Source organism: Candidatus Pelagibacter sp. HIMB1587 (assembly GCF_052047775.1).
In the GTDB taxonomy this organism is placed as follows: domain Bacteria; phylum Pseudomonadota; class Alphaproteobacteria; order Pelagibacterales; family Pelagibacteraceae; genus Pelagibacter.
Genome location: NZ_JBNAJJ010000002.1, coordinates 12,501 through 70,171, shown reverse-complemented (window position 1 = coordinate 70,171; position 57,671 = coordinate 12,501). Strand labels below are relative to the sequence as shown.

53 protein-coding genes, 1 tRNA gene, 1 rRNA gene and 1 riboswitch (2 of these 56 cut by a window edge) are annotated in these 57,671 nt (G+C 28.6%); of the genes, 35 read left to right on the top strand and 20 right to left on the bottom strand.

The window, feature by feature from the left end; translation table 11 throughout:
• From ACTTBE_RS04810 to ACTTBE_RS04725, 18 genes are all read left to right on the top strand, one after another.
• Nucleotides 1-1,272, top strand: partial view of a DGQHR domain-containing protein gene (locus ACTTBE_RS04810; RefSeq protein WP_440677404.1) — the 3' portion only. 366 nt of this gene lie to the left of the window's left edge; 1,272 of the gene's 1,638 nt are visible here — the last part of the coding sequence; its start codon lies off the left edge, out of view; its stop codon occupies nucleotides 1,270-1,272.
• A 180-nt stretch (nucleotides 1,273-1,452) separates the two neighbouring features.
• Nucleotides 1,453-1,875, top strand: coding sequence for a hypothetical protein (locus ACTTBE_RS04805; RefSeq protein WP_440677403.1), 423 nt, complete (start codon nucleotides 1,453-1,455; stop codon nucleotides 1,873-1,875).
• On the top strand, nucleotides 1,868-2,164 hold the full coding sequence (locus ACTTBE_RS04800) for a hypothetical protein (protein WP_440677402.1): 297 nt from the start codon (nucleotides 1,868-1,870) through the stop codon (nucleotides 2,162-2,164). Before ACTTBE_RS04805 ends, ACTTBE_RS04800 begins: the two co-directional genes overlap by 8 nt.
• 107 nt (nucleotides 2,165-2,271) lie before the next feature.
• Nucleotides 2,272-2,356 (top strand) — tRNA-Val (locus tag ACTTBE_RS04795).
• A gap of 230 nt (nucleotides 2,357-2,586) precedes the next feature.
• A complete protein-coding gene (locus tag ACTTBE_RS04790; RefSeq protein ID WP_440655302.1) occupies nucleotides 2,587-3,135 on the top strand; it encodes a hypothetical protein in 549 nt (182 codons plus the stop codon).
• Nucleotides 3,119-3,634, top strand: a complete 516-nt coding sequence (locus ACTTBE_RS04785; protein WP_440677401.1) for a hypothetical protein — start codon at nucleotides 3,119-3,121, stop codon at nucleotides 3,632-3,634. Before ACTTBE_RS04790 ends, ACTTBE_RS04785 begins: the two co-directional genes overlap by 17 nt.
• Before the next feature lie 33 nt (nucleotides 3,635-3,667).
• Nucleotides 3,668-4,342 (top strand): hypothetical protein, encoded by a 675-nt coding sequence (locus tag ACTTBE_RS04780; RefSeq protein ID WP_440677400.1) that lies wholly within the window; start codon nucleotides 3,668-3,670, stop codon nucleotides 4,340-4,342.
• Nucleotides 4,343-4,563: 221 nt separating this feature from the next.
• Nucleotides 4,564-6,015 carry an exonuclease domain-containing protein gene (locus ACTTBE_RS04775; RefSeq protein ID WP_440677399.1) on the top strand — a complete coding sequence of 484 codons (1,452 nt, stop codon included), beginning with the start codon at nucleotides 4,564-4,566 and terminating at the stop codon, nucleotides 6,013-6,015.
• Nucleotides 6,016-6,020: 5 nt separating this feature from the next.
• A complete protein-coding gene (locus tag ACTTBE_RS04770; RefSeq protein ID WP_440677398.1) occupies nucleotides 6,021-6,413 on the top strand; it encodes a hypothetical protein in 393 nt (130 codons plus the stop codon).
• Nucleotides 6,414-6,431: 18 nt separating this feature from the next.
• Entirely contained in the window at nucleotides 6,432-7,487 is a 1,056-nt protein-coding gene (locus ACTTBE_RS04765; RefSeq protein ID WP_440655310.1) for a DNA recombination protein RmuC, read from the top strand.
• Nucleotides 7,487-10,855: a TM0106 family RecB-like putative nuclease gene (locus tag ACTTBE_RS04760; RefSeq protein ID WP_440677397.1), complete on the top strand. Its 3,369-nt coding sequence runs from the start codon at nucleotides 7,487-7,489 to the stop codon at nucleotides 10,853-10,855. The genes ACTTBE_RS04765 and ACTTBE_RS04760 overlap by 1 nt, the downstream gene beginning before the upstream one ends.
• A gap of 13 nt (nucleotides 10,856-10,868) precedes the next feature.
• Entirely contained in the window at nucleotides 10,869-11,486 is a 618-nt protein-coding gene (gene grpE / locus ACTTBE_RS04755; RefSeq protein WP_440677396.1) for a nucleotide exchange factor GrpE, read from the top strand.
• Nucleotides 11,483-13,033: an Hsp70 family protein gene (locus ACTTBE_RS04750; protein ID WP_440677395.1), complete on the top strand. Its 1,551-nt coding sequence runs from the start codon at nucleotides 11,483-11,485 to the stop codon at nucleotides 13,031-13,033. The genes grpE and ACTTBE_RS04750 overlap by 4 nt, the downstream gene beginning before the upstream one ends.
• Before the next feature lie 6 nt (nucleotides 13,034-13,039).
• Nucleotides 13,040-15,658 (top strand): PDZ domain-containing protein, encoded by a 2,619-nt coding sequence (locus ACTTBE_RS04745; protein WP_440677394.1) that lies wholly within the window; start codon nucleotides 13,040-13,042, stop codon nucleotides 15,656-15,658.
• On the top strand, nucleotides 15,658-16,788 hold the full coding sequence (locus ACTTBE_RS04740; RefSeq protein WP_440677393.1) for a M48 family metallopeptidase: 1,131 nt from the start codon (nucleotides 15,658-15,660) through the stop codon (nucleotides 16,786-16,788). The genes ACTTBE_RS04745 and ACTTBE_RS04740 overlap by 1 nt, the downstream gene beginning before the upstream one ends.
• 4 nt (nucleotides 16,789-16,792) lie before the next feature.
• On the top strand, nucleotides 16,793-20,017 hold the full coding sequence (locus ACTTBE_RS04735) for a hypothetical protein (protein ID WP_440677392.1): 3,225 nt from the start codon (nucleotides 16,793-16,795) through the stop codon (nucleotides 20,015-20,017).
• 6 nt (nucleotides 20,018-20,023) lie between these two features.
• A complete protein-coding gene (locus ACTTBE_RS04730; RefSeq protein WP_440677391.1) occupies nucleotides 20,024-20,491 on the top strand; it encodes a hypothetical protein in 468 nt (155 codons plus the stop codon).
• A 100-nt stretch (nucleotides 20,492-20,591) separates the two neighbouring features.
• Entirely contained in the window at nucleotides 20,592-20,909 is a 318-nt protein-coding gene (locus ACTTBE_RS04725) for a thioredoxin family protein (protein WP_440677390.1), read from the top strand.
• Here ACTTBE_RS04725 and ACTTBE_RS04720 read toward each other — a convergent pair.
• Genes ACTTBE_RS04720 through ACTTBE_RS04655 form a run of 14 tightly spaced genes read right to left on the bottom strand, consistent with a single transcriptional unit; the run spans nucleotide 20,906 to nucleotide 33,287 of the window.
• Complete coding sequence (locus ACTTBE_RS04720) at nucleotides 20,906-22,168, bottom strand: bifunctional folylpolyglutamate synthase/dihydrofolate synthase (protein WP_440677389.1); 1,263 nt, start codon at nucleotides 22,166-22,168, stop codon at nucleotides 20,906-20,908. The two genes, ACTTBE_RS04725 and ACTTBE_RS04720, sit on opposite strands and share 4 nt — an antisense overlap.
• Entirely contained in the window at nucleotides 22,122-23,057 is a 936-nt protein-coding gene (locus ACTTBE_RS04715) for an acetyl-CoA carboxylase carboxyltransferase subunit beta (RefSeq protein WP_440677388.1), read from the bottom strand. Before ACTTBE_RS04715 ends, ACTTBE_RS04720 begins: the two co-directional genes overlap by 47 nt.
• Nucleotides 23,058-23,060: 3 nt before the next feature.
• The gene (trpA, locus tag ACTTBE_RS04710; RefSeq protein WP_440677387.1) at nucleotides 23,061-23,864 is read right to left on the bottom strand and encodes a tryptophan synthase subunit alpha; all 804 of its coding nucleotides are present in this window, start codon (nucleotides 23,862-23,864) and stop codon (nucleotides 23,061-23,063) included.
• Nucleotides 23,857-25,050 (bottom strand): tryptophan synthase subunit beta, encoded by a 1,194-nt coding sequence (trpB, locus tag ACTTBE_RS04705; RefSeq protein ID WP_440677386.1) that lies wholly within the window; start codon nucleotides 25,048-25,050, stop codon nucleotides 23,857-23,859. The genes trpA and trpB overlap by 8 nt, the downstream gene beginning before the upstream one ends.
• A gap of 7 nt (nucleotides 25,051-25,057) precedes the next feature.
• Nucleotides 25,058-25,681, bottom strand: coding sequence for a phosphoribosylanthranilate isomerase (locus ACTTBE_RS04700; protein ID WP_440677385.1), 624 nt, complete (start codon nucleotides 25,679-25,681; stop codon nucleotides 25,058-25,060).
• A complete protein-coding gene (gene pyrF / locus ACTTBE_RS04695) occupies nucleotides 25,681-26,349 on the bottom strand; it encodes an orotidine-5'-phosphate decarboxylase (protein ID WP_440677384.1) in 669 nt (222 codons plus the stop codon). The genes ACTTBE_RS04700 and pyrF overlap by 1 nt, the downstream gene beginning before the upstream one ends.
• Nucleotides 26,339-26,629: an HU family DNA-binding protein gene (locus ACTTBE_RS04690; RefSeq protein ID WP_440677383.1), complete on the bottom strand. Its 291-nt coding sequence runs from the start codon at nucleotides 26,627-26,629 to the stop codon at nucleotides 26,339-26,341. Before ACTTBE_RS04690 ends, pyrF begins: the two co-directional genes overlap by 11 nt.
• 16 nt (nucleotides 26,630-26,645) lie before the next feature.
• On the bottom strand, nucleotides 26,646-28,373 hold the full coding sequence (locus ACTTBE_RS04685; protein WP_440677382.1) for a S1 RNA-binding domain-containing protein: 1,728 nt from the start codon (nucleotides 28,371-28,373) through the stop codon (nucleotides 26,646-26,648).
• Nucleotides 28,373-29,029: a (d)CMP kinase gene (gene cmk, locus ACTTBE_RS04680; RefSeq protein WP_440677381.1), complete on the bottom strand. Its 657-nt coding sequence runs from the start codon at nucleotides 29,027-29,029 to the stop codon at nucleotides 28,373-28,375. The genes ACTTBE_RS04685 and cmk overlap by 1 nt, the downstream gene beginning before the upstream one ends.
• Nucleotides 29,026-30,351: a 3-phosphoshikimate 1-carboxyvinyltransferase gene (gene aroA, locus ACTTBE_RS04675; RefSeq protein WP_440677380.1), complete on the bottom strand. Its 1,326-nt coding sequence runs from the start codon at nucleotides 30,349-30,351 to the stop codon at nucleotides 29,026-29,028. Before aroA ends, cmk begins: the two co-directional genes overlap by 4 nt.
• 6 nt (nucleotides 30,352-30,357) lie before the next feature.
• Complete coding sequence (locus ACTTBE_RS04670) at nucleotides 30,358-31,134, bottom strand: ATP-binding cassette domain-containing protein (RefSeq protein ID WP_440677379.1); 777 nt, start codon at nucleotides 31,132-31,134, stop codon at nucleotides 30,358-30,360.
• Nucleotides 31,135-31,707, bottom strand: a complete 573-nt coding sequence (gene lptC, locus ACTTBE_RS04665; RefSeq protein WP_440677378.1) for an LPS export ABC transporter periplasmic protein LptC — start codon at nucleotides 31,705-31,707, stop codon at nucleotides 31,135-31,137.
• Entirely contained in the window at nucleotides 31,708-32,676 is a 969-nt protein-coding gene (locus ACTTBE_RS04660) for a KpsF/GutQ family sugar-phosphate isomerase (protein WP_440677377.1), read from the bottom strand.
• On the bottom strand, nucleotides 32,676-33,287 hold the full coding sequence (locus ACTTBE_RS04655) for a ribonuclease D (protein WP_440677376.1): 612 nt from the start codon (nucleotides 33,285-33,287) through the stop codon (nucleotides 32,676-32,678). The genes ACTTBE_RS04660 and ACTTBE_RS04655 overlap by 1 nt, the downstream gene beginning before the upstream one ends.
• A 16-nt stretch (nucleotides 33,288-33,303) precedes the next feature.
• Between ACTTBE_RS04655 and ACTTBE_RS04650 the strand changes: the two genes are divergently transcribed.
• Entirely contained in the window at nucleotides 33,304-34,287 is a 984-nt protein-coding gene (locus tag ACTTBE_RS04650; RefSeq protein ID WP_440677375.1) for a complex I NDUFA9 subunit family protein, read from the top strand.
• A 4-nt stretch (nucleotides 34,288-34,291) separates the two neighbouring features.
• On the opposite strand, the gene ACTTBE_RS04645 is transcribed toward ACTTBE_RS04650, so the two are convergent.
• Nucleotides 34,292-34,786: a GcrA family cell cycle regulator gene (locus tag ACTTBE_RS04645; RefSeq protein ID WP_440677374.1), complete on the bottom strand. Its 495-nt coding sequence runs from the start codon at nucleotides 34,784-34,786 to the stop codon at nucleotides 34,292-34,294.
• Nucleotides 34,787-34,956: 170 nt separating this feature from the next.
• Between ACTTBE_RS04645 and ACTTBE_RS04640 the strand changes: the two genes are divergently transcribed.
• Nucleotides 34,957-36,123, top strand: coding sequence for an aspartate aminotransferase family protein (locus tag ACTTBE_RS04640; protein WP_440677373.1), 1,167 nt, complete (start codon nucleotides 34,957-34,959; stop codon nucleotides 36,121-36,123).
• A 2-nt stretch (nucleotides 36,124-36,125) separates the two neighbouring features.
• On the top strand, nucleotides 36,126-37,055 hold the full coding sequence (argF, locus tag ACTTBE_RS04635) for an ornithine carbamoyltransferase (RefSeq protein WP_440677372.1): 930 nt from the start codon (nucleotides 36,126-36,128) through the stop codon (nucleotides 37,053-37,055).
• Here the strand turns inward: argF and ACTTBE_RS04630 are convergent.
• On the bottom strand, nucleotides 37,047-37,586 hold the full coding sequence (locus tag ACTTBE_RS04630; protein WP_440677371.1) for a c-type cytochrome: 540 nt from the start codon (nucleotides 37,584-37,586) through the stop codon (nucleotides 37,047-37,049). The two genes, argF and ACTTBE_RS04630, sit on opposite strands and share 9 nt — an antisense overlap.
• Before the next feature lie 93 nt (nucleotides 37,587-37,679).
• Between ACTTBE_RS04630 and kdsB the strand changes: the two genes are divergently transcribed.
• The 5 genes from kdsB (at nucleotide 37,680) to recR (ending at nucleotide 41,960) form a co-directional block, all read left to right on the top strand.
• Nucleotides 37,680-38,411, top strand: a complete 732-nt coding sequence (gene kdsB / locus ACTTBE_RS04625) for a 3-deoxy-manno-octulosonate cytidylyltransferase (protein ID WP_440677370.1) — start codon at nucleotides 37,680-37,682, stop codon at nucleotides 38,409-38,411.
• Complete coding sequence (locus tag ACTTBE_RS04620) at nucleotides 38,411-39,247, top strand: prephenate dehydratase domain-containing protein (RefSeq protein ID WP_440613462.1); 837 nt, start codon at nucleotides 38,411-38,413, stop codon at nucleotides 39,245-39,247. Before kdsB ends, ACTTBE_RS04620 begins: the two co-directional genes overlap by 1 nt.
• A gap of 138 nt (nucleotides 39,248-39,385) precedes the next feature.
• Nucleotides 39,386-41,035, top strand: coding sequence for a DNA polymerase III subunit gamma/tau (dnaX, locus tag ACTTBE_RS04615; protein ID WP_440677369.1), 1,650 nt, complete (start codon nucleotides 39,386-39,388; stop codon nucleotides 41,033-41,035).
• Entirely contained in the window at nucleotides 41,028-41,345 is a 318-nt protein-coding gene (locus ACTTBE_RS04610; protein WP_440677368.1) for a YbaB/EbfC family nucleoid-associated protein, read from the top strand. The genes dnaX and ACTTBE_RS04610 overlap by 8 nt, the downstream gene beginning before the upstream one ends.
• Nucleotides 41,346-41,348: 3 nt before the next feature.
• Entirely contained in the window at nucleotides 41,349-41,960 is a 612-nt protein-coding gene (gene recR, locus ACTTBE_RS04605) for a recombination mediator RecR (RefSeq protein ID WP_262590179.1), read from the top strand.
• On the opposite strand, the gene ACTTBE_RS04600 is transcribed toward recR, so the two are convergent.
• Nucleotides 41,947-44,109, bottom strand: coding sequence for a malate synthase G (locus tag ACTTBE_RS04600; protein ID WP_440677367.1), 2,163 nt, complete (start codon nucleotides 44,107-44,109; stop codon nucleotides 41,947-41,949). The two genes, recR and ACTTBE_RS04600, sit on opposite strands and share 14 nt — an antisense overlap.
• Nucleotides 44,110-44,188: 79 nt before the next feature.
• Nucleotides 44,189-44,276: riboswitch (glycine riboswitch) on the bottom strand.
• A gap of 104 nt (nucleotides 44,277-44,380) precedes the next feature.
• Between ACTTBE_RS04600 and ACTTBE_RS04595 the strand changes: the two genes are divergently transcribed.
• Nucleotides 44,381-45,475 (top strand): acetyl-CoA carboxylase carboxyltransferase subunit alpha, encoded by a 1,095-nt coding sequence (locus ACTTBE_RS04595; protein ID WP_440677366.1) that lies wholly within the window; start codon nucleotides 44,381-44,383, stop codon nucleotides 45,473-45,475.
• 3 nt (nucleotides 45,476-45,478) lie between these two features.
• On the opposite strand, the gene secA is transcribed toward ACTTBE_RS04595, so the two are convergent.
• Nucleotides 45,479-48,013, bottom strand: a complete 2,535-nt coding sequence (gene secA / locus ACTTBE_RS04590) for a preprotein translocase subunit SecA (RefSeq protein ID WP_440677365.1) — start codon at nucleotides 48,011-48,013, stop codon at nucleotides 45,479-45,481.
• 65 nt (nucleotides 48,014-48,078) lie between these two features.
• Between secA and argJ the strand changes: the two genes are divergently transcribed.
• The gene (gene argJ, locus ACTTBE_RS04585; protein WP_440677364.1) at nucleotides 48,079-49,380 is read left to right on the top strand and encodes a bifunctional glutamate N-acetyltransferase/amino-acid acetyltransferase ArgJ; all 1,302 of its coding nucleotides are present in this window, start codon (nucleotides 48,079-48,081) and stop codon (nucleotides 49,378-49,380) included.
• A 39-nt stretch (nucleotides 49,381-49,419) separates the two neighbouring features.
• Complete coding sequence (locus ACTTBE_RS04580) at nucleotides 49,420-49,848, top strand: DUF1178 family protein (RefSeq protein WP_440677363.1); 429 nt, start codon at nucleotides 49,420-49,422, stop codon at nucleotides 49,846-49,848.
• Here the strand turns inward: ACTTBE_RS04580 and ubiG are convergent.
• On the bottom strand, nucleotides 49,845-50,567 hold the full coding sequence (gene ubiG / locus ACTTBE_RS04575) for a bifunctional 2-polyprenyl-6-hydroxyphenol methylase/3-demethylubiquinol 3-O-methyltransferase UbiG (RefSeq protein WP_440677362.1): 723 nt from the start codon (nucleotides 50,565-50,567) through the stop codon (nucleotides 49,845-49,847). The genes ACTTBE_RS04580 and ubiG overlap by 4 nt on opposite strands.
• 76 nt (nucleotides 50,568-50,643) lie before the next feature.
• Between ubiG and ACTTBE_RS04570 the strand changes: the two genes are divergently transcribed.
• From ACTTBE_RS04570 to ACTTBE_RS04550, 5 genes are read left to right on the top strand one after another with little or no spacing between them, the layout of a single operon-like run.
• Nucleotides 50,644-51,855 (top strand): aspartate kinase, encoded by a 1,212-nt coding sequence (locus ACTTBE_RS04570; protein ID WP_440677361.1) that lies wholly within the window; start codon nucleotides 50,644-50,646, stop codon nucleotides 51,853-51,855.
• 4 nt (nucleotides 51,856-51,859) lie between these two features.
• Nucleotides 51,860-52,954 carry a flavodoxin-dependent (E)-4-hydroxy-3-methylbut-2-enyl-diphosphate synthase gene (ispG, locus tag ACTTBE_RS04565; RefSeq protein WP_440677360.1) on the top strand — a complete coding sequence of 365 codons (1,095 nt, stop codon included), beginning with the start codon at nucleotides 51,860-51,862 and terminating at the stop codon, nucleotides 52,952-52,954.
• A gap of 2 nt (nucleotides 52,955-52,956) precedes the next feature.
• Nucleotides 52,957-54,030 carry a peptide chain release factor 1 gene (gene prfA / locus ACTTBE_RS04560; protein ID WP_440677359.1) on the top strand — a complete coding sequence of 358 codons (1,074 nt, stop codon included), beginning with the start codon at nucleotides 52,957-52,959 and terminating at the stop codon, nucleotides 54,028-54,030.
• Nucleotides 54,031-54,873 (top strand): peptide chain release factor N(5)-glutamine methyltransferase, encoded by an 843-nt coding sequence (gene prmC / locus ACTTBE_RS04555; protein ID WP_440677358.1) that lies wholly within the window; start codon nucleotides 54,031-54,033, stop codon nucleotides 54,871-54,873.
• Between the two features lie 11 nt (nucleotides 54,874-54,884).
• On the top strand, nucleotides 54,885-55,325 hold the full coding sequence (locus ACTTBE_RS04550) for a DUF4167 domain-containing protein (RefSeq protein ID WP_440677357.1): 441 nt from the start codon (nucleotides 54,885-54,887) through the stop codon (nucleotides 55,323-55,325).
• Here the strand turns inward: ACTTBE_RS04550 and ACTTBE_RS04545 are convergent.
• Nucleotides 55,322-56,614: a peptidoglycan DD-metalloendopeptidase family protein gene (locus tag ACTTBE_RS04545; protein WP_440677356.1), complete on the bottom strand. Its 1,293-nt coding sequence runs from the start codon at nucleotides 56,612-56,614 to the stop codon at nucleotides 55,322-55,324. The two genes, ACTTBE_RS04550 and ACTTBE_RS04545, sit on opposite strands and share 4 nt — an antisense overlap.
• A gap of 337 nt (nucleotides 56,615-56,951) precedes the next feature.
• On the opposite strand from ACTTBE_RS04545, the gene ACTTBE_RS04540 reads away from it, so the two are divergent.
• Nucleotides 56,952-57,671 (top strand): 16S ribosomal RNA (locus tag ACTTBE_RS04540); it runs 755 nt beyond the window's last position.

Sequence of the window (57,671 nt, the reverse complement as noted above, 5' to 3'; positions counted from 1 at the left end):
ATTTTAGCTGTAGTTACTGCTGATTGGGTAGATCCAGACTCAGGTAAATATAATAAAGATTATTGGGGAGATGGTCAAATGCCTACAGCAAAACAAGACAGTTGCAACTTCATAAGTCTCACAGATGATTTAGGTTTACTTGATATTTCAAGTAACTATTTTATTTATGCTTTAGATGGACAACACCGTCTTCTGGGAGTAAAAGGTTTACAGCAGCTTGCTGATAAAGGTACTCTTACAATAGGAAAAAAAGATCGTGGAATTGAATGGTTTAAACATGACGATTATCCTGTCAGTAATATACACAAAATATTAAATGAAAAAATTTCAATTGAGTTTGTTGTTGGAGTAAAAAAAGATGAAACAAGGTCTGAAGCTAAAGAAAGAGTTCGTACTTTGTTTGTTGATATTAATGACAAAGCACAGAGACTCTCAAAAGCGGCTGGTGCTGCTTTAAAAGATAATGGTTATAATAAAATTGCAAAAAATGTTCTTGAGAAAGGTACCAATTTTTTATCTAAAACAGTTGAAAAAGATGGTAAAACCGAGAACGTTACAAATCTAAAGAGTACAAATCCTACTGATGGTTCTCCAGAATTCACCACTTTAGACATACTTGTAAATATGGCTGAATATTTAATTCAGGATGATAAACTCAACACTAAATCTAATCAAAAATATGATAAAGAAGAAGAGGTAAAACAAATAGAGGAATATACCTCAATCTTTTCAGAATTTATCAGTAAGATGCAGAAACTAGAATGCATCGATCAATTTTTGAATACAACAGATGTGAAAGCGTCTAATTTCAGAATCTACAATCATAAAAAAGTTTCTGGTCAACATGGACAGGGCAACGTTCTTTTTAGAAGAGTTGGTCAAATTGCTTTTGCTAAAACTGTGGGCCTTTGCTTAAAAGATAACAAAGACTTAGATCAGATATTTACAGCAATTTATAAATTTGAAAAAAAAGGTGGATTTAGTAAACTTGATAATTGGAACTCCATCTTTTATTCTGTTTTATATAATCCTCAAAAAACAAGAATGATTGTATCAACAAGCGCAATTACTCTTGCTGCAAAGTTATTAAAATATGTTCTTTTTCAAAACGTTACAGATGAAGAAAGAGAAAGTTTAAGGCAATCTCTTATTGAAAGCAGATTGATAAGAACGTCTGGCAAAGTAATTAATTATGATGGTAATCATCTTGATTGTAAAATTCTTGAGGATGATACTTTTGAATGTGATCTTAAACTTCCGGAGACTGTGTAATGTTTTTTTGCCTTTCGTTACACAAGTACATATCTATGATTATCTCAAAGCATCTCCTTTCATTCCTTTCTGTAAATGCTTTGAATAATCATGGATTAAAAAAAAAGAATGGTTTTGGTAAATTCTTTCTTGCTTTCTTTCTAAGCCAAAACCATTCTTATAAAATAATCAGAGGTTTCGATGTTTGATTTGAATGAAAAATATCCAAGAAAAATAGTTGCAGAAAAATTTGAAAATAAAATATTTGAGGATAACAGATTAGGCAAATGGGACACTACACTTGTAGTTCATAATGATAATTTAGTAATTTTTATGAATATAGGTGTACCGGGTAAATCAGGTCATTTTTTTAATAACAATCATAATCCTTCAAGTAAAGAAATAACTTGGTATGGCAGACCAGGAACTCATTCAGATCAGCCGTTAATGAAAAAAATAATTCAAAATCAAGTATCTCCTTTTATATTTGCTAGATGGGATAATTCTGATGATTTTACTTTTATAGGAAAGGGTAATTATGTTTCACACACTGATGGTGTAACTGGTTTTGACTCTGGAAAAAATGAAATCAAAACTCTAGAGGTGAAATTTAATTATGTATAAAGATAATTTTTATTATATTTTAAAAGATAGACTTGAATATGCTCAAGATTATTTAATTGATACTACTGCATATATTAAAAGTGTTAAATTTCAAGACAAGGTAGAAAAAGAATTTTATAAAGATAAAATTTTTTTATATTTACTTGTAAGTCTTGTAAATTTGCCATCTGATTTAATCAAAAATTATCAATACTTGAAAAGTATTTTAAATTGCAAAAGAGCACAAAAAGAAATTCAATTGCTTGAAGATGAGCTAAACAAATATGAAAAAAAAGGTTTATCTAGTTAATGTTTAGTTTTATCTGGCAAGCGTTGAGTGGATTAATTTTATTTATCATCTTAATTTTTGGATTAATTTTCATATCTAAATTATTTTTTGGTTTATAAATGCTATATGCCCAAATGGCGGAACGGTTAGACGCGACAAGATACACTTGTTTCATTTCGATGAGTATCAGTTCGAATCTGATTTTGGGTACCATTAAGTCGCCTATGACTTGCGGGGAGAAATAGGCTTCTCCTCGTAAAAATTAGGTGTAGTGGTGTTGATCCTGCTGTTGGAATTGTGTTAGAATTAATTAATCTTTTAAAGATTCGTTCGTAATACGTTTATTGCGCGGCCTTAAATAATGCCCTTCGAGGTGAGCCTTTTAAATCAGCAAACATTAACCCCCATAGATTTTATCTATGGATTTTTAAAAGGAGAAAATTATGGCAAGTTATAAACAAATATTAGCGAACAGAAAAAATTCACTCAAATCAACGGGGCCTATCACAGTTAGAGGTAAGTATTGGTCTTCACATAATAACATTAAACATGGATTAACCTCCAAAGATTTAATTGTCGGTGAAGATCAAAAGTCATTTGAGAGTTACCGTGATGAGATGCTTAAAAAATTAAATCCAAAAGGAATTTTAGAAGAACAAGTAGTTTTTAAAATTATTGATGTTGGGTTTCGATTGAGAAGGGTCTTTGGAATAGAGTCTGGGATGTTCAACCAGGAAATTTTAACTTATCAAGTTAATGAATACAAAGAAGATATAGCAGATAAATTTGATAATAAGGAAAATATATCAAATGTAGTTATTTCACCCGACCGATCAAAAAGGTTATTAGGTTTAGCATTTGGAAGAGATTCTAAAAATGGCTCATCTCTTTTAAAGCTTAATACTATTGAGGACAAACTTTTAAACAAGTATTTCAAATTATTAGAAATTTTGCAGAAAATGAGAGGAGGCAAAGATGGATTGGAGAAGTGATAGAAAACATTACATAAAGTACTGCAGCAAATGGCGAAGATCTAATCGTGGAATTTTAAAGCCAAATCATCATTATTATATGCGGTTAATTAAAAAGCAGACTGATGAATTCCTAAGAGAAAATAAAGATTATTTGTTAGCAAATAAGCCTGAGATTTATTACTCAATGATCAATAGAAAACTGCCTAAAAAATATATTAAAGAGGAAAAAGTAATAACACCTGTGAATTCTTATACACCTCCTCAATCAAAGATGAGTAGGGAAGAACTTGATCAATCTTTAGAAAAACAAATTAGTGAACGAAAAGAAAAGGAACATGCATTAAAAATTAAAAGAGAAAAAGAAAGAAAAGAACAAGAACGACTTAAATACAACCGTGAAACATCTGAAAAAGAACGAAGATATATTTATTGGGTAGACCCTAATCAGTCAATTAATCAAAATAAATTAGGTTCATCACAACAATGGAGGATTGAAAAAAAGTATAAGTATTATTAGTAAAAATGCTTATATTAACCGTTGCTACGTACTATGAAGTTTAATTATCCAAAGTCAATTAGAGCATATTATAATGGGCAAAGGCTTTATGATGTCAATAATGAAAAACTGCCAAGTGTAACTACAATCCTAAATGCTACAAAATCAAAAGAGGCAATAGAAAGCCTTAATAGATGGCGTACAAAATTAGGTGCTGCTGCTGCAGATAAAATTACTAAAGAAGCCACTAGCAGAGGTCAAGCAATGCATGATTTTCTTGAGAAATTTTTGTTAGGAAAATTAAATTTAGATTTGTTAGGTAATAATACTTTAGAAAGACAGATGGCAGATCAAATTATTGAGAATGGTTTAAGAAATAAGATAAATGAAATTTGGGGTGTTGAAGCAACATTATATTATCCAGAACGCTATGCTGGTGCTGCTGATTTAATTGGTAATTATGAAGGAAAAAATTCAATTATAGATTTTAAAAATAGTTCACAACTAAGAAAAGATGAATGGAATACAGATTACTACTTACAACTTTCAGCGTATCAGATGGCTCATAATAAAGTTTATGGAACTGATATAAATCAAGGAGTGATACTTGTTTGTACTAAAGATTTAATGTTTCAACGATTTGTAATTGATTCTGAAAGACTAAAACATTATCAAGAAATTTTTATGAGAAAAGTTGATGAGTATTATAAAATGCAATTAAATAATTAATTTTTTTGTTGACTTTAAATTTTTCTTAATTTAAAAGGTAAACACTAAATTTTTTAGCTACTTGTTTAGATGCCAACAGTTTAGTTTCTTAAAAAAAACTTACTTCATTTAAACTTAGATAAAAACTTTACGAAGCTACTTGTTTAGATGCTTGGTTAATGTTTTTTATTAAAATTTCATTAATTTAAATTCTTTCAAGTACTTCAGTTAAGGAGAATAATATGAAGTATATTGTATGGGATCTAGAAACTGATCATAGTGCTACAGATTGGTGTAGTATATTAGAAATTGGATGTATTCTTTTAGACAGTAATTTTAAAGAAGAACAAAGATTTCAGGCTAGATGCAGACTACCAGATGACCGCGTGCCAACCGCAACTGCCCTGTGTATTAACCGTACAAATGTTGATTTATTGACTAAATCTAATCTTTCCCATTATCAGCTCATTAACCAAATAGAAAAGCTCTTTAAATTTTGGTCCAAAGATCAGCCAACAACATTTTTAGCATATTCAGGAATAAACTTTGACAGCGAAGTCATAAGAAAAGAATTTTTTAAATCATTAAAAGATCCCTACATTGAAAATACACAAAATAATGTAAGGCATGATGCTCTTAACGTAGTTAGAGCTGCTTTTGCTGTTGATGACAAAATATTGAACAGCGAATTAAATGAAAAAGGCAATGTTTCAATGAAGCTCGAATCTCTTGCAAGACTCAATGGATTTGATGCACAAGATAGCCATTCAGCATTGGTGGATACAGAAAACACCTGCAATGTTTTGGGATTAATTAGGCAAAAACAGCCAAATTTATGGAATGAATATTTAAAAACAGCAAGCAAACAAACTGTAGAAAATATTATGAAATCTGAAAATTTATTTACAGTTACAGAATATTTCTATGGTCGATCAAGATTATTTTTAACAGCACCACTTCATCCAAAAAATTTTATTCATCCAATATACAAGTGGGCACAGGTGGTTGATTTACGTTTTGATTGTGAGAAACTTTTCAGTCTTTCATATAATGAATTAAAAGCAAAAATGAAAGAGTCACCAAAATTTTTAAGAACGGTGCGTTCTAATAAAGCGCCTATTATTTTAGACGCTAGTTATGCAATGAAAGTTGATCCATATAATAAATTAGATCCTGAGCTATTAAGAAAAAGAGCTGAATTAATAAAAAATAATGAAAAATTTGCAAATGATGTTTGTAATATTCTTCGAGAAAATGCAGAAGAAAAAATGCAAACTCAATCTCAAGAAGACCCAGAACCTGAAGAAACTATTTATACTGGATTCGCTTCACCTAAAGATAAATTTTTATTTACTAAATGGCATGAGGCAGATTGGAAAAATAAATTAGCATTATTGGATAAATTTGAAGATCAAAGATATTCTTATTTTGGTAGCAGAATTTTGTTCAATGAAGCTCCTGATATTTTACCAAAAGATATGTACAAGAAAATTAAACGTAAAATTGCCAAAAGAATATTGAGCACTAACAAAGAGAAGTGGACAACTGTTAATGATTTCTATGTCGATTGTGACAACCTTAGAGAAGATGATAACAAAATGTTTTCATTTAAAACTGTAGACGAAAAACTTAAATTTTTAGATGGCATTAACGATTATGTAATGAATCTAGAATCAAAATACCAGGATGCTTAGAATTTATGTCTGATAAAAAAAATAAAGATAAAAAAAATAATATTTTGAATTTTGTTAATAAATCTAAAGAGAATAAAAAAATTCAAACTGAGGATGATGAGTTTAAGAGAATGGATGCTTTGGCAAAAGAACTTGTAGATGTTTATTACAAAGCCTCTAAAAAAAGCTTTTTGAGTGTTGGTTATTGTTTTTATCTTTTTATATATAGAGTTTTACAAATGATGATTGCTCAAATAAGTTTTCCACTTTATCGTTATTACTACAGGTATGCATCTAAGCAAATATTAGAAAATTATGACGAATGGATAAAAGAGTATAAAGACTGGGATGGGGCTTCAGTCAATGATAAAGTTGAGGGAGCAAACAAACCACAAGATGAAAATGAAACAATACATTAATATGAAAGGACAATAAGAATGCTTGAGTTTTTTAATTTTCAATTTTTTTTAGGTTTGCTTTTTGGAGGCTTAATTGTTTTTGGAATTTACCCATATATATTTAAAAAAAAGGAACAAGACCTAAGTACTTTTGAGAGCAATCTTCAAGATATTGATAAAGCAATCAAAGATATCAAAAAAGATAATGATGAATATCAAGGAACGCTTACAGAAAAATTAGAGAACTTTACCACTTCAGGTGAAAACTTTGAAAAAATTGCTAACGAAATGAAAAATACATTAGTAGCAGGCTCATCTCAAAAACAAGGGGCTTGGGGAGAGATGGTTTTAGAACATATATTAACCAAGCTACAGTTCACAGAAGGCCAAGAGTTTGAAAAACATCAATTCTATAAAACAGAAGAGGGTGAGAGATTGATACCAGATTTTATTGTTCATTTTCCTGGTAAAAGAGACGTTATCATAGACTCTAAAGTTAATTTAACTGCTTGGGATGAATATGTGAATACAGATGATCTTCAAAAAAAAGAGGATGCTCTTAATCGTCATAAACAATCTATAAAAAATCATATCGACTCATTAGCAAAGAAAAATTATCAAAATTTAGATGGAATAAATTCTTTGGATGCAGTCATAATGTTCTGCCCAAATGAAGCTGCTATATCTTCTCTAGGGAATTCAAGTAGAAAAATGATGGACTATGCAATCCAAAAGAAAATAACTCTAGTTGGACCATCTATGTTGTACTTTACTTTAAAAACTGTTGAATATTATTGGAAGGCAGAAAAACAATCTAGAAATACCCAAAAAATAATAGAACTTGCAAATAAAATTAGCTCACAAAGTGTTGAAATTTATGAAAGTGCTAAAGTAGCAAGGGACAGTATTCAAAAAACATCTAGCGGCGTAGAAGATGTTATGAGAAAAATTAAGGATGGCAGGGGTAGTTTTTTAAGCAAAGTAGATAACCTAAATAAAGTTGGTGGATTAATCCCCAAAAAAAATATTCCGGAAAATATTAAAGAAGATCTTGAAATAGAAAATAATAACGAAGAGATTAAAAAAATAAAATAGTGAATAAAAATTTTTATTCAGCAACAATGCTTACAAGATTTATTAATTGTAAGCATATAATCACAAATGAATTTAATGAAAAAAAATTAAATCTAAAAAGAGCTGGAAGAACGGTTGCAGATAACTTACGTTTAGAAAAAGGTTTAATTCATGAGGTACAATATTTTAAAGAATTAAGTAAAAAATATAAAAAAGTAAAAAATATTAAAATTTTAAAAAATTTATCAAAAGAAGAAAAAATAGAGGAGACCATCAAGGCTTTAGAAGATGGATATGAATTAATTTATGGTGGTTGGCTCCAATCTGGAAACTGGAGTGGTGAGTTAGATTTTTTGGAAATAAATAAAAATGTTCAATCTAACTTAGGAAATTATAGCTATGAGATTATTGATACTAAAAATAGTTCAAAGGTAAAAGGAGATCACATTTATCAAGTTTGCTTATATTCTTTTTTACTTAAAGAGGCCCAAGGAACACTTGCAGATAATTTTTACATTTTATTGAAAGATAAAAGTAAAGAATTAATTAAACTTAAAGAAGTATATGATACTTTTTTATTGCATAAAAAATCTTATGAAACTTTCATAAAAAATGGTTTAGGCAAAACTAAACCAGAAAAATGTAGTAACTGTACTTTTTGTGATTGGAAAGAAGTTTGTGATAATGAATGGATTAATAAAAGGCACTTAAATCAAGTGTTATTAAACAATAGAAAGGATATAAAAAAATTAAATAACGCTGGTATTTATAATTTTGATGAATTAGCAAAACTAAATCCTAAAACAAAAATAGAGGGTTTAAGAGATGAAATTAAAATAAAAAGAATAAATCAGGCCAAATTACAAATTGAAGCTGAAGAAAAAGGTTATCCAATATTTAAAGTTATTGAAGAAAATTTAATATTAAATAAGGGATTTAACTTATTACCCAAACCTTCAGAATGTGATTTGTTTTTTGACATAGAATCTGTCCAAGACTATGTGTTCCCAGGTAGATTAGAGTATTTATTTGGGATTTATTATGAAGAAAATGGAGAAAAGATTTTTAAAACTTTTTGGAGTCATAACAAACAAGAAGAAAAACAAAGTGTAATTGACTTTTTTAATTTCACCAAAGCTCATTTTAAGAAGTATCCAAAAGCTAAAATTTATCATTACGCTTCTTATGAAATCAAAGCTCTTGAGAGATTAACTTCTCTACATAAAGTTCAAGGTGTAGATTATGATCATTATCTTAATCTTGGAAGATTTGTTGATTTGTTTAGAATTGTTAAACAAGCAATTTATGTTTCTGAAAAAAGTTATTCAATTAAAGAAGTTGAAAAATATTATGATTTTAAAAGATCTGGAGATATTAAAAAAGGTGATATTTCTGAAGAGTATTATATTCAATGGATAGAGACAAAAAAACAAAATTTGTTAGATGAGATTGAAGAATATAATAAACAAGATTGTGTCAGTACATTTAAATTAAGAAATTGGTTATTAAAAATTAAACCAGCAGATACAAAGTGGTTTATTCCTGAGAAGGAACAAATGGAATTAAGACCCTTTGAAGAAAATTTATTAGATTATCAGAAAAGATTTAATGCATCTAAATTATCAGACAATCCAATTGTAAAACTACTCTCAGATGTAATTGGCTTTTATAATCGTGAGCAAAAACCTCAATGGAGACAATTCTTTGACAGAAAAGATTTGTCAGATGAGGAATTAATTGATGATCGAGAATGTATAGGTAACATGAAATTGGTTTCCCAAGTACAAGATAAAAGGTCTTTTTGTTACAAATATCTATTTCCTGAACAAGAGTACAAATTAAAAAAAGGAAGAGGTGTAATTATAGCAAACAATAATGACCCAGATCGCGCAGACTATGCAGGAACAATTCAAGAATTAGATCAAATCAATAGAACTCTTGTATTAAGAAAAGGTATTTCCAAGGAACAAAAACAGTTGCCAAGAACATTGTCTATAGGTGAGAAGGTAATGGAACAATCTCGTTTTGAAAATTTAAACCAAAATATCTATAATTTTTGTGAAAATATTTTAGAAAATAAAAAAGGTTATGAAGCTTTAAAAAATTTTCTTAATCGAGACATTCCAAATATCAAAGGCATCAAACCTGGAGAAAAAATAATTACTTCTGAAGAGTTTGATAAAGAAATACCAGATGTAATTGCTAGGTTAAATTCGAGCTACCTTTTTTTGCAGGGTCCACCAGGTACAGGGAAGACCCTGCAATCTTCAAATGCTATTATTGAACTTTTAAAAAAGAATAAAAGAATAGCTGTAACAGCAAACTCCCATAAAGTGATCCATAACTTATTAGAACGAGTAGAAAAACTTGCAGAAAATCAAGGCTTTTTATTCAAGGGATTAAAAATGGGTAACCCTGATAATGATGATACGTATTACAAAGGCAATCTTATTAAAACAGATAAAAACGAAAAACATTACATAGATGCCTTAAAGGAGAGAAATACTTTGCTCTTTGCTGGAACCAAATATCATTTGAGCCAATGGTATTATAGAAGCAAAATTGATTATCTTTTTATTGATGAAGCAGGTCAAATATCAATTGCAGATTTAATCGCATTAGGTGGAGTTGCTAAAAATATTATTCTTGTAGGAGATCAATTACAATTAGGACAACCAACTCAAGGGTCTCATCCTGGTTTATCTAATAATTCAGTTTTAGATTATTTGCTTCAGGGAAAAGATACTATTGAAGACAATAGAGGAATTTTTTTGAACAGGACTTATAGGATGCATCCAAATATTAATTCATTTGTTTCAGAAAATTTTTATGAAAACAAACTTCTAACTAATCCTGAAAATCAAAAAAGAAAAATTGATTTACCAAATAATTTTTTTATTAAAAATGAAGGGATTCACACAATTTTGATGAATCACGAAGATTGTACTCAAACTAGTGAACAAGAATTTAAAAAAATAGATGAAATAATTAAAAAATTAATTGGTAAAAAATTTACTGATATAAATAACAAAGTTCGACCCTTATCAATAGAAGATTTTTTGATTGTAAGTCCTTATAATGCTCAGGTTAATTTTTTATTAGCTAGATTACCAGCGGGTACACGTTGTGGGACTATAGATCGGTTCCAGGGCCAACAAGCTCCTGTTACAATTATATCTATGACAAGTTCTGACCTTGAAAGTTTACCAAGGGATAAATCATTTTTTTTCAATAGAAATAGATTAAATGTAGCTATTTCAAGAGCACAGTGTTTGAGTATAATTCTTTTTAATCCTAAATTACTTGAGTCTCCTCCAAAAACTTATGAAGAATTTAAAATGATAAATAATTTTCAAAAATTATTGAAATATCAAGTTAATACTGATTGAATATATAAATAATATGAACACTACAATATTGATATCTGTATTAGTTTTCATAGTTATAATTCTAATAGTGCAACTATGGTTTGCTAATAAAAATCGAAATGAAAATTTCGATTTATCTGAGGATATAAATCAAGAAATAGAAAGTTTAGATAAGGAGTTAAAAGAAATAAAAGAACAAATTTCCTCAAATAATAATTTGTTAGAAACATATAACAAAGTTATTTCAAATAAATCTGAAGAATTAGAATCATATAAAGAAGCAAATACAAATACTAAACAGAAAGGTTTATTTACTAGTCTGATTGGAATTATAGATTTTATAGAAAAATTTAATTTAGATAATAATCATTTAGATGAAAAAACTAAAAATTATCTTATTGCCATCCAAGATAAGCTTGAAATAGCAATATCTTCAACAGGCATAGAAAAGTTTGAACCAAATTTAAATGATAATATTATGGAAGTTACAGGATGCACACCGTCTAGAAAAACACAAAAAACTAATGATGCAAGTAAAGTAAATCTAATTTCAAGAGTGTTAAAGCCTGGCTATCGTATTTTAATAAAAGATGATAAGTTTAATTATATAAAAAACGCTGAGGTAGAAATATTTGAGTTGGATCATAAATGACTAAAATAATAGGTATAGATTTAGGCACAACTTATTCAGCAATTGCTCAGCTAGACGACCTTGGAAATCCTGAAGTTTTATCATCAACTGATGAAAATAGAAAAATTACTGCGAGCACGGTTTATGTTAGTGGAGAAAAAGTGATAGTGGGCGATAAAGCTTTGGATGCTTTGGCAGCAACTCCTAAAAATGTAATTTCTGAAACAAAAAGACAAATGGAAAATGATGTTGTGTACTCTGTTGAAAAAGGGGAGTGGATAGAAAAAGAAGATGCTGATGATAATAATAGTTACACTCCTGCTCAAGTAAGTTCATTCATATTAAATAAATTAAAAGGTTATACTTCAGATGTTCAAAAGGCTGTAATAACAGTTCCAGCGTTGTTTGCAGAAAAAGCGAGAGTTGCAACCTTAGATGCAGCAAAAATGGCAGGTATAGAAGTGATTGAATTGATTAATGAACCTACTGCTGCCGCTTGTTATTATGCAAGTTTACCAAATGTAGAAAAGATAACTGGAAAGATTTTAGTATTTGATCTTGGTGGAGGTACATTTGATGTAACTCTTTGTGAGGTTGTTGATCAAAAAGTTGATGTAATTACTTCAAGGGGAGATAAGTGGCTAGGTGGTAAAGATTTTGATCAAGAAATTTTAAACTTAATTGATGAAAAATATAAAAATGAAACTGGAAAAAACTTAGATTTAACTGAAGGTAAGTTGCAGTATTTAGAAATTGCCGAAAGAATAAAAAGAAGTTTATCTGTTAAAAATAAGCATGCCGAAGTTGTTGAAGGATCTGAAGGACCAAAGAAAATAGAAATTACAAGATTAGAGTTTGAACAATCAATCCAAATGCACATTGAAAAATTAAAGATGCTGCTGGAAGAATGTATTGATGGGTCTGGGCATGAAGTTAGTGAAATTAACCACACATTGCTTGTAGGTGGTTCTACTAGAATACCAATCATTTCAAAAACCATTGAAAAAGTTATGGGCAAACCTCCTTTAAAAGGAGTTAATGTTGATGAAGCTGTTGCAGCAGGTGCTGCTGTTTATGCAGGATTGAAATCAAAGGATACTCTTAATACAGCTCAAAAAAAGGCAATAGGAAAAGTTCAGCTAAAAGATGTTTGTAATTTTTATATGGGAACTTTGGTTCAAAGAGATGATCCAGTGCTTAATAGAAAAATAACAGAGAACCTTGTTGTAATTGAAAGAGACACTAAGTTGCCTGCTGAAGAAACCACAACAGTTTACACAATATATGATGATCAACATGCAATTGATTGTTCTATTACTCAAAGTGAAGGAAGAGAATCTAATCGTGAGTTTGTAAATTTAATTCATCAAGGTGATTTAGAGTTTCCTGATAAAAAACCTAAAGGTAGGGAGATAGAAATCACATACAAATATGATACCAGCGGAGTAATGCATTGTACTTTTAAAGATGTTAGTTCAGATAAAAAATATGAAATTTCTTTAAGACCCGAGTCAGCTGAAGATTTAAGAAAACAATATGAGGCTATTGAACATATAGTTATTGAGTAAATATTTGTGCCTTTAAAAAAAAAGAAAAAATTTATACAAAGACTTCAACATTCTGTCTGTTTTGATATTGGATTCGATGTTAGGAATGAGAACAGGGATGCATCAAAACCTCTAATAAATTTTGTTCAAGCGGGCAGTGTTTCAGATAAAAAATTTATAATTGGAGATTTAATAATATCCATCAATAAAATAAAGATAAAAACTGTTGGAGATTTAGATTTTGAAGTAAATAAAATAGATTGGGGAGACGAAGTTCTATTCGAAGTAAAAAGATTAAATAAAATTGAACAAGTAAAAATTAAAACAATTTCTATTGAAAACTATCAGAAGAACCATGTGACATGGCCTTGCCATATAAAAGTAAAAAATAATTTGGCGTTAATAGAAAAAAGTGCTTTTGAGTATCCTGAGTTTGATCGACTAGTGGAGGATGATGATATTTTACTATCAATTGACTCAAAAAAAATTTCATCTTTATTTGATTTTGAAAAAATAACTTCAAAATATAAACCAGGAAAGAACGTAGAATTTAAGATAAAAAAAAAAGATAAGTCAAAAGAAATTACAATAAAAATAAAACTAATTAATGGCATTAAAGCTATAGAGATAAGTAAAAAATCATGTGAAAACCATTATTTAAAAAAAGCTGGTTCATTATTATTTAAAGAATGGGTTTTATCAGATTACGGTGCTAATCATTTAGATTGGAATGAGAGGAGAAAAGAAATAATGCAATTAGAGACAATTGCAGAAAGATTTTCCAACTCAAGAATTTCTTCTAATTCTGATTACTTAAAAGATTGGAAAAACAAAGATGTCAAACTTCTTACTAGCTTGTTAAAACCTGAATACAAAGATTTAAATTTTAAGCTAAATTTCTTTAGTTTGATTTTTAACTCAAAAATAATTTCAAAACTACAGAGTTTAAATTTAAAAAAAGATTGTTGCTATTCATTTATTTTAACCGGAAAAGTTATTAATGGTAATTGGGATAAAGATGTACCTGCAAATATAAAAAATTTCGAAAAATTAATTTCTGTCAAAGATAAAAAAAGAGAATTATTCATCGATGAAATTTCAAAAAATACTCTAAACTTTTTTTTTAATACAATGATTGAAAAAAAAAAAAATATTTTAATCAAATATAAAGCTAATGAGAAGTTTTGGAAATTTTCTAATATAAAAGATGCAGAACTATCTACTGCATTAGCTTCAGGATTTGAAAGCATTGCAACAAATTTAGGATATTGGTTTGAATCAAGATATAAGTTTAATAAAGCAAAAATAAAATTAGCAGTTGATGATTTTTGTAAAAGTTTTTTTTTAGAATATCCTGATTTTAACCTTGAAAGAATTAAAGAAATTGAAAAAATGGATCTCCAAGATATACCAGATTATGATGAGGGTTTTGACTCTGATTATAAAGATAAAACTACTATTTCATCTTACGTAAAAAAAGAGAAGGTATCTGGTAAAGATTGTTTTGTAGTTTATTATGATAGTTTTCCAAATACTTATGAATTTGAGGAAAATTCAGTATTTTTAAAAGTATATGCTTTTGATGTCACAGATTTAGATCAAAAGGAATATGAGGATATTTATTATGAAACTGATGATTATGAAGATAATCCAAAATTAGATAATTATCTTAGAGACAACTGTAACGTTATTAAAACTAATAACTTTGATTGGAGTGAAGGATCATCAATTTTAGTTCAAAAAAAATTATTAAATCCCAATGAAGATCCACCAGAAAAAATAGCTTTCCCTTTCTCAGTGATGAACTTTCCAAAAGCAGGTAAGAGAAAGATAGCTTTTAGATCTTTTATTTGCAAAAAAGAGCTGAAATTTCATGAAAACGAGGGAAGACCATTAGATTATCAAATTGTCAATTATCGACCTGAACATTTTAAATTAAACGAATACCAAGATCACTTTGATGAATATGACAGTTATCCAGATATTTTAGCATATGATGCTTCAGAGATTGATGCTGAATATAAACAAGCTGGATACTTGGGAGTGAATAGACAAAAATTAGACTCATTAATAATCCCATTAGGTTTTTCAATTGCTAGCATCAATAATGACCCTCAAAAATCAATACAATTAGTAAAGGATAATATTGCTTTTAGAGGAGATCAAAGTTTAGAAGGTGGTATTAACCAAACTTTAAATTTGAGAATGATTTATGAAAAATCAAAGTATACGGCTATTGATCCACAATTATTTCTTAAAGAAATAAAAAATTTTTCAAAAATTGATGAGCGATATGAAATTATTAATTTATTATTAAATATAGCTACAGATGACAAAACACTAACCGCTGCAGAAAATAAGTTTTTAGATGATGTAGCTGAAAAATTAGAATTAAATCAATCAAAGTATTTGGAATTAAAAAAAATAGAAACGGCATCATTAAAATTTGTGGATTTTGGGGATAAAGCTGATGAAAGTATATTTGGGCTATCAAAAGATATGGACAACAAAACAAAGTGTAAGATTTTAAGACAAGAGTATTCAAGATGGAATTCACAAACAAACAACAGCAATAAAGACAAAAGAGTTAGAGCTAAAGAGATGGTTAATTTAATTGCTAATTTGAGAAAGCAGTATAGTTGTTAATGAATTTTTTAGATAGATTTAGATATAGATATGATAATTTAAGAGAGTTAGATACTAAGATTTCCTTGGATAAGAAAAGTTTAAATTATAATAATCCAATATTAAAATCATTGTTATCAACTTCTGTTAAAGTTACACCAGAAATTTTTCCAAAAATTGATAATTGTATCCAGTCTGTTTTTAAAAATTTGGAATTAAAAAATAATTTTAACTTTTTTGTTACAGCGAACCATAATCAAACACAAGCATCATGTGCGATGATGCCAGAAAGTGATTCAGCAGAAATAATTATTACTTCTAGAATGATTGAGTTATTGAATATTAATGAATTAAGCTATGTCTTAGGTCACGAAATTTCACATCATTACTATCAGCACAATATTTATCCATCTCCAAATCAAGCAAAAAGCAAAATGGAATTATTAAAATTATTACACTTATCAAGAGCATCAGAGATTTCAGCAGACCGAGCTGGATTTTTAGGTTCGGGTGATATTGAAAATTCATTGAAAGCAATGCTTAAAATTGCTAGTGGACTTGGTGATAAGCATTTAACATTTAATTTTTCATCTTATTTAGATCAATTAAGAGAATTAAAACAAATAAAAGGTGATCAAAATCAAATGTATAGCACTCATCCTTCTTTTTTAAATAGAATGCAAGCTCTGGTGTGGTTTTCGATGAGTCATGAGTATCATGAATATTTTGAGACAAATAAAAAAGGTGTTTACGATTTAAAAACAGTAGACCAAAAAATTAATGAAAGCATTAAGAAAGTAATTGGAAACGAATTAGATATTTCTACCAAAGAAATTTTTAGCAATGCATTAATGTGGCGTAGTTTAAAAATTTTTATAGCAGACAATAAATTTACTAAAAAAGAGCAAAAAATTTTTGAAAAAAACTTTGGTGAAAAAAATACAGCAAGTATTTTATCTCTTCTTAAAATTTCAAAACCTAAATCAATAGAGGGTAAAATAAATAATGCATTAAGTGAAGCAGCAAATTTGTTAATGGCAGATCGAGAAAAATTATTCAACGAGTTGCAAAAATTAAAATTTGTAGCGGAAAGTGATAAAAAATTAGTTCAAAGTGAATTGAGTATGTTAAAGAAAAAACTCAAAATTTAACTATATGGGCGAATTTTTAAGCATATCTGGATCATTAAATCAAAACACTTTCTCAAAATTAAAAAAAAATAAAAAAATAAAAAATCTTGAGATTATTTATGGGAATATTGATGACGAATGGAGTTTAATTTCTAAACTTGAAAATTTAAGATCAATATCAATAAAAGATAGTTTTATTGATTTTCAAAGATTTTACAAAGCTTTATCACACTTAAAGAAATTAGAAAAAATTACTTATAATTATTATTGTTACTTTAATAAAAAACCTAACGAGGAATTAAAAAGCATAGAAATTACTAATAAAATTTTTCAAATAAACTTTCCAAAAAAAAATGAGATAAATTTTGATTATAACAATTATATAAAAGAGACTTATAAAAATAAGTTTCATTCTATATTTGAAATAAAAAATTCAGAAAAAATTTTTAAAAACTTAGAAGAAATTATTTTTTCAAATTTTGAAACATTTCAAATATTTTCAGAGAGTTTTGATTTTACAGATAAAAAATTATTTAAGAAAAATATTTATTGGGGAATGGATAATTTCAAACTTAAAAAGTTTAAATCTTTAAAAAATATTCAATTTAATAATGGTTTGTACTTTGACTTATTAGAATTAAATCTAGAAAAGTTTTTATTTGATATTGTTAAAAAAAAATTATTAGTATCTTTAAATGGATATCTAAAGCCTTTAGCTGGATATCCTGATGAGATTAAAGTATTGAATATTATATACGAGGATAATGCCTTAAATACAGCTCTTTCTAAAATCAACCCTCAATTAGAAAGCATAATGAAAACCATGGATGTTGGCACTTTATCATTAACATTGAATGAGAAGGATTTGTTTAAAGATGTTAACTATTCAAAACCATTTAAGCTACTAAATAATAAAAATAATTCTAAAAAACTAAATCATAAATTTGAGACTTTGATATTTTCAAATTGCTATGGTTTTTTAGACAAATTAACAGATGGTAGAGATGGGATCAAAAAAATTGAAATATATATTAATTTATTAAGTAAACAAAAAAATGTAAAAAATATATTTTTTGATATTTCAAAATCTAAAAATTATATCGACGAAAATTGGAAAGCTTCTCACTTTTCTTTTTTAGTTAAGTTAATTTATGAGATAAGTATAAATTTTCCTGATATTAAATTTTTCATTCACCATAGTGAAATTGATAAATTACTAGACAATATTGAAAGTACAGATAATTTTGAAAAACATTTGGCATACTTAATTAATTCATTAGAAGTTAACCATTTAACAAATAGAGTGGAGATAACAACTGCAAGCAAAGACAAAAAAGAAAAATTTATTAAAAGATATATTGAAAAAGGAATAGATCAATTAGTTGTAGTTGATGATATGTTCTATGAAGCTGCAAAAACCTTACCTGATTTGGCATTAATTTATGGTGAAGAAATTGATGAAATTTCATCTAAATTTTCAAAGTATAACGAAAATAGATATTATGGAAAAAGATGGGATAAATTACAATTACCCTTAAAAGAAACATTTTATGAAATTTTAAGAATTGCTAGCTTTTCTAAAGAAAATTTTAGATCCAATAACTCAAAGCTAACAATGTTAGTTAAAAAAAATTTTTTAAATCAAATTGATAAATTAAAATTTAAAAAATTATATTTTTATTTGGGATCTCCTTTGCATTTAATTACTCACAACATGAGTGCTAATGAAAAAAATTGGAAACTCGAAAAGAAATTAGTATTAAAAAACTCAGATAAAATTGAGGAAATAGAAAAGATTAAGAATACAAATTTATTATATGCAAAACAAAGTTTAGATCAAATTTCAAACTCAAGTGATATTGATGAAAATAAATTGAATATTAAAGATACTATCCTTAATCCTGATCAATTTGAACTGATAAACGATTTAGGAATAGAACAAACTCATATTCAGGAAATGACTCATTGTTGGTTCGAAGGAGTGGTTACTTGGCAACAAAGATATATTAAGCTCAGTGAGCTCAATAAAATTATCCCAATCAATAATCTTGAAAATCTTAGATTAAGTGATTGCATTTATTTTGATAACCTTGAACTTCCAATGATGCCAAAACTAAAGGTTTTAGAATTACATCCCCATCAAAACCATCATCAAACAAAAAAATTTAGAGAGATAAGTAAGTTTGAGAATTGTCCTAACTTAGAACAGTTAAATATTGAAAACTTAAACAATTTTTATAATAAAAATAATTATAAAATTACTCTAGGTTCACCAAATATTGACCGGTCATTATATAAAGATGATACATTCTCCATTATTAATCTAGACTTATCTAAATTGCATGAACTAAAGAAATTAGAAAAACTCAGCATTGAAGAAATACAGGCTTCTGATCTAAGAAAAATAAAATATTTATCAAATCTTAAAAAATTAAAATTAAAAGTTTATCATAATACTACCGATGATTATTTGAGTGATTACGAACCACAACAAGAAGTAACTGATAAAGATTTTTTATTTTTAAAAGAAAGTAAAAAAATTGAAGAGATTAATTTAAGAATCGGAGATTATATATGGTCAGACGAGCCAAGTCATGGAGGGCAGTGCTATTCCAGTTATAATGGAAATGGAGAATTTATTGATTTTATAAATTATAAAATAGAAAAATTAGATTTATTAATTAATTTTGATATTAAAAATCAAATAAAGATACAAGATATTATAACCAAAATTACAAACCGTTTTTTAAATTTAAAAGAACTTAAATTAACCTTTGGGTTTGCGGTCACAAATAAAAATCATGATGAAGTAAATAACAGGTTTTATAAAAAAATAGATACTCAAAAAATCGATTTTTCAAAAATTGCTAAATTAAAAAATTTAACTAAACTAGACTTTCAAAGTATAGATAAAAGTGGTTTTGCAAAATTTAAAACAACAAATTTTGAATCAATTATCAAACTGAAGAAATTAAAAGATATATATTATTGCTGGAGTTCAGTCAGTTTATATGAATTTAGAAAAGCAAGAATTGCTTTTAAGAATGAAAACTATGATAATCCTAAATATTATGATGTTGATTATGATTATTATAATGATGAAGAGAAGAAAAATTGGAACCGTATGAAAGAAATCTACAGCGATGACTGGGATTGGATTTCATTAGAACAACGATTTTTAGATTTAGAAAAAGAAGAAAATAAAAAAAAATTTAATGAAGAAACAATTGTAAAAAAGAAAAAAAATTAAAATGTAATGAATTACAAAAAAATAAATTGGTCAGAACTTAAGACATTTAAAGAAACACCCAAAAATTATTTAAATACAGATAAATTCAGTGAATTTTTAACAAGAAAAAAAATATCAGTAAGGAAAGATAATCTCCCTAGATTTGCTTTTAATCACAATATTAAAATAGCCAAAACAAAAAGAGAGGGACCTGCTGGCTCAGTCCCAACCATATATAAAGTACCAACCAAATCCAAATTAGAAGAGATAAAAAAAACTATGTCATTGAACAATAATAATGTACTTGGAAAAGAAAACGTCGAAAAGAAAGAAAGAAAAATTTTAGAAATATTTGACAAAGCTGAAAATAAAAAAGAATCAAAATCTTCCATTGCTGACAAAGTTGCAGAAGTTTTGGGTATTCCTTGTAATAGAAAACTCGTCAGAAGAGTATTAAGTGAAAAAAGGTCTTCAAGACTTAGTAAATTATTATAAATTAAACATAAAAAGATAAAGTTAATAGTTGAAAAACAAAGCTTCAATAAATAAATATTAAATCAATATAACTCCAATAATTATAAATAAGGAAAGAAAAATGTTAATAGAATTTAAAGATGAGGATTTTGAAAATAAAATTAAACAAGAGGATGCCTCTATAATACAATTTTCTGCGGCGTGGTGCGGGCCATGTAAGGCTTTAAAGCCAGTGATGGATAAATTGTCCGAAGAATATAAAGAAAAAGTCACAATGTATTATGGTGACATAGAGCAAGATGCCATCAATACAGGTTCTGCAGCTGGAATTCGTGGGGTGCCAACTGTAATTCTTTATAAAAAAGGTGTAGAAATTTCAAGGAAGGTTGGGGGCGTTCCCGAGAGTCACATGCGAGAATGGATAGAGGAAAATCTCTAATTTAAATTAAGTACTTCACCTGCAAGATATAAAGAACCAGTTATTAATAAAATATCATTTTCTTTTAATGGTATCGATTTAATAGCTTGTTCTATGCTTTCTTGGTATTGAACATTGGGATGGTTTTTAAATTTATTTTTTAATTCTTTTCCACTGATTGAATTTTGATTTGGAATATCAATTGTTGTAATTGAAGATATATTTTTAAAATAACTGATGTATTTATCATGTTCTTTATTTGCCATCATTCCAAGGATGATATGTTTGTTACAGTTTAAAGTTTGAAGATATTCATTAAGTACTTGTGCACCATGTTGATTATGTGAACCATCTACAATCAGCTTATTATTTTTAACTAAATCTTTTAATTTTCCAGATTTGATTTCTTGAAGTCTTGCAATACTTTCTATTTTTGTAATACCCTCTTTAATATGATCATCTTTTATTCCAATATCTAATATTCTTAGTGTAGCAATTGCTGTAGAAATATTTTCCAATTGAAACTGACCTAAAATGTTGGGTATTGGTAGTTTCAATCCACCAAATTTATCTTCGTAATACCAATTATCATTTTCTTCATTTGTGAAGCTAAAATCTTCATTAAAGAAATACTTATTAGATTTATTTTTAGAGATAGTTTTTTTTATACATTCCATAGTTTTCGTATCTCTTTGCTTGGCAACAATAATGTTTGAATTTAAAAGAGATGAGGTTTTTTCAAATATAATTCTCTCTATTGTACGATCATTTTCTGGGAGCCAGTCCGTGTGGTCAAGTGATAGTGAGCAAAGTACACTTGCAAGATTGTTTTTAAATACATTACAAGCATCGTATCTGTGGAAAAGTCCACTTTCTACTAGGCAAATATTATCTGGATTTTGTGCGGCTTTATAAAGGAAACAAGCTGTTAGTACTTCGAAAATTGTAGCTGTTTGGTTCTGGTTGATTTTTTCAACTTCCTCAAACAGGTCTGCTAGTTCGTCGTCATTAAGCTCTTCATTATTAAATATAAAACGTTCATTTATTTTTAAAATATGAGGACTTGTATATACGTTACATTTAATATTTGCCTCTTTAAGAATTGAAAACATCGAAGCTATTGAACTAAATTTGCCATTAGTACCAATGACAGAAATCACTTTCATTTTGTCTTGAGGATTACCTAATTTATTACAAAGATTTTTAATTCGATCGAGTGATAAATCGATTTCTTTAGGATGCAACTTTTGAAAATTGCTGAGTATTTTCTGAAGTCTCATTTTGTTCAGCACTTATATCAGAATTTTTCTTTAACAATATTGATAATAATGTTTCTAATGTTTTTGGAATATCTTTTCGCTCTACCACTAAGTCTACTTGACCTTTTTCTCTCAAATATTCTGAGGTTTGAAAATTCTCAGGTAGAGATTCTTTCACAGTTCCTTGAATAACTCGTTTTCCAGCGAATGCAACGGTAGCACCTGGTTCTGCTAAGTGAAGATCTCCAAGCATTGCATAACTAGCTGTTATACCTCCTGCTGTGGGGTCAGTAAGAACAACAATATATGGTATTTTATTTTTCTTAAGTTCATTTATTGCTAAAACAGTTCTAGGCATTTGATGCAATGATATCATTCCTTCTTGCATTCTCATTCCACCTCCTGATGTAAATATTATCAAAGGGTTACTATTTTCTATAGCATGCTGCGCAGCCGCTAAAAAACTTTCACCTTCCGCACTGGCAATCGATGCTCCAAGAAAAGAAAAGTCTGATGCAATTGCTGTAATATTAATATTGTTTAGTGCACCAGTAGCCACAACCATACTGGATTCTAGGCCAGTTTTTTTTCGTGCACTTTTAAGTCTGTCTTTGTAAGGTTTAGTATCTGTGAAACCTAATACGTCATCTTTTGGAATTGGCGTTTTTATTATTTCATAATTATTATTTTGGAAAAGTAATTTAAAACGATTTTTAGGAGAAATTCGATGATGTCTTTTACATGAAGGACAAACAAATAAGTTTGCTTCTAAGTCTTTTTTCAATATTGGTCCAGATGCACAGCTACAACTAGTCCAAGCACTTGCCTCTTGGTCAGCCTTTGAAGCTCTTTCTTTTATAGCAGTTTTAATCTTTTCACCTGCTTTGATAATTTTGGTTAACCAATTCATTCTTTATTTTAATACCTCTGAAAAACTTTGGACTTGTTTCCCAAAACTTTGTGTTAAATCTGGGGCATTCATATTATCTTGAATATATTTTACAAATGTTGAACCAACAATAACTCCATTACAACCACTATTAGCCACTTTTTTAGCATCTTCAGGACTTTTAATGCCAAACCCAGAGCAAACAGGAATTTTTGTTAAGCTTTTGATTCTTTTAACAAAGTTTGCAACATCGGTTTCATTCGCAGATTTTACTCCTGTAACACCACTCACATTTACTTGGTAAATAAAACCAGATGCGATTTTAACTATATCCTCAAGTCTTTTTTGATCTGTTGTGGGTGCCGCTAATTTTATTAATGATAATCCATTATCATTTAGAGCGTCTCTCAATTCATTTTCCTCTTTTAATTCATGTGGTGCATCAACAACTAGTACAGCATCTGCACCAGCTTTTTTTATATCCTCTACAAATTTATTGATTGGGTATTTATATAGATTAGCTATGTAACCCATCAAAAGGATCCCAACTTCTTTATTATAATCTCTAATTTTTTTAACCAATTTAATAGTGTCATTTAAAGTGTACCCACTTTTTAAAACATGGTCATGTGCAGCTTTAATAACTGGTCCTTCAGCAGAAGCTTCAGAGGTACAATAGCCAATTTCTAATATAGAAACACCATTATCTATAGCTTGTTTTATTAGTTCAAAACTTTGATCGGGAGTTGGGTAGCATCCAACAAAATAAGAAACTAGTTTTGTTTTTGGGTTATTATTCTCAAATATTTTTTTAAACCGTTCACTCAAAATCTTTACCAATATGTTCTTGGATAGTATCCAAGTCTTTTTCTCCCCGGCCGCATAGTGACAAGCAAATTGTATAATCTTTAGGTTTATCTTTTGCTTGTCTAAAGATTACTTCTGCTGCAGCTGCCATAGGTTCTAATGCAGAACAAATTCCTTCAGTTCTTGCAATAATTTTATATGCTTCAAGCATTTCTTGATCGGTAGCTGATGAATAGGTAACTGCTTTTTGATCTTTTAAATAAGAGTGCAGTGGACCAACTGAAAAATAAGTTATACCCGCTCCAAGGCTCATGCCACCTAGTGATTTTGCACCATCATCTGTTTGTAACATATATGTTTTCATTCCCTGCATAATTCCAGGTGTTCCATTTGAGAGTGCAGCAGTTTCACTTGCTTCAACGCCAACCTTGGAAATGCTGGGTTCATCTAAAAAATCATAAATTGCACCCGCAAAGTTGCTTCCACCGCCAACACATCCAACAATCATGTCTGGTAATTTTCCCTCTTGTTCAAGCGATTGTTCTCTTATTTCTCTTCCAATAATACTTTGAGCAAACGCAACAATTTTTGGGAATGGATGTGCAGAAACTACAGAACCACAAATATACGCAAAGTCAGGATTGGTAGTCCAAGTTTTAATTGCATCTGTAATAGCCTCTTTTAAAGTTCCAGGTACTGCTTTTAATTTTGCACCATAGTGTTTTGCTTTTATTATGTTTTGATTTACCCTTGCTATATCTACTTCTCCCATTACTCCAATTAAAGGCATGCCAAACTTAGCAGCCACTGCGGCGGTTGCACTATAGTGCTGTCCAGCACCACTCTCACAAATTAAACTTTTTTTACCCATTCTTTTTGCAAGTAATACCTGAAACAAACTGTTCGTGATCTTGTGACTTCCTGTATGATTTAAGTGCTCTTGTTTAAATAATATACGAGCACCACCTAATTCTTTTGTAAGATTTTCTGCAAAATATAAAGGAGATGGTCTTCCTATGTAGTGTTTACAGTAATATGCAAATTCGTCTAAAAATTCTTTATCTTTAATTGCTTCTTCAAATCCTTGATTTAGTTCATGTAAAGCAGGCATCAAAGTTTCTCCAACTGCCATACCCCCCATAGCAGAAGTACCTTCACCATAATATCCTAGTTCATCTGGTCCTGTTTTTAATGAATTTTTTGTCATATCTCTTTTAAGAATTAATATTATGGACTGTATTTAGAAACTTATCAATTTTATTTATGTCTTTTACTCCTTTTGAGCTTTCTAAACTGCCTGACACGTCCAATATGTAGTGTTTATTTTTAAAGTTGGTAACATCTTCTATTTTTATATTTCCTGCAATCATTTTTTTTATGCTGTCATCTACTTCATTGAGCAAATCATGATCAAAACTCATTGATTTTTCATATCCTTTGCTATCAAACAAAATCATCTCAGATATAGTTTCGTAAACTTTATATTTTTTTACATCTTCTTTGTTTTCAATAGTAAGAGCAGTAATTATTTTTATGTTATACTTTTCTTTTATTTGTTTGATTTCATTGAAACTACAATCATAAATTTGATAATAATCGAATGGTAAATCTTTGATTTTTTCTAAAATAACTCCATCAGGTTTTACAAGAACAGCTACATACTTACTTTGTTTTTTGTTTATATTTAATAATTCCTTTAACTGATTAAATTCTACATAACGTGAACTTGCTTTCCAATTAACTATAAATCCTATGAATTGTGGTGGGTAGGAGTGGTTAACGATGTAAGTTAATGTTTTAGTATCTGAGATCCCACAGATTTTACATCCCTTAACCATTAATTTAAATGATCAATTAATTTTTTAATATTTTTTTTAATATTTCCTTTTGTAATAGGTCTTCCAATTACTAACCAATCACTTCCATTTATAAATGCTTCTTTAGGTGTTAGAACTCTTTTTTGATCTCCTTTTTCAGAATTAAATCTAATTCCTGGAGTGATAATTTCTTTTTTAAAAACTTTTCTTACAATTTTTACTTCTTGCGCGCTACAAACAATAGCATCTAATTTTGCTTTTTGAGCAAGTTTTGCTTGATGAAGAACTAGTTTTTTTACATCTTTATTATAACCTATTTCTTTTAAAGCTTTGTTATCAAGGGAAGTTAAAATTGAAACACCAATTATTTTAGTTTTTCCTGAAACTTTCTTAACTGCTTTTAATGCTTCCAATCCAGAACTGATATGGATGGTATAATAATTTAGTTGAAGATCTTTAATTGCTTTCACTGCTGAGGAACAAGTATTTGGTATATCTGCAAATTTAAAATCTCCAAATGTAATTTGATTTTTTAATTGTGATACAAATTTTCTTCCATTCTTTGAGTTTAAAAACTCTAATCCAAACTTATAACCAATTTTTAATTTAGGTGTTTGGGTATCTTTTATTATTTTTTTTACTTTAGAGACAGAGGTTGAGTCGCAAGCTATGAATATTTTACTCTTCATTGTTTATCTTTTTAAACATATCTTTACTCATTTTCCATGATATTACTTTTTTTTCAGGCACTGCAACTTTCTCACCAGATTTTGGATTCCTTCTAATAGAGGGTTTCTGAGTTTTAACTCTAAATGTACCAAAATTTCTTAATTCAACGCCGTCTCCTCTTCGAAGGGCTCTTTTTATTTCTGTTAAAATAATATTTGTGAAAATCTTCAGGTCCTTATGCAGAAAATTCGGATAGTTTTTTTTGAGTTGTTTTAAAAGCTTTGATTTTACAATAGCCAATTTATAACTTCTTCAATTATTCTTTCTCTTCTTCTTTTTTCTTTAAATCTTCAGAAAGAGAGCTAAATGGCAAATTCTTACCACTTGCTTCACTTCCATAAGTCTTAAGAGCCAAATCTCTTGCTTGTTCTTCTAGATATTTAATGCTTAGAACAACTTTTCTTTTATCTAATTGAATTTCTCTAACACCAACGTCAACCTTTTCACCACCTGTCCATCTTGATGGTCTTGCGTCAGCAGCATTAAGTGCAATCTCCGATTTTTTAATTTGGAAGTCCATTTCACAACCCTCTGGCCTTACAGTCAATCCTTTATTATCAGTTTTAACTACTTTAACTGTAATTGTACTTCCTTTTTCTTTATCTTTAAAGAAATCAAATGGATCTGCTTGTGTTTGTCTTAAACCAACTCTAATCTTTTGTTCTGAAGATTTTATTTCCAATACTTTAACTTTAAGCTTATCACCCTTTTTATACTTAGAAAGTTCTTCTTCACCATTATTTAAGTATGTTAAATCATTACAATGTAAAAAAGCATCAACATCTAAATCTTCAATTTTAACAAACAAAGAATATTCATTTTTGTTTACAACTTCTCCCTCAACAATTGTATCAACAGGATATTTCTTCTCAAATGTTTCAAAAGGATTATCTTGAGTTAATCTATGTGATATTGCAACACGTCTTTTGTCTTTGTCAATTTCAGTAATTACACAATCTATTTCATCTCCAACTTTAAACATTTTTTTTGCAGATATATTTTTCTTGGTCCAACTTAGTTCACTAGAATGAAGCAATGTTGTTAATCCTGGTTCAAGTTCACAAAAAGCACCAAAGTCCATCAGTTTGACAACTTTAACTTTATAAATTTTATTTAATTCATAATTTTCAATATGTTCAAAAGGATCTGGAGATAATTGTTTAACAGAACATCCAACTTGCAATTTTTCTTTGTCGACACTTATAACTTTTAGGTCGTGTTTCTCACCTATATTGAATACTTCATCAGGATGATTAACTCTTGAATAAGAAATTTCCTGCAAGTGAACTAACACATCTAATTCACCTTTTACATTAAAGAAGCATCCAAAAGAACTGTATCCTTTTACCTCAGCACCTTTTATAATGTCACCAACTTTATATTTCTCAACTATTTTTGCTTTATCCTCTTTTTTGAAAGATGAAATTATTTCTCTTCTTGATACGCAAGCGTTCCCTCTTAATTTGTCTAATTTTATGAGAGCAAACTTTTGTGGTTCATTCATTAAATGACTTATATCTTTTAAAGGTTTATCACTAATTTGTGAACCAGGTAAAAACATTAGTGAGCCTGTATCTATATGTTCGACTATGCATCCGCCCTTACACTTAGATGTAATTTTTCCCATAATGGGTTCATTTTTTTCATATGCTTCGACTAATTTATCCCAACCTTTAATTTTTTGAGCTTTACTCGCAGAAACTAAAACCTCACCATGTTTGTCTTCAATTTTTTCAAGTAAAACTGGAATTATTTCTCCAACTTTGATTTTTTCTGAAAGTCCCATGCTTTTTAATTCATTAATATCTAGAACTGGCTCAGATTTTAGACCTTCAACATATAGAAATACAAATTTATCTGTAATTTTATTAATTTTACCTTCAATGATTTTTCCCTCTTCGATCTGAGATTTTGAGAGTTGGCTACTTAGTAATTTTTCAAATTCTTGTGATATTGGACTTGTTAAATCTTTATATATTTCCATTAAATATTAATTTTCCTGTCTATAATTTTTTTAATTTTTAAAAAACACGCTCTTTTAGATAAATTTGTCGTGTTAATCAACAAAGAATCTTTTGTTTTCTTTAATGGGGCAATTTTACGATTATAGTCACTTTTATCCCTATTTTTAATACTTTTTAACACTTCTTTGTAAGATATGTTTTTTTTTAATGATTTTAACTCTTTATATCTCCTTAATGCTCTAGTTTTAACATTTGCCGTTATGTAAAATTTGAAGTCAGCATCAGGGATAATGTTGTAAGTAATATCTCTACCATCTAAACAGGAACCATTATATTTTTTGGGAGGATTATAAGCAAAATTAATTTGAAAATTATGTACTATTTTTCTTAAAGTTTTAATTTTTGATATTATAGAAGCTTCAGTTCCAATTTTATCAGATAATAAGTCATTGTTTATAAGATCTTTTATTTTTAAAGTTTTAATTTTTGATTTAACAAATTTATTGTTGAATTTTTTTGGAAATTTAATTTTTAAATAAGCAATAAATCTATAAATTTTTCCCGTATCAAGATAAAATAGATTATAATGCTCCGAGATAGCTTTTGCCAAAGTTCCAGCACCTGCAGCAGCTGGAGAATCAATTGCAATTTTTAAAATTTTTTTTTTTTTATTCATTTTTTTATTTCATCAATAATTTTTAAAAAATTTGGAAATGAAGTATTTATTGAATCTTTATCGTGAATAACCCACTGCCCTCCAAAACTTAGGGCTGCAATTAAACTTGTCATAAAAACTCTATGATCCTTTAAATAGTTTTTAATTATAATTTTTTTATCAAAGTTTATGTTTAAATTTGGATTACCATAAATTTTAATAGAATCTTTTGTTGTGATCGTTTTTATACCTAAATTAGTTAAAATTTTTTCAGCCCACTGTAGTCTAGGGCTTTCTTTTTGATTTAGTTCACCAATATTTCTAAAATAAGATACACCTTTAGCTTTGGCTGCAACTAAAAATATTACCAAAAATTCATCAATTGCTCCACTATTTAGTTTGGGTGGACAATTAATAGCCTTTATATTTTTTGCGCCAATCACTTTTATGTCAGCTTTTTTCTCTCCTTTATAAGTTTTTTGATTTTTAAAAAATATCTTAACTCCCATTTTTTTTAGAATAGTTATAATTCCAATTCTTGATGGATTTATATTTACGTTTTTAATTACCAATTCTGATTGTTCAGAAAGAGCTGTTAAAACAATAAAGAAAGCACTAGAGCTAATATCTGAAGGAATATCATAATTTATAGTGCCAATTTTTTTTACTTTTTTTATTTTAATTTCATCATAATTATTATTTTTTTTTATACTGACTGGTAATTTTAAATGTTTACACAATAACTCAGTATGATTCCTTGATTTTTTAGCTTTGATGATTGTATCTCCATCAGTTCTCATAGCTGCAAAAATAATTGAGCTTTTGCATTGAGCAGAACCTTTATTTTCATGATACTTGATTGGTTTTAAATTAGATGACCCGTAAATTTTTAAAGGTAAAAAATTATTTTTTTTTAATTTAAATTTGGCACCAAATCTACTTAGAGGTTTCGATACTCTACTAAAATCCCTTTTAGATAAACTTTTGTCACCTATTAAATTGATTGGTTTTGAGGAATTTACTAACAGTCCCAGTATGAGCCTTCCCAATGTACCTGAATTTTGTGCATTAATCGTTAGGTTTTTTTTATAATTATAACCTTCAATTCCTTTGCCAAAAATTATGCATTCTTTTTTTTTTATAATTACTTTAATGCCAAGTTTTTTTACTGCTTTAATTGCAGCAATAACATCTTCTGACATCAAAAGATTTTTTGCTTTTGACCTTCCTTCTGCTAGTGAGGCAAAAAGCACCCATCTTATACTTAGGCTTTTATCACCTGGGACTTTTATAATTTTTTTAAATATTCCAATTTTTTTTATTATTTTGATACTGTTTGACATTAAATATTAATTAAATTTGAAGTTATCACCAAAATATGCATTTTTTGCATTAATATTATTGACTAGATTTCCTGGGGAGTCTTGAGCAATAATTTTTCCATTGCTCAAGATCATTGCCACATCTACACATGCCAAAAGATCTCTTGCTTGATGATCACAAATACAAATAGTAATTTTATTTTCACTTTGTAAATTAACAATAATTTCTTGTAACATTTTAATAGTCAAAACGTCTAGTGCTGCAAAACATTCATCTAAAAGTAAAACTTTAGGGTCACTTAATAAAGATAGAGCAATAACTAATTTTTTTTTTTGACCACCAGATAAAAATTTTGCTTTAATTTCCTTCAAATTGTCTAATTCAAATTTAGAAATTAAATAATTTATTCTTTCTGATCTATAGTTTTTATTTTCTATAACTATTTCACTAATAGCTTTTAAATTTTCATGAAGTGTAAGTTCATTAAAAAATCCACCATATTGAGGAACATAACCAATTTTGAATTTTTTAGTTCTTAAATAAACCGGATAATTTGTTACATCTTTTCCTGTAATTTTTATTTTACCATTATTGGGCTGTATGAGACCTGTGATTAGATTAAATATTGTTGACTTACCCACACCATTTGGACCAAGCATTCCAAATATTTGTCCTTCATTAATTTTAAAATCTAAATTATCTAAAATTAGTCTATTGCCATAGGAAAGTGAAATATTATTAAATTCAATAATAGTGTTTAAACTTTTAAAAGATTTTATTCTAAATTTTTTAATTATTGCCATTTAATTTTTACTATTTATTTTTATTTTCTTTGATTGTTCATACATAAAAATTTTAGTATCTTTGGTTTTAATATCCATTTCTATTACATCAGCATTTAAAATATTTTTAGAGTTATTGTAAATTACATTTTTTGAAATGATCATTAAATTTCTTTCTAATGAAAAATCAAGATAGTTACTATTAATTTTATTATCTAAATAATCAATTATTACATTTTTTGAAAAAATGGTATTGAAATTTTCTGAGTTATATTTTCCATAATCTGAGATAATTTTAACAGTTTCTGAATTTTCAAGTTTAATTAAAGCTTTTACATTTTTTAAATAAATTATGTTTGGGTTTGCAAAATCTATTTCACCTTCTTCTGCCTTAATTAAATATTCATTACCATCCCTATCTTTAGTTGAATATTCAACGTTTTCTATAATATTTGAATTGTAAACTGGTTCTTCTACAGAATTTTCAATTAATATTTTTTGATCGTGTTTATTTAGTTTTTTTATAATTAAAAAAATTATTAAAAAACAAATAAATAAAATAAAAAAAATTTTTACAATTTTTTTTTTCTTCATCTATAAAATATTTGTTTGCAATATTGTATGAATATGAATAACTCCTATTGCCTTCTTGGGGAATTTTTTATTTACGACTATTAGGGATGTAATCTTCTTACTATTCATTATCTCAAGAGCTCGTGCAGCTAATTCATTTTTATCAATTAATATTGGTTTTTTTGTCATGATATTTTTTACGAGTAGTAAATCAAATTTTATTTGTTTTTCATTGTATCTTCTTATTTGACCATCTGTAACAATTCCGTTTATTTTCTTTTTGTTATTTAATACAAGTAGAAAACCCAATTTTTTTTCACTTAATATTTTCAATGCTTTATTCATTTTTAAATTTTCATTTACATAAGGTATTTTTTTTCCTGTAATCATAATATCCTCAACGGTTTTAAGTTGAGCACCCAGACTTCCTGCAGGATGTAGTTTTTTAAAATCCATTTTTCCAAATTTTTTATATTTCATCGATGCTATTGCAAGAGAGTCCCCTAAAGCTAATTGAGAAGTTGTGCTAGCAGTTGGAACTATTCCTTCAGCTTCATTTACCTTAGGTATGAGTAATTTTATATCAGCAGATCTATGTAGAATAGAATCCTTCTTGGCCACTATTCCTATCAGTAAAATTTTATTTCTTTTCGCATATTTTATAATATTTTTTAATTCGTTAGTTTCACCAGAGTTACTAATTAATATTAAAATATCTTTTTTTGATATCATTCCAAGATCACCATGTGATGCTTCGCTAGCCAAAATACTAAATGAAGGTGTTCCAACTGAAGCTAATGTAGCAGCAATCTTTGAAGCAATTAATCCACTTTTTCCAACACCACATAGTATCACTTTAGATTGACAGTTAGCTATTTGAAAAACTGCATCAGCAAAGGATTTATTTATATTTTTTTTTAAATTTTGAAGCGCTTTAATTTCAAGATTAATTACATCTTTTGCTGTTGAGATAAATTTTTTTTTACTCATTAATGTGACCAGATATCATCTTTAAATAGTGCAAGATCAAGTTCTACTCTTGTTTTAAGAAACTTTAAACAATCCTTGTAAAGATATATTCTATTTTCTCTTTCTAATATTTTTTGTAGTTCTCTATGTATTTGATGTAGATAGATCACATCGTTTGCACAGTATTTAAGTTGTGCTGGTGTTAATTCACCCCCAAAGTCTGAACTCTGAAATTGTTTACTGATATCTACATTAATAAATTCTTTTATTAGAGTTTTTAAAGAATGATTATCAGAGTAAGATCTCGCAAGTTTTGATGCAATTTTTGTGTCTAAAATATTGTTAGTTTCTGTTCTTAAATAATATTTGATATGGGCTATATCTGCACGTCCATAATGAAAAATTTTTGTGATATTATCATCATACAATATTTTTACTAAATTAGGTGCTTTATAATTTTCTCTGTCAAATTGAACTATATGGGCATCAGAGTTTCCTGAGGATATCTGAATTAAGCACAACGGGTCGCGTCTGACATTTAGACCCATAAATTCACCATCTACGGCAATTATATTGCCTAAATTTAAATCATCTGGTAGATCGTTTTTGTGAAGTTGAATATTATTACTCATTTTTAAACATATATATATGAAAGCAAAAAATTGTCTAATTTTTGGTGGAAGTGGCCAAATTGGTCGAAATTTAATTAGAAAGCTTACAAAGAATAATTATCAGGTAACTGTTGTAACTAGAAACATTCATCAAAAAAGTTACATCATTAAAACACAAGCAAATGCAGGTTATATAGATATTGTTGAAGCAAATATTTTTGATGAACTAAAAATTAGAAAGCTTTTTGAAAAAGCAGACGTATGTATAAATTTAATTGGCATTTTGTTTGAGTCAAAAAAAGGTAATACATTTAAAAATATTCATACTATTTTTCCTTCTTTGTTATCCAAACTTTCAAAAGAGTATAAACTTAAACATTTTATTCATCTATCAGCACTTGGAATAAACGATGCTATTGATTCTGATTATGCTAAAAGTAAATTGGAAGGAGAGAATAGAATACTAAAAAATTTTCCCTTAGCTACAATTATAAGACCTTCTATCGTTTATTCAGTAGATGACAATTTTACAACAAATTTCATGACTCTTTTAAATAGATTGCCAATATTTCCACTTTATTATGAAGGTAAAACCAAGTTTGCTCCAATTCATTGCTCTGACTTAACAGATGTAATTTTCAATGTAATATCAAATAATGTTAATTCCAAAATAATTGAGTGTGTTGGTCCAGAAATAATCTCATTCAAAGAAATATTAGAAAAATTATTAAATTTAATTGGAAAGAAAAGATTGTTAATACCAATCCCTTTACCAATAGCACAAATGTCAGCGAGATTTTTTGAAATAATGCCAAAACCACTTTTAACTAGAGACCAATTAAAACTTCTAAAATATGATAATATTTCATCTGAAAAATATAAATCTAATTCAGATATAGGAGTACCAAGTTTGAGATACTTCGATGATGAAGTTAAGAAATATTGCTATATGTGGAGGGAAGGCGGTCAATTTTCCACAGAAAAATACAATTCAGACAATATAGATATTAAAACGAGTTAAAATCCTAAGCTGATTGAATTTTCTTTTCAATAAATTCTGGAACTTCCTCTTTTTCTGTAACTTCTTCCTTTTTACCTTTTGGTTGATAAGCATAAAGTAAATGAAGCTTACAATAAGAGAAATCTTTTAAAGAGGATCTGCCACAAAAATAAAATTCTTTTTCATCTGGATGACCTATTGGCCATTTACATGAACTTTCGTCTAACTCTTCTAATTGTTTAGGGTTTTCTGGTTCAAAATCTTTTTCAATTATTAAAGATTTAAACTTACTTTTACGACCTCTTTTTGACTGAACGTTATTCTGCTCAATTGAATTTTCGAAATTTTTATTAGAAGTAGCAGTCCTTGTTTTTATTTTTGCTGAAAGATTTAATCTATGAGCTTTACCAATTACAGCGTTACGACTTATGCCACCTATAATCTCAGCTATTTGACTTGCTGTATTACCTTTGCCCCACAACTCTTTTAATTTAGAAACTTTCTCCTCATTCCAACTCATAACTATATATTGTGTTAATTAATTTTAAAATGACAATATACTGTTATTAATTTAATTAAAACAAACAAAAAATTAGAGTTATCAACAATAAAAGCCTAATGCAGATTTACTTCGCTTTTCAATCATAACTTGTATCTATGAAATAAAATTTATAAAAACAAATTTAATTTATGAGCAATTTAGCAAAAAACTATAACAGAAAAAAAATATCATTTAAGTATGGCAAGGGAAGTTATCTTTATTCTACTGATGGAAAAAAATATCTTGATTTTGTAATGGGTATTGCCGTTAATTCTTTAGGCCATGCACATCCAAGTTTAGTTAAAACAATAAATAAACAATCTAAAATGCTTTGGCATGTTTCAAATGCTTTCCAAATTCCAGAAGGAGAAAATTTAGCTAAAAAGTTATGTAAAAAAACATTTGCTGATTATGTAATGTTTCAAAATAGTGGAGCAGAGGCAACAGAGGCAGCTATTAAAGTTGCTAGAAGATATTTTTTTTCAATAGGTAAACCAAATAAAAATAGAATTTTATGCATTAAAAATTCATTTCATGGAAGAACATTGGCTGCAATTTATGCGAGTGGATCAATGAAGATGACACAAGGATTTGGTCCTAAAGTAAATGGATTTGATCATTTTAAATTTGGTGATCACAAGGCCTTAGAAAAGAAAATTACAAAGAATACAGCAGCTATAATGGTTGAAACGATAATGGGAGAAGGTGGAATTAAAGTTATTCCAGATTTTTGTTTAAGAGAGCTTAGAAAATTATGTGATAAGAAAAAAATTCTTTTAATTCTAGATGAAGTTCAATGTGGAATAGGCAGATCAGGAGATTTTTTTGCATTTGAAAAATCTAAAGTGAAACCAGACATAGTCCCAATAGCTAAAGGAATTGGAGGTGGATTTCCAATAGGAGCAGTTCTTATGAATAAAAAAGTTGCTGCAGGCATGATACCTGGCACACATGGATCTACATTTGGAGGAAATCCACTAGCTATGTCAGTTGGAAATAAAGTAATGGATATAGTTTCAAATAAAAAGTTTCTAAATAATGTAAAAAAATTATCTAAATATTTCTTATCAAACTTAAACAAAATTAAGGAAAAATATCCTGGCATTATTAAACAAATAAGAGGAAGAGGTTTTTTAATTGGAATACAGTTACATGAAGATCAGACAAATTTTATTAAAAAATTAATGGAAAATAAATTATTAACTATTCGTGCTGCAGAAAATGTCGTCAGAGTTTTACCACCTCTTAATGTTAAAAAAAGTGAGCTTGATGAAGCTTTAAAAATTATAAATAAAGTTTGCAGTAAATTTAAATAGTTATGAAACATTTTATAAATTTAAAAGATATTCCTAGTAAAGATTTAAGAAAAATAATTACTGATGCAAAAAAAAGAAAAAGTTCTAGAAAAAAACTTAATACATTGGAGACAGATAGAGGCGCTCCACTAAAGGGTAAAATTTTGATCCAAATGTTTGAAAAACCAAGCTTAAGAACAAGAATGAGCTTTTATTTAGCAATAAAACAGCTTGGAGGAGGTACAGTAACACTTAGATCCAATGAACTTCATTTAGGACAAGGTGGTGAAAGTATATCAGATACAGCGAAGGTTTTATCAACTTATGGTGATGGATTTATGTTGAGAACAGATAGCGATAAAAAAATTGAAGATTTTAAAAAATATTTATCTATCCCAGTGATTAATGGTTTGAGCCCGTCCTCTCATCCAACACAAGTACTTTCCGATGTTTTTACAGTTGAGGAGATTACAAAAAAACCTATCTCTAAATTAAATATTTGTTGGATTGGTGATTCAAATAATGTTTTAGATAGTTTGATTGCTGCTTCTGTTAAATTTTCATTCAAGCTAAGTATTGGTTGTCCAAAAAACTTCGAGCCAGGAAAAGAAGTGAGAAATTGGGTAAAAAAAAATAAGAGAAAAATTTATATTTATAATGATCCAAAAAAAGCTGCTAGCAGAGCCGATGTAATTTTTTCTGATAAAGTTATTTCTTTAAATGATAAAGTTAATAAGAAGAAAAAAATACAAGCATTTAAAAAATTTAAAATTGATAAAAAATTAATGAGTTTTGCAAATAAGGATTGTATTTTTTTACATTGTCTGCCTAGAGGGAATGAAGTTTCTGAAGATATTTTCTTAGGAAAAAAATCTCATGTGTGGGTACAGGCTCTTAATAGAGTTCACGTTCAAAAAAGTATACTGTTGTATTGTTTTGGAAAATTAAGGTAGTGGGACAGGGCTATCTGAATTTTCATTTAGATACTTAATTACTGAAGCTCTATCTGCTTCTTTTCTTAACCCTGCATAAGCCATTTTTGTACCTTTAATATATTTTGCAGGTTTTTTTAGAAATCCATTTAGCTCTTCAAATGTCCATTCTTTTTCATAAGCAGCTAATGCTTTTGAGTACTTATAATCTTCAACTGCTCCAACTTTTCTTCCAACGACATTATATAAAGCTGGACCTATAGCATTTTTTCCACCTTTGATTATTGAGTGACAGGCTGCACACTTTTTAAATATTTTTTCTCCACTTGCTATATTTCCCATAGCCATTAATGCAGCAATGTCGACTTTTTCTTCTGCAGTAGTTGTTGCAGAAGATGATGCAGTAGATACTTGTTCAACTTCTACCGTGTAACCTGGAGTTTCTGGTTTTTCTACATGAAAAATGACATCAGATAATTTTCCTATACCAATAACGAGAAGTGCTACCATTAGAACTGCAGCTACAATTTTGTTAATTTCAAAAGAATCCATTTTTATAAATTTAATTTTGAACGTATAACATGATAAACTAAAATTTGACTAAAATTTAATGTACAAATTTGCCTCTATTTTGATTAGTGATTAATGAAAACTCTTATAATTATACCCTCTAGATTATCCGCAACTAGGCTTCCAGGAAAACCATTATTAAAAATCAATGATATTTCAATTATTTCACATGTATTTAATAAGGCAAAAGAAGCAAATATTGGAGAGGTAATTGTTGCTGCAGAGGATCAAGAGATTGTCAATGATGTTAAAAATAATGGAGGAAATGCTATTTTAACAAGTGATCAACATAAAACTGGTACAGACCGAATTTATGAAGCTTATCAAAAACTCAACTTAGATAATATTGGTTTTATAATGAACCTACAGGGTGACGAGCCAGCAATAAATATAGAGGATATCGTAAACCTAAACCAAATGATGATAGATCACAAAGCAAAAATAGGAACTCTTGCTGCTAAAATTGAGAATAAATCAGATTTAGCAAATGAGAATATAGTTAAAGTTATTACTGAAAATAATTTAGAAGATGACCCATTTTCTAAAGCAAAAATATTTTTAAGGAAATCTGAAGATACCTCAAATATTTATCACCATATTGGAATTTACTGTTATTCATCTGAAATTCTTAAAAACTTTATTGAATTACCACAATCAAAAAATGAAATTGAAAATAAATTAGAACAACTTCGAGCTCTAGACAATAATATCAAAATAAATGTTGCTCTAGCAAGCAAAGCCCCTATAGGAGTTGATACAGAGGAAGATTATCTGGCCTTAAAAAAAATAATGGAATATAAGTCCTGATGGGTAAAATATATTTTCAAGGAACATTTGGAGCTTATTCTCATTTAGCAGCGTTATCAATCGACCCTGATGCTGAAATTTTACCTTGTAAAACTTTTGATGATTGTTTTAATAAGGCTTCAGAAGAACCTGATTGTAGAATAATAATTCCAGAGTCCAATAGAATTACAGGAAATATAGGAATTGAGTATTTAATCTTTAAGCATAGGTTGAATATTTACCGAGAGCACTTTCAAAAAATCGAACATAATTTATTAGGTCAACAGGGAGCTAAACTGTCTGATATAAAAGAAGTTTATTCTCATGCACAGGGTTTGTCGCAATGTTCAAATTTCATAAAAGAAAATAATATTGCTGAACATATAAGAGCAGATACAGCTGGATCAGCCGAAATGATTTCTAAAACAAAAGACAAAAAACAGGCGGCAATAGCATCATCTCTAAGTGCTGAAATTTATAATCTTGATGTAATTAAAAAAAATATAGAAAACGAGAGTGGAAATTTAACACGATTTCTTGTTATGGGAAAAAATATATCTCAACCTGAGTTTGGAAATAAAAAATATATAACTTCATTTTTATTTAAACTTAAAAGTAAACCTGCAGCTCTTTATCAATCGCTTGGTGGATTTGCTATCAATGGAGTAAATCTTACTAAGCTTCAAAGTTACCCTGAAAAAAATTCTTTCGACTCTTATTTTTTCTTATGTGATTTAGATGGACATATTGAAGATTCAAAAGTTCAAAAATCTCTTGAAGAGCTAGGCTTACATTGTGAGGATTTTCACGTCCTAGGTGTTTTTGAAGCCGATAGTTTGAGACAAAAAAAACAATAATCTTTTCTTGTAGATTAGAAATTTTAACTGCTATAATAGATTTGGAGGCTAGAGGTGGATGCTGCTTGAACCCGACCAGATCTTAACGGAAGCAGTCGTAGAGACAGTTATTCAGGTTCTAGTCTCCTTAAAAAATTTATGAATAACAATTCAAAAGTACTAGCTCTTAAATATAGACCTCAAATATTTGATGATCTTATTGGTCAAGAAGTTGTTGCTGAAACAATTATCAATTCTATAAAAGCCGACAAAGTACCTAATGCATATTTGTTTACTGGAATTAGAGGGATTGGAAAAACTACAACAGCAAGAATTGTAGCAAAAGCCTTGAATTGCTCAAATGGTATTGAAAAAATGTGCAATTATAATTTATGTGAAAATTGTCAGTCTATTGCAAACTCAAGTCACATTGATGTACTTGAAATGGATGCGGCCAGCAAGACAGGAGTTGATGATGTTAGAGATCTAATTGAGTTTTCCAGATACGGACCTACTTCAGCAAAGTACAAAATTTTTATAATCGATGAAGTTCATATGTTAAGCAAACAAGCATTTAATGCTTTACTAAAAACATTGGAAGAACCACCTTCATATTTAAAATTTATATTTGCAACAACAGAAATAAAAAAAATTCCTATAACAGTCGTTTCAAGGTGTCAGCGTTTTGATCTTTCAAGGATTAAATCTTCTGAATTGTTAGATTTTATAAAAAAAATTAAAGATAAAGAAAACGGAAAAATTACGGATGATGCTCTAAAATTAATTGTAAAAATATCAGAGGGCTCAGTAAGAGATGCATTATCTCTGTTAGATAGAGCGTTATTGAGTTTAGACAATGATAAAGAACTAGATTTAAATTCTGCTCAAAAGATTTTTGGTTATTTTGATAAATCACAATTAATTGATTTATTTGAATTGATATTAAGAGGAGAAGAAGAAAAGGTAATAAAAATTTATAGAAAAATATACGATCAGGGAGTTGAACCAAAAATATTTTTAAATGATTTTTTAGAACTGTTGTATTACTTTAAAAATATAAATTCTTTAACTTTAGAAAGTACAAATTTTTCTCTCAATGATGAAGAATTTAACAAAATAAAAAATATTTCTAATCAAATCCAACCAGATGTATTAATTTTATTTTGGCAATTTTCTATCAAGTCGTTAGAAGAATTAGATATTGTATCAAATCAACATTTATCAATTGAGATGTTTTTGATTAGATTAATGCACTTAAGTTCTGTAAAACAAGTTAAACAAATAGATACAAAACCTACAGAAGAAAATTCAACTAGCAAAATTGAAATAAAAACAGAGACTAAAATTATTGACCAAATAAAAAATATTTCTCAAGAAGAAAAAAAGAATCCTGAAATACAAACTGAAGTTAAAGCAGAAATTAAAACTCAAATTAATTCTTTTGATGAATTAATTGCTACTTGCACAAATAAAAGAGAATTAAAACTTAAATTTGAGTTAGAGAAAAATGTCAATTTGGTTAAATTTGAAAAAAATAGGATTGAGATTTCATTTAATGATAGCCTTGATAAAGATTTTGTAAAAGATCTTTCCTCAAAGCTTTTTGAATGGACAAAAGAAAGATGGATTATCACACTTAGTAAATCAAAAGGAGATCTTTCAATTAGAGAAAAGAAAGAAAATGAAAAAAAAATATTAATTGAAAAAGCTAAACAAACTGAAATTTATAAAAACTTTATGGAAAATTTTCCTGATGCAGAACTGGTAGATGTTAAATCGATAATTAAGGAGGATAAAAATAATGACTGATTTTAATAAAATATTAGATAAAGCAAAAGAACTTGAAGCAAAAATGAAAGAGAGTCAGCAAAAAATTAAGGAGATTAGAGTAGAGGGTATTTCTGGCTTAAATTCAGCAAAAATCGTCTTGGATGGAGAAGGTGAAATGCAATCAATTAAACTGTCCGATGAAATAATGAAAGAAGACAAATCAATAATAGAAGATTTAATTGTAGCTGCACATAATAACGCCAAATCACAATTAAAGTCGAAAACATCAGAAGAGATATCAAAAGCTACAGGTGGATTTGGAATACCTGGTTTTAAGTGGCCACTATAGCAGATGCAAAATATTAACGAGATTGAGGAATTAATAAAATTAATTTCAAAGCTTCCAGGTTTAGGACCAAAATCTGCCAAAAGGATTGTTTTAAAACTCATTAATAACCGCGATGAATTAGTAAAACCAATGGCAAATACATTGGCTCAAGTTTATAAAAATGTAACTAGATGTAATTCTTGTGGTTCACTTAAATCAATTTCAACTGGATGTATAAATTGTGAAAATACAAGAAATAAATATTCAAAGATTTGTGTAGTAGAAGATATTGCTGACCAGTGGTCGATTGAAAATTCAAATATTTATCAAGGGTATTTTCATATTCTTGGAGGCACCATTTCATCAGTAGGTCAAAGAAAAGAAGATTTACTTGTAAACTCGTTGGTTGAGAGAGTTAATCGAGATAAAATTGAAGAAGTTATATTAGCCACAAGTGCAACTGTTGAAGGTCAAACTACTGCTTACTACATTCAAGATAGTCTAAAAAATTCTAATGTAAAAATTACAAAACTTGCACAAGGGTTACCTGTAGGTGGTGAAATTGAAAGTTTAGACGATGGGACTTTATTTTCTGCTTTTAAAAATCGGTCTAACTTAGTTTCTAATTCAGACTAGACTTTTTACCAAGTCTATTTAAATGCAGTAATGGTTCAGTATAACCAGAAGGTTGTTCTTTTCCTTTAAACACCAAATCACAAGCAGTTTGAAATGCAATTGAATTTTCAAAGTTATTACTCATTCTTATGTAATTAGAATCATTTTTATTTTGATCATCTACAATTTTAGCCATGTCTTTAAGAATTTCTACAACTTGAATTTTTGTTGTAATTCCATGATGTATCCAATTTGCAATATGTTGAGATGAAATTCTAAGTGTGGCTCTATCTTCCATCAAACCTACGTTATTTATATCTGGTACTTTGGAGCATCCAACTCCTTGATCAATCCATCTGACAACATAACCTAATAGAGTTTGAGCTGAGTTAGAAATTTCTTTATTAATCTCATCTACAGACCAATTTGGTCTATCAGCAGTAGGTATTGTTAAAAGATCATCAAGCTTTGCCTGTTCTCTATCTTTTATTTTTTGTTGTTCATCAAAAATATTTATTTCGTGATAATGTAGCGCATGCAAAGCTGCAGCAGTAGGAGATGGAACCCATGCACAATTTGCACCTGCTTTTAAATGTCCAGTTTTTTGCTCCATCATATCTTTCATTTTATCTGGCATTGCCCACATACCTTTTCCAATTTGAGCTTTTCCAGAAAATCCACATTTTATTCCAATATCAACATTATTGTTTTCATAGGCTGTAATCCACTTTGAAGTTTTCATGTCACCTTTTTTAATCATCGGACCAGCTTCCATAGAGGTGTGCATTTCATCACCAGTTCTGTCTAGAAATCCTGTATTTATAAAGAAAACTCTATTTTTTAACGATCTAATGCACTCTTTTAAATTAGCTGAAGTTCTTCTTTCCTCATCCATTATTCCAATCTTGCAGGTGTATTTTGGCAAACCTAAAACTTCCTCAACTTTTGAGAAAAGCAAATCAGTAAATGCAGTTTCATCTGGTCCATGCATTTTTGGTTTCACAATATAAATAGAACCAGTTCTTGAATTGTTTTTTTTTTTAATATCATGAAGGGCAGCAGCTGTAGTAATGAATGCATCCATTATTCCTTCTGGAACTTCACTACCATCTTTTAAAATTATTGATGGATTAGTCATTAAGTGACCAACATTTCTAACTAGCAGTAAACTTCTTCCATGAAGCTTTAAACCTTTTCCATCTTTTGAAATATAGCTTCTATTAGGATTAAGTTTTCTTTCAAATAATTTTCCTTCTTTTTCAAATTTTGATTTTAGATCACCTTTCATTAGACCTAGCCAATTTCTGTAACAAACAATTTTATCTTCTGCATCTACAGCAGCTACACTATCTTCGTTATCACATATAGTTGACACCGCAGATTCTAAAATTATGTCACTAATACCAGCATGATCTTGTTGAGCCGCAAAAGCTCTTGAATCTTTTAAAATTTCTATATGTAAATTGTTATTTTTTAAAATTATTGCAGACGGGTTGTCAGCTTCACCCCTATGACCAATAAACTTATTCTCATCTACCAAATCATAAATATCAGCACCTTTTAAAGCTTTAAATTTTCCATACTTAACCGCGAAACTTGTAATTTTTTGCCAACTCAATCCTGCTAATGGAAAATATTTATCTAAAAAATCTCTTCCATATTTTATTACCATCTCACCTCTTAACGGATCGTATCTTTCAGATACGCTATCTTCTGATTGTTCAATTACATCTGTTCCATACAGACTATCGTATAAGCTCATCCATCTAGCATTAGCTGCATTTAATGTGTATCTCGCATTCATAACTGGTACAACAAGTTGAGGCCCTGCAATACTTGTTATTTCCTCATCAACATTTTGAGTTGATATTTCAAAATCGTCACCTTCTTCTTTCAAATAACCAATTTCTGTTAGAAATTTTTTATATTCCGACAAATTAAATTCATTTCCCTTATTTTTTATATGCCAATTGTCTATTTGTTTTTGTAAGTCTTCTCTAAATTTTATTAATTCTTTATTTCTAGGTGCTAATTCATTGACTGTTTTCTCAAACCCTGACCAAAAATTATCAACAGATAGATCTGTTTCTTTTAATAGCTCGTCGCTAATAAATTGAGAAAGTTTTTCAGATACTTTTAAAGTATTTATATTTATATATTTTTCTTGCATATCACCTAAATTACCCCATCTGTATTTTTGCCTGAGAGTTTTGCTCCTTCGGCGGAATTAATTCTCTTTCCAGAGTGTTATGCAACTATCGGTCCTTTTTACCTGAGAGTTTCCGGGGTGGTTGCTCCTTCGGTGCTAAATTTATTAGTCTCTCCCGATAGCAAAGTATGTATCTTCTTCTAGAAAAGAGTCAATTAATAACAATTACACTTTAAATTAAATATCATTTTATTGCCTTTTTTATGAATTAACCATCCGCTATAACCATATTATGAAAAATTATCTTAATTTTGAAACTGAGATTAAAGATTTAGAGACAGAATTGGAAAAATTAAAAGATCCCTACAATCAAGAGGGATTGTCAGAAGTAGATACGCAAAAAATTTCAAAAACACAAGTTGAGTTAGATCAAAAATTAAATGATATATATTCAAACCTAGATCCATGGCAAACCACCATGGTTGCAAGACATGAAGACAGACCAAAGTCTAAATTTTTCATAGATAATTTATTCGAAGATTTTATTTCTCTATCTGGAGACCGTTACTATGGAGAAGATAAATCTGTACTTACAGGTTTTGCAAAATTCAATGGTTATTCGGTTTTGGTTATTGGCCAAGAAAAGGGTGAAGATTTAGATAGTAGAATTGAAAGAAATTTTGGGATGATGCGACCTGAGGGTTACAGAAAAACTATTCGATTAATGAATTTAGCAAATAAATTTAAAATTCCAATTATCTCTTTTATAGATACGCCAGGTGCTTATCCTGGTGTTGGTGCAGAGGAAAGAGGTCAAGCTGAGGCAATAGCAAAATCGATTGAATGTTGCATGGAACTTAAGGTGCCAACTATTGCAATAATTATAGGAGAAGGTGGCTCAGGTGGTGCGATTGCATTAGCATCGTCTAACAAAGTTATCATGCTAGAAAATGCTATTTATTCAGTTATATCTCCTGAAGGCTGCGCAACTATATTGTGGAGAGATCCAAAAAAAATGCTTGATGCAGCAAAAGCAATGAAGCTTTCTGCAAAAGATTTATTAAAATTAAAAGTTATTGATGAAATAATCCCAGAACCTTTAGGTGGTGCTCACAGGGATAGAGACCTGATGCTAGACAATGTTAGAAAATCTATTTCTAAAAATTTAGATCAATACAAAGAAATGACTTCAGAAGATATAACGAATGAAAGAAAAAATAAATTTTTAAAAATTGGAAGAAATGATGGTTTTATGAACAATGTAGAAGATTTAAGCAATTTGACTATTAAGAAAAATAATTTTGATAATATTTTCAAATCAAAAAAATTATTATTTGGTATTGGTGCAGGTTTATTATTTTTAGTTTCCTTATTTTTTCTTTTTTAAGAATTATAAAGCTCCATGGCAATGTTTAAACTTCTTGCCTGATCCACAGAAGCAAGGTTCATTTCTTCCCATTTTTTTGGTTTGTGGTTTTGGATTTACTCTTTCCTCATTGGAAGGTCTTTCTTCTGTTATAACTTTTAAATTCATTAAAATTGTAACGTAGTCTAATTTTAGTTTTTCTAATAAATTTGAAAATAAATCAAAAGCTTCTTTTTTATATTCAACTAAAGGATCTCTTTGACCGTAAGATCTTAATCCAATTACTTGTCTAAGTTGTTCTAAATATTGTATATGTGATTTCCAATTCAAATCTATTGTTTGCAAAAATATTCTTTTTTCAATTTCTTTTGCATGCTGCTCGTTTAGAACTTTAATTCTTTCATTACGTGTCTCATTAAATTTTGAGGATATTTGCTCTTTTAGTTCATTATCTTTTGCAGAAATCAAACTTTCAAGGTCAGTATCATTAAAACTTTTCCCAACAATTTGCCTAACTTTATTGTTAAATTCATTACTTTTTGGATTAGATAAATTTTGAATTTTTAATTTTATCAAGTCTGCTGATATTTCTTTTAAAAATTCGTCGGAATAATCGAAAATATTTTCAGTATTCATTGCGTTCTTTCTTTGAGAAAACACAACATGTCTTTGGTCATTCAAGACATTGTCAAATTTGATAAGTGTTTTTCTGATATCAAAATTTCTGGCTTCAACTTTTTGTTGAGCTCTTTCTAATGCTTTGTTGATCCAGGGGTGATCAATACTTTCACCATCTTTTAAACCAAGTTTTTCAAGCATATTATTCATAGATTCTGAGCCAAAAATTCTCATCAAATCATCTTCTAAACTTACATAAAATACAGAACTACCCTCATCTCCTTGTCGTCCAGCTCTTCCTCTTGCTTGATTGTCCACTCTTCTAGACTCCATTCTTTCTGTACCAATTACAAATAAGCCACCTAGAGATTTAATTTTTTCTTTATCTATTTTTAACTGATCATCAGGAATTGATCCTTTTTTTCCACCAAGCTGGATGTCAACACCCCTACCAGAAATACTGGTTGTAATTATCAAAGATTTTTCTTTTCCAGCATTTGCAATAATTTCGGCTTCATTTTCATGGTTCTTTGCATTTAAAACTACGTGTTTAATATTTTTTTCATTTAATAATTTAGAATAAACTTCAGATTTGTTGATACTAGACGTGAAAACCAAAATTGGTTGACCAACTTCATGTTTTTCAATGATCTTATTAATTATTGCATCATTTTTTTCTTTTTCAGTTCTAAAGATCAAATCATTGTAGTCCTTTCGGATCATTTCTTTATTTGTTGGTATTACAACGACTGAAAGATTATATATCTCAAAAAATTCCTCAGACTCTGTGACCGCAGTTCCAGTGCAACCTGATATTTTCTTATACAGTTTAAAATAATTTTGATATGTAATAGATGCTAAAGTTTGATTTTCAGCCTGTATCTGAATTTTTTCTTTAGCTTCAAGAGCCTGATGAAGTCCGTCTCCAAATCTTCTTCCTTCTAAAATTCTACCAGTCAACTCATCTATAATTTTAAGAACTCCATCTTTTACAATGTAATCTTTTCCTTTTACAAATAAATGATTTGCACGAAGTGCTTGATTTACGTGGTGAACTAAATGAAGATTTTCTGGGTCATAAAAATTATTATTTTTTAGTATACCTGCATTAGAAAAAAGTTTTTCAACATTATTAATACCCTCGTTTGTTAAAAGTATATTTTTTTCTTTCTCATCTATTTCAAAATCTTTATTATTTAAAATTTTAACAAGTTTATCTATTGCTAGATATTGAGCAGTTTTATCTTCTGCAGCTCCAGAAATTACAAGTGGAGTCCTTGCTTCATCAATTAAACAGGAATCTATTTCATCTACAATTGAAAATACATGAGATCTTTGAACCATCTCTTTTTGAGAAAACTTCATGTTATCTCTTAGATAGTCAAATCCTAATTCACTGTTGGTTGCATAAGTGATGTCACAATTATAGTTTTTTTTTCTTTCTAGATCATCTTGGCCATTATTTATAAATCCAGAGGTAAGACCAAGAAAATTATATATGAGACCCATTTCCATAGAATCTCTTTTTGCCAAGTAATCATTAACTGTTACTATATGAACTCCATTTTCAGAAAGCGCATTTAAATAAGCTGCCAAAGCAATAGTGAGCGTTTTTCCTTCACCTGTTCTCATTTCAGCAATTTTACCTTCGTGAAGAACTACTCCCCCAATAAGTTGAACATCAAAGTGTCTTTCTTGTCTTGTTCTTTTTGCAGCTTCTCTTACTAGTGCAAATGCTTCCGGTAGAATTTCTTCTAAACTTTTTCCATTTTTTAATTGATTTTTAAATTCAACTGTTTTTTTTGGAAAGTCTTTATCACTTAATTTTATGAATTGTTCCTCGTGTGAATTTATTTTTTCCACAATTTTTCCAATTCTATCTAGTTCTTTTTGATTACTAGATTTGATAAATTTTGTAATTAGGTTAAGCGGATTAAACATGACTATTTGATTTATTCTTTAAATATATTGTTTAATATATGTATTAAACAATTATTTTAAATATCATGGGTATTAATTTAACAAATTTTTTAAACTCGAAATCAAAAAATACCAGAATGATGGATTTCCAGGACCTTGATCATATAGATGGCTTATCTATTTCAGCTATAAGTGCAGATTTATACAAAACTAAAAGAGATGATTTAGTAATGTTTTACTTTAGAGATGGTGCAAATCATGCCTCTGTCTATACACAGTCAAAAATTATCTCAGAAAATATTAAATGGAATATAAATCAAAAATCAAAAAAAATTTACTCTCTTATTGTGAATACTAGAAACGCAAATGCTTTCACGGGCAAACAAGGTTACGAAAGTCTTGCAAAAATTGCTGATTTAGCTTCTGAGCAATTATCAAAAAAACAAGTTGAAGATGAAGATTATCCAAAAAAAATTACTCCAAAGGAAATTATTTTTGGATGCACAGGTACAATAGGTGAAACCTTTCCACGTGATAAGATAATAGTTCAAATTCCAAACTTGATTAAAAAAATTAACTATACACAAAACAAATTTCTTTGGATGAAAGCAGCTTTAGGAATAATGACCACTGATACAAAACCAAAACTTGCGATGGAACAATGTAAAATTGGAGATAAAGAGGTAAAAATTTATGGTGTTGCCAAAGGTTCAGGTATGATATTTCCAAATATGGGAACCACCTTGGCATACATATTTACTGATGCCAACTTATCGAATGATATTTTAAGTAAATTATTAAAAAATAATATTACAAATACATTTAACGCTATCTCATGTGATGGAGATACAAGCACAAATGATATGGTTAGTATTTTTGCAACAAATAAAGCAAACAATTCAAATATTAAAAATATTAATGATATAAAACTAAAAAAATTCGACAGAGCATTAAACAATGTTTTGTTAAATTTAGCCAAAAGAGTAGTTTCTGATGGAGAAGGAGCATCAAAATTTGTCACTATAAATATTAATAAAAGCAAAAGCGAACAAGATGCAAAGACAATTGCTTTCTCAATAGCAAATTCAGCTTTGGTAAAAACAGCTATTGCGGGTGAAGATCCAAACTGGGGACGAATAGTGATGGCAATAGGAAAAGCAGGACCAAAAATAAATTTAAATAAATTAGGTTTGAAATTTGGAAATTATCAAATAATTCAGGATGGAAAATTAAATAAGAACTACGATGAAAAATTAGTAGAGGAATATATGAAAGGTGAAAATATAGATGTCACTGTAGATTTGTTTACTGGTACTAAAAGCTTTACTGCTTTTACTATGGATTTTACAAAAAATTATATTGAGATTAATGCTGATTATAGAAGTTGAACATATTGAAATATAAATTTTGATAACTAATTCTATACTATGATTAAATACAAACTTTTGTGTAACGACTGTGAATTGAAGTTTGATAGCTGGTTCTCATCTTCATCAGAATATGAAAAATTAAAAAAGAAAAAACTTTTAATCTGTCACAACTGTAATTCTGAAAAAGTTGAAAAAACATTAATGGCTCCTCAGCTAATAAGTAGAAAAGCTAAAAATGAAGAAAAATTTGATACTCAGAAGTACAAAAAAATTAAGAAAACAATTAAAAATTACCAAAAGTTTATAAAAGATAATTTTAAGTATGTCGGTGATAATTTTGCATATGAAGCTAGATCTATTCACTACAATAGCAAGAAACCTGCAAAAGGGATATATGGTAAAGCCTCTCAGAAAGACATTAAAGAGCTCAAAGAAGAGGGCATAGATACACAAATAATTCCTTGGGTTGATGAAAAAGAAAATTAGTTTTTCTTAAATTCAGTAATATAATTTACTGATAAATCTTTAGAAACATTCCATTCATCCTTCAGAATGTTAAAATTCATTCCATCTATTTTTTTGAGATTAAGATTGTTTTTGATTAGTATATTTTTTAATTCCTCTGGCTTAATAAACTTTTCCCATTCGTGGGTGCCAATAGGAAGCCATCTCAAAACATATTCCGCACCAATAATTGCAAATATATAAGATTTTAAGGTTTTATTTATAGTTGCAACAAACATTAATCCATTTTTTTTTAAAAGGTTAGCACATGATTTTAAAAAAAAATCAACATTCTCAACATGTTCAACAATCTCCATGTTCAAAATTACATCAAATTTTTTTGTAGTTTTTAGTTTTTCGGGCGATGAACATATATAGTTTATTTTAAGATTGTTTTTTTTTGCATGCAAGTTTGCTATGGCAATATTTTTATTTGAAGCATCGATTGCTGTAACATTAGCACCTAATCTACACATGGGCTCAGATAACAATCCACCTCCACATCCAATATCAAGAACATTTATTCCAGAAAGAGGATATTTTTTATTTTTAAGTTGAAATTCCTTAATTATATTTTCTTTAATATATTTTATTCTTATAGGATTAAATTTATGAAGAGGTTTAAATTTTCCTTCTGGATCCCACCATTCAGCCGCCATATTTGAAAATTTTTCTATTTCTTTTTTATTAATACTGTTCATAATATATAATTAGTTGACATAACAATTAAGATGTACTTTATCAATTTATAATTAAATTATATTAATTCAACTGATCATGAAAACTGTTGTACTAAAATTTGGTGGAACTTCTGTTGGTAGTATCGATAGGATAAAAAAAGTATGCAAAATTATAGCTGCTTATAAAAAGAAAAAAAATAGAGTTTTGGTGATTTCGTCAGCAATGAGTGGAGTTACCAATGAGCTTGTAAAAAAATCGAAGCAAATTAGTAATAATTTTAGCAGATCTGAGTATGATGCACTTGTCTCCACTGGAGAACAGGTTTCATGTGCTTTAATTGCAGGAAGACTTACTCATGATGGTTTCAAATCTAGGTCATGGGTTTCTTGGCAATTACCAATAATTACTGATGGACCTTATTCTGGAGCAAGAATAAATAAGATAGTTACAAAAGAATTAAATAATTATGTGAAACAAGGTGGGATTCCAATTGTTACTGGTTTTCAAGGAATTAATAATGAAAATAGAATTACCACAATAGGAAGAAGTGGTTCTGATGCCACTGCAATTATGTTAGCAAAATTTATTAAAGCTGATGAATGTATAATTTATACAGATGTTGATGGTGTTTATACTACTGATCCAAGACAACACAAAAAAGCAAAGAAAATTAAAAAAATATTTTATGATGAAATGTTAGAAATGGCATCTTTAGGATCAAAAGTGATGCAACCAACATCAGTTCAAGATGCAAAGTTAAATAACATTGATATTAAAGTAAAATCTTCATTTGTTAATAAACCAGGTACATTAATAACAGGCTCTAAAAAAGCGTTTAGCGATCAAATTATTACCGGGATATCTTCAACTAAAAATGACGCCAAGATCACAATTGTAGGAGTTAAAGATAGACCTGGTGTTGCTGCTTCAGTTTTTAGACCACTATCAAGAAATTTAATTAACGTTGATATGGTCGTACAAAATATTTCTCAAAACGGAAAAGATACTGACTTAACTTTTACGATTAAATCTGATGATCTGAAAAAAACTGAGAAATTAATTAAGCAAAATAAATCGATATCTTATAAAAAAATTTCTTTTGATAAAAATCTCTCCAAAGTTTCTATAATTGGAGTTGGAATGATTACTACACCTGGAATTACTTACAGGATGTTTCAAGCTTTAGCTTCAAAAAAAATAAACATTTTAGTTATATCAACATCTGAAATTAAAATTTCAGTATTAGTTTCATCAAAAAATGTAAAAAAAGCAATAGCCGCTCTTCATAAAGAATTTAAACTAGATTAAACTTATGAATGTAAGACCATTTAGAAATATAAATCGAAAAAAAACTAAAGTAATTAACGTTGGTAATGTTAAAGTCGGTGGTGACAATCCAATATCAATTCAATCAATGACCAATACTTTGACTACAGATATTTCAGCTACTATAGAACAAATAAATAAAATTCACGAAGAGGGTGCCGACTTGGTTAGAGTTTCCTGTCCAGATGAAGACTCTTCAAAAGCCTTAAAAGAAATTACAAAAAATGTTCAAATACCTGTAATTGCAGACATTCATTTTCATTATAAAAGAGCTATAGAAGCTGCAGAAAATGGAGCAAAGTGTTTAAGAATAAATCCTGGAAATATTGGCGATAAAAATAAAATCCATGAGGTTTTAAGCGCAGCAAAAAATAATGATTGTTCAATTCGAATAGGAGTTAATGCAGGTTCTCTAGAAAAAGATATTCTAGAAAAGTATAAAGAGCCATGCCCTGAGGCATTAGTAGAGAGTGCAAAAAGAAATATTAAAATATTAGAGGATCAAGATTTTTTTAATTTCAAGATAAGCGTTAAGTCCTCTGATGTATTTTTGTCGATTGCAGCTTATAGACAGCTTTCGGATGCTACTGATTATCCTCTTCATCTTGGAATAACTGAGGCTGGAAGTTTTATATCAGGAAGTGTTAAGTCTTCAATAGGACTAGGTTCATTACTATTAGACGGAATAGGTGACACCTTAAGAGTTTCTTTGTCAGATGATCCTGTAAAAGAGGTTAAGATTGGAAATGAAATCCTTAAATCTTTAGGATTACGAAATAGAGGGGTTAAAATAATTTCCTGTCCATCTTGTGCAAGGCAAGCGTTTCAAGTAATTGATACAGTTAAAATTTTAGAGGAAAAATTATCTCACATAAAAACTCCAATTACCTTATCTATAATTGGCTGTGTTGTGAACGGACCTGGTGAGGCTGCTTTAACTGATATTGGAATAACTGGGGGTGGAAAAGGTAATAACATGCTTTATTTATCTGGGGTACAAAGTGAAAAAGTATTAACTAATGATATAGTTAATAAAGTTATAGCAGAAGTTGAAAAAAAAGCCTCTGAATTAGAGAATTAACAATGATACCAACAAAGACTATTGAAGAATTAATCATAAAACATTCCACACTAGAAAAAGATCTATCATCAGGAAATTTAGATAATAAAGTATTTGCTGAAAAGTCAAAAGAATATTCGGATGTTAATGAAATAATTATAAATGCTAAAAAATATTTATCTTTCGAAAATGAAAAACAAGAATTAGAGAAAATATTAGAGGACAACTCATCAGATAAAGAATTAAAAAATATGGCTGAGTTAGAACTTGTTGATTTGAAATCTCAACATGAGATTAATGAAAAGAAATTAAAATTATTTCTACTACCAAAAGATGAAGCAGATAAAAAAAATGCAATAATAGAAATAAGAGCTGGAACAGGAGGTTTAGAGGCAAGTTTATTTGCTTCAGATCTTTTCAAAATGTATGAAAAAGTAAGTCATAAAAAAAAGTGGTCATTAGAACTTATTTCTATTTCAAGAAGTGATGCTGGAGGTTTAAAAGAGGTAATTGCATCTATTAAAGGTACCAATATATATTCAACATTAAAATATGAGAGTGGTGTACATAGAGTTCAAAGAGTTCCAGATACTGAAACACAAGGAAGAGTGCATACATCTGCGGCCACTGTTGCTGTATTACCTGAAGCTGAAGAAGTAGATTTAAAAATAAATGACTCTGACTTAAGAATTGACGTTTTTCGAGCAGGTGGTCCAGGAGGACAATCAGTTAACACAACCGATAGCGCTGTTAGAATAACTCATATACCCACTGGTTTATCCGTTTCTCAACAAGATGAAAAATCACAGCACAAAAATAAAGCAAAAGGAATGAAAATTTTAAGAGCAAGATTATATGAACTTGAAAGATCAAGAATTGATCAAGAAAGATCACAAGATAGAAAAACTAAAATTGGTACTGGAGATAGATCTGAAAGAATTAGAACTTATAATTTTCCACAGGGTAGAGTTACAGATCACAGAATAAATTTAACTTTGCATAAATTAGAGGAATTTCTTGAAGGTGAAGCCTTTGATGAAATGATAGAGTCACTCACACTTCAAGCACAAGAAGAAAGTTTAAGTAATTTAAAATAAATGAATATTCAATCAGCAATAACTCAAGGTGCTCAAATTTTAAAAGATGAATTTTGTTTTAATCCCTATTTGGACTCAGAAATTTTAATGTCAAAAGCAATTAATAAAGATAAAAAATACTTAATTCTTAATTCTCAAGAAAAAATAGGAGAAATAAATTTAAATTTGTTTCAAAAACTAATTAATGAAAGGTCCAAAGGTAAGCCGGTATCGCATTTAACTAATAAAAAGTTATTTTGGAATTCAGAATTTTTTGTAACAGAAGATACTTTAATACCTCGTCCTGATACTGAGCTAATTGTTGAAAATATTTTAAATTTAACAAAAAATAAAAGTAAACTTAGTATTTTAGATATTGGCATAGGATCTGGATGTATACTTTTGTCTATATTAAAAGAGAAAAAAGATTTTTATGGAACAGGGATAGATGTAAGCAAAAATTGTTTAAAAATAGCTAATATGAATGCAACTAATTTAAAAGTCCTTAGTAGACTTAAATTATATAAATCTAATGTTGACAAATTTAGTTTGGGCAAATATGATTTAATTGTTTCTAATCCTCCATATATCAAAAAACATATTATAAAATATTTGGATAAAGGAGTTGCTAAGTTTGAACCAAAAATAGCACTAGATGGTGGATTAGATGGTTTATCAGTAATCAGAAAAGTTATTAAAAAATCGTCTGAGCTGATTAAAAAAAAAGGTAAATTTATTTTAGAGATCGGTTTTGATCAAAAAAATAAAGTAATTAAATTGTTAAATAAAGAGGGTTTTTATATAAATAGTGTTCTAAAAGATCTTGCTTATAATGATCGATGCATAATCTGCACAAAAATATAATTATTTAAATCATGGTAACATTTAGGAATAACAGCAATAACAACAATAGAAGAAATAATTTTAGAAGAAACGATAGAAATTTTAAATCTAGTGGTGAAAGACAGAAATTTAGTTCAAATTTTTCTAACGGTGATAATTTCAAAAGAAAGTCTCCAGGAAGAAATAATCATAATGCACCAAAATTGATTGAAAAGTACAATGATTTAGCTAGAGAAGCTTTGTCAAATGGTGACAAAATTCTCTCTGAAAATTACCTTCAGCACGCTGATCATTTTACAAGAATACTAAATGAAAGAGAAAGCTTCAAAAAAGAGAGAAATTTAGAGGAGAAATCTGATCAAAATGGAAAAGAAACAAATAAGCAATCAGAAAATGTTGAAGTTTCTGAAAAAAATTTAAAAGACAATTCTAACTTAGATATTCAAGCTGAAACACCAGTAGAGGCTAATTAATTTAAACCTATTATCTTTTCAGATTTAAGAACATCTATTTTAATTTTTTTTGTTTCAAATAATTTTCTCTCTTTACCTTTTAATATTTTACCTGAAGGAAGCTTTAATTTTTGAGAATTAACTTTTTTTCCATTTACAATTACTTCGTAATGCAAATGAGGTCCAGTAGATTTACCCGTGGAACCAACGTAACCTATTGTTTGACCTTGTTTTACTCTTACTCCTGTTTTAATACCACGAGCAAACTTCGACATGTGAGCATACACTGTTTGATAAGTTGAGTTATGTCTTATTTTTACACAGTTACCACCTCCACCACACCATCCAGCTTTTTTTACAACACCATCACCAGATGCCATTATAGGTGTTCCTGTTGGTGCTGCAAAATCAGTACCTCTATGCATTTTATTGTATCCATCTATAGGATGTTTTCTCATACCAAAAGGAGATGAAAGTCTTGCTCCATTAATTGGAGTTTTCATTAAAGCTTTTTTAACACTCTTACCATTTTTATCATAATGTCCTTCGCTTCCTTCTTTATCAAAATAGTATAGTCCGTTATCTTGACCACTTAATTTTAAATTAGCAAAAAGTATTTCTCCTGTTTCAATGATTTCATTTTTATCATTAAGGAAAATTTCATACATTATTTGAAACTTATCTTGTTTTCTTATATCTCTTTGAAAATCTACTTGAAAACCATATATCCTAGCAAATTCAATTATTATATTTGCTGGTATTTTTTCATCTGTTGCAGCTTTATATAGACTTTGTAAAATTAAGTTTTCTTTGTAGACTATTTTTTTTTCTAATTTAATTGATATAATTTTATCATTAAAAGTATTTTTAGTATTATCTCTTACTAAAAATATTTTTTGTTTATTTGATATTTGAAGAGTAAATTCATTAATTTGATTACTAGTTTTATCTAAGCTGAATTCAATAATTTGTTTGGTATTTAATTTATTAAGATTAACTTTTTTTTTTAAAGCACTTTTTATTTCTAATATTTCTTTTTTTTGTATTAGATAATTCTCTAAAATTTCATCAAATGTTTCGCCAGATTTTATTTTATGTTTTATTTTTTTATATTTTGGTTCAAGGTTCTCAACTATGTGAGTAAGTGTTTTTTTAAAATAGATGTTATCTATAAAATTATCATAGATTTCTAAATTCTCTTTTTTTGTTGAAATAAAATAACTAGTGGAGATAGCCGTAAGAATAATCAATAAAACTAAGCCAGAAATTTCAATATTTTTTTTAATCTTACTAAATAGATTTTTAAACATTTTATATTTAAGTGAACACAATTATTAGTTTAGAGAGTGGTAAAAATCAAAAAAAAGCCCTTAAAATGGGGTGTTTTTATTTAAAAATTTATTCTTAAATGCTTGATTTCCATTATTTTTAGCCTATAAGCACTGAACTTTCTCAGTAAAATTATTGTTAACACAATAAATTAGTGAGGATTATTGAGCCTTTTTTGCTCAATTAGCTATTTTAAAAGTTAAAATTTAAGAAGAGAAGTGTGGACGGTTAAGGTTACCAAAAATTTGTCGTACACACTTCAATCACATATGAATTTTATTCTTAGAATTTATATGGAAGCTAGTGTGCGCCGTTTTTAAACTTGAGAGTTTGATCATGGCTCAGAACGTACGCTGGCGGCACGCCTAACACATGCAAGTCGAACGAAGTAGCAATACTTAGTGGCAGACGGGTGAGTAACATGTAGGTATCTACCCTTTGGCCTGGAATAACACGAGGAAACTTGTGCTAATACCGGATAAGTCTTTACGGAGAAAGCTTTATGCACCATTGGATGAGCCTGCACTTGATTAGTTTGTTGGTGGGGTAATGGCCTACCAAGACTGTGATCAATAGCTGATTTGAGAGGATGATCAGCCACATTGGGACTGAGACACGGCCCAAACTCCTACGGGAGGCAGCAGTGGGGAATCTTGCACAATGGAGGAAACTCTGATGCAGCGATGCCGCGTGAGTGAAGAAGGCCCTTGGGTTGTAAAGCTCTTTCGTCGGGGAAGAAAATGACTGTACCCGAATAAGAAGGTCCGGCTAACTTCGTGCCAGCAGCCGCGGTAATACGAAGGGACCTAGCGTAGTTCGGAATTACTGGGCTTAAAGAGTTCGTAGGTGGTTGAAAAAGTTAGTGGTGAAATCCCAGAGCTTAACTCTGGAACTGCCATTAAAACTTTTCAGCTAGAGTATGATAGAGGAAAGCAGAATTTCTAGTGTAGAGGTGAAATTCGTAGATATTAGAAAGAATACCAATTGCGAAGGCAGCTTTCTGGATCATTACTGACACTGAGGAACGAAAGCATGGGT

Bases quoted from the DNA above. Each gene is read 5' to 3' on its own strand.
- ACTTBE_RS04805 (WP_440677403.1), top strand. From the start codon at position 1,453: ATGTTTGATTTGAATGAAAAATATCCAAGAAAAATAGTTGCAGAAAAA.
- ACTTBE_RS04800 (WP_440677402.1), top strand. From the start codon at position 1,868: ATGTATAAAGATAATTTTTATTATATTTTAAAAGATAGACTTGAATAT.
- ACTTBE_RS04790 (WP_440655302.1), top strand. From the start codon at position 2,587: ATGGCAAGTTATAAACAAATATTAGCGAACAGAAAAAATTCACTCAAA.
- ACTTBE_RS04785 (WP_440677401.1), top strand. From the start codon at position 3,119: ATGGATTGGAGAAGTGATAGAAAACATTACATAAAGTACTGCAGCAAA.
- ACTTBE_RS04780 (WP_440677400.1), top strand. From the start codon at position 3,668: ATGAAGTTTAATTATCCAAAGTCAATTAGAGCATATTATAATGGGCAA.
- ACTTBE_RS04775 (WP_440677399.1), top strand. From the start codon at position 4,564: ATGAAGTATATTGTATGGGATCTAGAAACTGATCATAGTGCTACAGAT.
- ACTTBE_RS04770 (WP_440677398.1), top strand. From the start codon at position 6,021: ATGTCTGATAAAAAAAATAAAGATAAAAAAAATAATATTTTGAATTTT.
- ACTTBE_RS04765 (WP_440655310.1), top strand. From the start codon at position 6,432: ATGCTTGAGTTTTTTAATTTTCAATTTTTTTTAGGTTTGCTTTTTGGA.
- grpE (WP_440677396.1), top strand. From the start codon at position 10,869: ATGAACACTACAATATTGATATCTGTATTAGTTTTCATAGTTATAATT.
- ACTTBE_RS04750 (WP_440677395.1), top strand. From the start codon at position 11,483: ATGACTAAAATAATAGGTATAGATTTAGGCACAACTTATTCAGCAATT.
- ACTTBE_RS04740 (WP_440677393.1), top strand. From the start codon at position 15,658: ATGAATTTTTTAGATAGATTTAGATATAGATATGATAATTTAAGAGAG.
- ACTTBE_RS04735 (WP_440677392.1), top strand. From the start codon at position 16,793: ATGGGCGAATTTTTAAGCATATCTGGATCATTAAATCAAAACACTTTC.
- ACTTBE_RS04730 (WP_440677391.1), top strand. From the start codon at position 20,024: ATGAATTACAAAAAAATAAATTGGTCAGAACTTAAGACATTTAAAGAA.
- ACTTBE_RS04725 (WP_440677390.1), top strand. From the start codon at position 20,592: ATGTTAATAGAATTTAAAGATGAGGATTTTGAAAATAAAATTAAACAA.
- ACTTBE_RS04720 (WP_440677389.1), bottom strand. From the start codon at position 22,168: ATGAGACTTCAGAAAATACTCAGCAATTTTCAAAAGTTGCATCCTAAA.
- ACTTBE_RS04715 (WP_440677388.1), bottom strand. From the start codon at position 23,057: ATGAATTGGTTAACCAAAATTATCAAAGCAGGTGAAAAGATTAAAACT.
- trpB (WP_440677386.1), bottom strand. From the start codon at position 25,050: ATGACAAAAAATTCATTAAAAACAGGACCAGATGAACTAGGATATTAT.
- ACTTBE_RS04700 (WP_440677385.1), bottom strand. From the start codon at position 25,681: ATGGTTAAGGGATGTAAAATCTGTGGGATCTCAGATACTAAAACATTA.
- pyrF (WP_440677384.1), bottom strand. From the start codon at position 26,349: ATGAAGAGTAAAATATTCATAGCTTGCGACTCAACCTCTGTCTCTAAA.
- ACTTBE_RS04685 (WP_440677382.1), bottom strand. From the start codon at position 28,373: ATGGAAATATATAAAGATTTAACAAGTCCAATATCACAAGAATTTGAA.
- cmk (WP_440677381.1), bottom strand. From the start codon at position 29,029: ATGAATAAAAAAAAAAAAATTTTAAAAATTGCAATTGATTCTCCAGCT.
- aroA (WP_440677380.1), bottom strand. From the start codon at position 30,351: ATGTCAAACAGTATCAAAATAATAAAAAAAATTGGAATATTTAAAAAA.
- ACTTBE_RS04670 (WP_440677379.1), bottom strand. From the start codon at position 31,134: ATGGCAATAATTAAAAAATTTAGAATAAAATCTTTTAAAAGTTTAAAC.
- lptC (WP_440677378.1), bottom strand. From the start codon at position 31,707: ATGAAGAAAAAAAAAATTGTAAAAATTTTTTTTATTTTATTTATTTGT.
- ACTTBE_RS04660 (WP_440677377.1), bottom strand. From the start codon at position 32,676: ATGAGTAAAAAAAAATTTATCTCAACAGCAAAAGATGTAATTAATCTT.
- ACTTBE_RS04655 (WP_440677376.1), bottom strand. From the start codon at position 33,287: ATGAGTAATAATATTCAACTTCACAAAAACGATCTACCAGATGATTTA.
- ACTTBE_RS04650 (WP_440677375.1), top strand. From the start codon at position 33,304: ATGAAAGCAAAAAATTGTCTAATTTTTGGTGGAAGTGGCCAAATTGGT.
- ACTTBE_RS04645 (WP_440677374.1), bottom strand. From the start codon at position 34,786: ATGAGTTGGAATGAGGAGAAAGTTTCTAAATTAAAAGAGTTGTGGGGC.
- ACTTBE_RS04640 (WP_440677373.1), top strand. From the start codon at position 34,957: ATGAGCAATTTAGCAAAAAACTATAACAGAAAAAAAATATCATTTAAG.
- argF (WP_440677372.1), top strand. From the start codon at position 36,126: ATGAAACATTTTATAAATTTAAAAGATATTCCTAGTAAAGATTTAAGA.
- ACTTBE_RS04630 (WP_440677371.1), bottom strand. From the start codon at position 37,586: ATGGATTCTTTTGAAATTAACAAAATTGTAGCTGCAGTTCTAATGGTA.
- kdsB (WP_440677370.1), top strand. From the start codon at position 37,680: ATGAAAACTCTTATAATTATACCCTCTAGATTATCCGCAACTAGGCTT.
- ACTTBE_RS04620 (WP_440613462.1), top strand. From the start codon at position 38,411: ATGGGTAAAATATATTTTCAAGGAACATTTGGAGCTTATTCTCATTTA.
- dnaX (WP_440677369.1), top strand. From the start codon at position 39,386: ATGAATAACAATTCAAAAGTACTAGCTCTTAAATATAGACCTCAAATA.
- ACTTBE_RS04610 (WP_440677368.1), top strand. From the start codon at position 41,028: ATGACTGATTTTAATAAAATATTAGATAAAGCAAAAGAACTTGAAGCA.
- recR (WP_262590179.1), top strand. From the start codon at position 41,349: ATGCAAAATATTAACGAGATTGAGGAATTAATAAAATTAATTTCAAAG.
- ACTTBE_RS04600 (WP_440677367.1), bottom strand. From the start codon at position 44,109: ATGCAAGAAAAATATATAAATATAAATACTTTAAAAGTATCTGAAAAA.
- ACTTBE_RS04595 (WP_440677366.1), top strand. From the start codon at position 44,381: ATGAAAAATTATCTTAATTTTGAAACTGAGATTAAAGATTTAGAGACA.
- secA (WP_440677365.1), bottom strand. From the start codon at position 48,013: ATGTTTAATCCGCTTAACCTAATTACAAAATTTATCAAATCTAGTAAT.
- argJ (WP_440677364.1), top strand. From the start codon at position 48,079: ATGGGTATTAATTTAACAAATTTTTTAAACTCGAAATCAAAAAATACC.
- ACTTBE_RS04580 (WP_440677363.1), top strand. From the start codon at position 49,420: ATGATTAAATACAAACTTTTGTGTAACGACTGTGAATTGAAGTTTGAT.
- ubiG (WP_440677362.1), bottom strand. From the start codon at position 50,567: ATGAACAGTATTAATAAAAAAGAAATAGAAAAATTTTCAAATATGGCG.
- ACTTBE_RS04570 (WP_440677361.1), top strand. From the start codon at position 50,644: ATGAAAACTGTTGTACTAAAATTTGGTGGAACTTCTGTTGGTAGTATC.
- ispG (WP_440677360.1), top strand. From the start codon at position 51,860: ATGAATGTAAGACCATTTAGAAATATAAATCGAAAAAAAACTAAAGTA.
- prfA (WP_440677359.1), top strand. From the start codon at position 52,957: ATGATACCAACAAAGACTATTGAAGAATTAATCATAAAACATTCCACA.
- prmC (WP_440677358.1), top strand. From the start codon at position 54,031: ATGAATATTCAATCAGCAATAACTCAAGGTGCTCAAATTTTAAAAGAT.
- ACTTBE_RS04550 (WP_440677357.1), top strand. From the start codon at position 54,885: ATGGTAACATTTAGGAATAACAGCAATAACAACAATAGAAGAAATAAT.
- ACTTBE_RS04545 (WP_440677356.1), bottom strand. From the start codon at position 56,614: ATGTTTAAAAATCTATTTAGTAAGATTAAAAAAAATATTGAAATTTCT.